General features: G+C 41.5%; 53 protein-coding genes and 4 tRNA genes (2 of these 57 only partly in view). 23 read left to right on the top strand and 34 right to left on the bottom strand.

Features of this window, described 5'->3' with window-relative positions; all coding sequences use genetic code 11:
* From AC5YCD_RS02420 to AC5YCD_RS02400, 5 genes are all read right to left on the bottom strand, one after another.
* Positions 1–413: the beginning of a bifunctional aconitate hydratase 2/2-methylisocitrate dehydratase gene (locus AC5YCD_RS02420; RefSeq protein WP_496128520.1), read on the bottom strand. 2,227 nt of this gene lie to the left of the window's left edge; the window shows 413 of its 2,640 coding nt (coding positions 1–413); it begins with the start codon at positions 411–413; the stop codon falls past the left edge of the window.
* A 296-nt stretch (positions 414–709) separates the two neighbouring features.
* Entirely contained in the window at positions 710–979 is a 270-nt protein-coding gene (locus tag AC5YCD_RS02415; RefSeq protein ID WP_496128519.1) for a hypothetical protein, read from the bottom strand.
* A gap of 152 nt (positions 980–1,131) precedes the next feature.
* Positions 1,132–1,491: a hypothetical protein gene (locus AC5YCD_RS02410; protein WP_496128518.1), complete on the bottom strand. Its 360-nt coding sequence runs from the start codon at positions 1,489–1,491 to the stop codon at positions 1,132–1,134.
* A gap of 88 nt (positions 1,492–1,579) precedes the next feature.
* Positions 1,580–6,082 (bottom strand): translocation/assembly module TamB domain-containing protein, encoded by a 4,503-nt coding sequence (locus AC5YCD_RS02405; RefSeq protein ID WP_496128517.1) that lies wholly within the window; start codon positions 6,080–6,082, stop codon positions 1,580–1,582.
* A gap of 24 nt (positions 6,083–6,106) precedes the next feature.
* Complete coding sequence (locus AC5YCD_RS02400; protein WP_496128516.1) at positions 6,107–8,767, bottom strand: autotransporter assembly complex protein TamA; 2,661 nt, start codon at positions 8,765–8,767, stop codon at positions 6,107–6,109.
* Between the two features lie 176 nt (positions 8,768–8,943).
* On the opposite strand from AC5YCD_RS02400, the gene AC5YCD_RS02395 reads away from it, so the two are divergent.
* A complete protein-coding gene (locus AC5YCD_RS02395; protein ID WP_496128515.1) occupies positions 8,944–10,263 on the top strand; it encodes an MFS transporter in 1,320 nt (439 codons plus the stop codon).
* Positions 10,264–10,266: 3 nt separating this feature from the next.
* The gene (coq7, locus tag AC5YCD_RS02390; RefSeq protein WP_496128514.1) at positions 10,267–10,902 is read left to right on the top strand and encodes a 2-polyprenyl-3-methyl-6-methoxy-1,4-benzoquinone monooxygenase; all 636 of its coding nucleotides are present in this window, start codon (positions 10,267–10,269) and stop codon (positions 10,900–10,902) included.
* Positions 10,903–10,936: 34 nt separating this feature from the next.
* Here coq7 and AC5YCD_RS02385 read toward each other — a convergent pair whose 3' ends face one another.
* The 3 genes from AC5YCD_RS02385 to AC5YCD_RS02375 all read right to left on the bottom strand — a co-directional run bounded on the left by AC5YCD_RS02385 (position 10,937) and on the right by AC5YCD_RS02375 (position 13,152).
* Complete coding sequence (locus AC5YCD_RS02385) at positions 10,937–11,383, bottom strand: 2-amino-4-hydroxy-6-hydroxymethyldihydropteridine diphosphokinase (protein WP_496128513.1); 447 nt, start codon at positions 11,381–11,383, stop codon at positions 10,937–10,939.
* Positions 11,340–11,720, bottom strand: coding sequence for a dihydroneopterin aldolase (gene folB / locus AC5YCD_RS02380; RefSeq protein WP_496128512.1), 381 nt, complete (start codon positions 11,718–11,720; stop codon positions 11,340–11,342). The genes AC5YCD_RS02385 and folB overlap by 44 nt, the downstream gene beginning before the upstream one ends.
* A 133-nt stretch (positions 11,721–11,853) precedes the next feature.
* Positions 11,854–13,152: an ABC1 kinase family protein gene (locus tag AC5YCD_RS02375; RefSeq protein WP_496128511.1), complete on the bottom strand. Its 1,299-nt coding sequence runs from the start codon at positions 13,150–13,152 to the stop codon at positions 11,854–11,856.
* A 282-nt stretch (positions 13,153–13,434) separates the two neighbouring features.
* Here AC5YCD_RS02375 and AC5YCD_RS02370 point away from each other — a divergent pair, with 282 nt between their 5' ends.
* Positions 13,435–14,148, top strand: coding sequence for a glutamine amidotransferase (locus tag AC5YCD_RS02370; protein ID WP_496128510.1), 714 nt, complete (start codon positions 13,435–13,437; stop codon positions 14,146–14,148).
* Between the two features lie 3 nt (positions 14,149–14,151).
* On the opposite strand, the gene AC5YCD_RS02365 is transcribed toward AC5YCD_RS02370, so the two are convergent.
* Both AC5YCD_RS02365 and AC5YCD_RS02360 read right to left on the bottom strand, forming a co-directional pair.
* Positions 14,152–16,083 carry a gamma-glutamyltransferase family protein gene (locus AC5YCD_RS02365; RefSeq protein WP_496128509.1) on the bottom strand — a complete coding sequence of 644 codons (1,932 nt, stop codon included), beginning with the start codon at positions 16,081–16,083 and terminating at the stop codon, positions 14,152–14,154.
* A 114-nt stretch (positions 16,084–16,197) separates the two neighbouring features.
* Positions 16,198–16,782 carry a YceI family protein gene (locus tag AC5YCD_RS02360; protein ID WP_496128508.1) on the bottom strand — a complete coding sequence of 195 codons (585 nt, stop codon included), beginning with the start codon at positions 16,780–16,782 and terminating at the stop codon, positions 16,198–16,200.
* A 297-nt stretch (positions 16,783–17,079) separates the two neighbouring features.
* On the opposite strand from AC5YCD_RS02360, the gene AC5YCD_RS02355 reads away from it, so the two are divergent.
* Positions 17,080–17,604: a nuclear transport factor 2 family protein gene (locus AC5YCD_RS02355; RefSeq protein WP_496128507.1), complete on the top strand. Its 525-nt coding sequence runs from the start codon at positions 17,080–17,082 to the stop codon at positions 17,602–17,604.
* A gap of 37 nt (positions 17,605–17,641) precedes the next feature.
* Here the strand turns inward: AC5YCD_RS02355 and AC5YCD_RS02350 are convergent, their stop codons facing one another.
* Positions 17,642–17,857, bottom strand: a complete 216-nt coding sequence (locus AC5YCD_RS02350; RefSeq protein WP_496128506.1) for a hypothetical protein — start codon at positions 17,855–17,857, stop codon at positions 17,642–17,644.
* A 325-nt stretch (positions 17,858–18,182) separates the two neighbouring features.
* A complete protein-coding gene (tkt, locus tag AC5YCD_RS02345; RefSeq protein ID WP_496128505.1) occupies positions 18,183–20,171 on the bottom strand; it encodes a transketolase in 1,989 nt (662 codons plus the stop codon).
* 659 nt (positions 20,172–20,830) lie between these two features.
* Between tkt and metK the strand changes: the two genes are divergently transcribed.
* Positions 20,831–21,997 (top strand): methionine adenosyltransferase, encoded by a 1,167-nt coding sequence (gene metK, locus AC5YCD_RS02340; RefSeq protein WP_496128504.1) that lies wholly within the window; start codon positions 20,831–20,833, stop codon positions 21,995–21,997.
* Between the two features lie 36 nt (positions 21,998–22,033).
* On the opposite strand, the gene AC5YCD_RS02335 is transcribed toward metK, so the two are convergent.
* Complete coding sequence (locus tag AC5YCD_RS02335) at positions 22,034–22,291, bottom strand: hypothetical protein (RefSeq protein WP_496128503.1); 258 nt, start codon at positions 22,289–22,291, stop codon at positions 22,034–22,036.
* A gap of 108 nt (positions 22,292–22,399) precedes the next feature.
* On the opposite strand from AC5YCD_RS02335, the gene AC5YCD_RS02330 reads away from it, so the two are divergent.
* Positions 22,400–22,582, top strand: coding sequence for a hypothetical protein (locus AC5YCD_RS02330; RefSeq protein ID WP_496128502.1), 183 nt, complete (start codon positions 22,400–22,402; stop codon positions 22,580–22,582).
* On the opposite strand, the gene AC5YCD_RS02325 is transcribed toward AC5YCD_RS02330, so the two are convergent.
* Both AC5YCD_RS02325 and AC5YCD_RS02320 read right to left on the bottom strand, forming a co-directional pair.
* Positions 22,574–23,206, bottom strand: coding sequence for a LysE family transporter (locus AC5YCD_RS02325; protein ID WP_496128501.1), 633 nt, complete (start codon positions 23,204–23,206; stop codon positions 22,574–22,576). The two genes, AC5YCD_RS02330 and AC5YCD_RS02325, sit on opposite strands and share 9 nt — an antisense overlap.
* A 97-nt stretch (positions 23,207–23,303) precedes the next feature.
* Positions 23,304–23,873 carry an FxsA family protein gene (locus AC5YCD_RS02320; RefSeq protein WP_496128500.1) on the bottom strand — a complete coding sequence of 190 codons (570 nt, stop codon included), beginning with the start codon at positions 23,871–23,873 and terminating at the stop codon, positions 23,304–23,306.
* Positions 23,874–24,091: 218 nt separating this feature from the next.
* On the opposite strand from AC5YCD_RS02320, the gene ruvC reads away from it, so the two are divergent.
* Positions 24,092–24,637: a crossover junction endodeoxyribonuclease RuvC gene (ruvC, locus tag AC5YCD_RS02315; protein WP_122898603.1), complete on the top strand. Its 546-nt coding sequence runs from the start codon at positions 24,092–24,094 to the stop codon at positions 24,635–24,637.
* Here ruvC and AC5YCD_RS02310 read toward each other — a convergent pair.
* Both AC5YCD_RS02310 and AC5YCD_RS02305 read right to left on the bottom strand, forming a co-directional pair.
* On the bottom strand, positions 24,634–24,906 hold the full coding sequence (locus tag AC5YCD_RS02310) for an acylphosphatase (protein ID WP_496128499.1): 273 nt from the start codon (positions 24,904–24,906) through the stop codon (positions 24,634–24,636). The genes ruvC and AC5YCD_RS02310 overlap by 4 nt on opposite strands.
* Positions 24,907–24,909: 3 nt before the next feature.
* Positions 24,910–26,367: an NAD(P)H-hydrate dehydratase gene (locus tag AC5YCD_RS02305; protein WP_496128498.1), complete on the bottom strand. Its 1,458-nt coding sequence runs from the start codon at positions 26,365–26,367 to the stop codon at positions 24,910–24,912.
* Positions 26,368–26,389: 22 nt separating this feature from the next.
* On the opposite strand from AC5YCD_RS02305, the gene queG reads away from it, so the two are divergent.
* Positions 26,390–27,481, top strand: a complete 1,092-nt coding sequence (queG, locus tag AC5YCD_RS02300; RefSeq protein ID WP_496128497.1) for a tRNA epoxyqueuosine(34) reductase QueG — start codon at positions 26,390–26,392, stop codon at positions 27,479–27,481.
* 284 nt (positions 27,482–27,765) lie between these two features.
* On the top strand, positions 27,766–28,755 hold the full coding sequence (gene bioB / locus AC5YCD_RS02295; RefSeq protein WP_496128496.1) for a biotin synthase BioB: 990 nt from the start codon (positions 27,766–27,768) through the stop codon (positions 28,753–28,755).
* Here bioB and AC5YCD_RS02290 read toward each other — a convergent pair.
* The 3 genes from AC5YCD_RS02290 to AC5YCD_RS02280 form a co-directional block, all read right to left on the bottom strand.
* Entirely contained in the window at positions 28,752–28,970 is a 219-nt protein-coding gene (locus AC5YCD_RS02290) for a hypothetical protein (RefSeq protein ID WP_496128495.1), read from the bottom strand. The genes bioB and AC5YCD_RS02290 overlap by 4 nt on opposite strands.
* Positions 28,971–29,020: 50 nt before the next feature.
* The gene (locus AC5YCD_RS02285; protein ID WP_496128494.1) at positions 29,021–31,222 is read right to left on the bottom strand and encodes an OsmC domain/YcaO domain-containing protein; all 2,202 of its coding nucleotides are present in this window, start codon (positions 31,220–31,222) and stop codon (positions 29,021–29,023) included.
* 266 nt (positions 31,223–31,488) lie between these two features.
* Positions 31,489–31,565: transfer RNA gene (locus AC5YCD_RS02280), tRNA-Ile, on the bottom strand.
* Positions 31,566–32,275: 710 nt separating this feature from the next.
* Between AC5YCD_RS02280 and AC5YCD_RS02275 the strand changes: the two genes are divergently transcribed.
* Complete coding sequence (locus AC5YCD_RS02275; RefSeq protein ID WP_496128493.1) at positions 32,276–32,845, top strand: 1-acyl-sn-glycerol-3-phosphate acyltransferase; 570 nt, start codon at positions 32,276–32,278, stop codon at positions 32,843–32,845.
* A 105-nt stretch (positions 32,846–32,950) separates the two neighbouring features.
* Entirely contained in the window at positions 32,951–33,700 is a 750-nt protein-coding gene (locus AC5YCD_RS02270; protein ID WP_496128492.1) for a YebC/PmpR family DNA-binding transcriptional regulator, read from the top strand.
* Positions 33,701–33,748: 48 nt separating this feature from the next.
* On the opposite strand, the gene AC5YCD_RS02265 is transcribed toward AC5YCD_RS02270, so the two are convergent.
* Complete coding sequence (locus AC5YCD_RS02265) at positions 33,749–34,219, bottom strand: Lrp/AsnC family transcriptional regulator (RefSeq protein ID WP_496128491.1); 471 nt, start codon at positions 34,217–34,219, stop codon at positions 33,749–33,751.
* A gap of 428 nt (positions 34,220–34,647) precedes the next feature.
* The gene (locus AC5YCD_RS02260) at positions 34,648–35,412 is read right to left on the bottom strand and encodes a glutathione S-transferase family protein (protein WP_496128490.1); all 765 of its coding nucleotides are present in this window, start codon (positions 35,410–35,412) and stop codon (positions 34,648–34,650) included.
* Between the two features lie 206 nt (positions 35,413–35,618).
* On the opposite strand from AC5YCD_RS02260, the gene ychF reads away from it, so the two are divergent.
* Together ychF and AC5YCD_RS02250 are read left to right on the top strand one after the other, a co-directional pair.
* Positions 35,619–36,710: a redox-regulated ATPase YchF gene (ychF, locus tag AC5YCD_RS02255; protein WP_496128489.1), complete on the top strand. Its 1,092-nt coding sequence runs from the start codon at positions 35,619–35,621 to the stop codon at positions 36,708–36,710.
* Positions 36,711–36,895: 185 nt separating this feature from the next.
* Complete coding sequence (locus tag AC5YCD_RS02250; protein ID WP_496128488.1) at positions 36,896–37,507, top strand: superoxide dismutase; 612 nt, start codon at positions 36,896–36,898, stop codon at positions 37,505–37,507.
* A 496-nt stretch (positions 37,508–38,003) separates the two neighbouring features.
* On the opposite strand, the gene AC5YCD_RS02245 is transcribed toward AC5YCD_RS02250, so the two are convergent.
* Positions 38,004–38,489, bottom strand: coding sequence for a hypothetical protein (locus AC5YCD_RS02245; protein ID WP_496128487.1), 486 nt, complete (start codon positions 38,487–38,489; stop codon positions 38,004–38,006).
* A gap of 115 nt (positions 38,490–38,604) precedes the next feature.
* Here AC5YCD_RS02245 and AC5YCD_RS02240 point away from each other — a divergent pair, with 115 nt between their 5' ends.
* The 5 genes from AC5YCD_RS02240 to dapC all read left to right on the top strand — a co-directional run bounded on the left by AC5YCD_RS02240 (position 38,605) and on the right by dapC (position 44,923).
* Entirely contained in the window at positions 38,605–39,339 is a 735-nt protein-coding gene (locus AC5YCD_RS02240) for an AzlC family ABC transporter permease (protein WP_496128537.1), read from the top strand.
* Positions 39,336–39,677, top strand: a complete 342-nt coding sequence (ygaH, locus tag AC5YCD_RS02235) for an L-valine transporter subunit YgaH (protein ID WP_496128486.1) — start codon at positions 39,336–39,338, stop codon at positions 39,675–39,677. The genes AC5YCD_RS02240 and ygaH overlap by 4 nt, the downstream gene beginning before the upstream one ends.
* 144 nt (positions 39,678–39,821) lie before the next feature.
* Positions 39,822–41,036, top strand: coding sequence for a formate-dependent phosphoribosylglycinamide formyltransferase (purT, locus tag AC5YCD_RS02230; protein WP_496128536.1), 1,215 nt, complete (start codon positions 39,822–39,824; stop codon positions 41,034–41,036).
* A 26-nt stretch (positions 41,037–41,062) separates the two neighbouring features.
* Positions 41,063–43,729, top strand: coding sequence for a [protein-PII] uridylyltransferase (gene glnD / locus AC5YCD_RS02225; protein WP_496128485.1), 2,667 nt, complete (start codon positions 41,063–41,065; stop codon positions 43,727–43,729).
* Positions 43,730–43,753: 24 nt separating this feature from the next.
* Complete coding sequence (dapC, locus tag AC5YCD_RS02220) at positions 43,754–44,923, top strand: succinyldiaminopimelate transaminase (RefSeq protein ID WP_496128484.1); 1,170 nt, start codon at positions 43,754–43,756, stop codon at positions 44,921–44,923.
* A 17-nt stretch (positions 44,924–44,940) separates the two neighbouring features.
* On the opposite strand, the gene AC5YCD_RS02215 is transcribed toward dapC, so the two are convergent.
* From AC5YCD_RS02215 to msrB, 3 genes are all read right to left on the bottom strand, one after another.
* Positions 44,941–45,405, bottom strand: coding sequence for a TonB C-terminal domain-containing protein (locus AC5YCD_RS02215; protein WP_496128483.1), 465 nt, complete (start codon positions 45,403–45,405; stop codon positions 44,941–44,943).
* Positions 45,406–45,467: 62 nt separating this feature from the next.
* Positions 45,468–45,947 (bottom strand): glutathione peroxidase, encoded by a 480-nt coding sequence (locus AC5YCD_RS02210; protein WP_496128482.1) that lies wholly within the window; start codon positions 45,945–45,947, stop codon positions 45,468–45,470.
* Positions 45,944–46,363: a peptide-methionine (R)-S-oxide reductase MsrB gene (gene msrB / locus AC5YCD_RS02205; protein ID WP_496128481.1), complete on the bottom strand. Its 420-nt coding sequence runs from the start codon at positions 46,361–46,363 to the stop codon at positions 45,944–45,946. Before msrB ends, AC5YCD_RS02210 begins: the two co-directional genes overlap by 4 nt.
* 242 nt (positions 46,364–46,605) lie before the next feature.
* Here msrB and AC5YCD_RS02200 point away from each other — a divergent pair, with 242 nt between their 5' ends.
* Positions 46,606–48,042, top strand: a complete 1,437-nt coding sequence (locus AC5YCD_RS02200) for a pyridoxal phosphate-dependent aminotransferase (RefSeq protein ID WP_496128480.1) — start codon at positions 46,606–46,608, stop codon at positions 48,040–48,042.
* Between the two features lie 59 nt (positions 48,043–48,101).
* Here AC5YCD_RS02200 and AC5YCD_RS02195 read toward each other — a convergent pair whose 3' ends face one another.
* Positions 48,102–50,069 carry an acyltransferase family protein gene (locus AC5YCD_RS02195; RefSeq protein WP_496128479.1) on the bottom strand — a complete coding sequence of 656 codons (1,968 nt, stop codon included), beginning with the start codon at positions 50,067–50,069 and terminating at the stop codon, positions 48,102–48,104.
* A gap of 154 nt (positions 50,070–50,223) precedes the next feature.
* On the opposite strand from AC5YCD_RS02195, the gene gloB reads away from it, so the two are divergent.
* A complete protein-coding gene (gene gloB, locus AC5YCD_RS02190) occupies positions 50,224–50,955 on the top strand; it encodes a hydroxyacylglutathione hydrolase (RefSeq protein ID WP_496128478.1) in 732 nt (243 codons plus the stop codon).
* 30 nt (positions 50,956–50,985) lie between these two features.
* Here the strand turns inward: gloB and AC5YCD_RS02185 are convergent, their stop codons facing one another.
* Positions 50,986–51,252 carry a hypothetical protein gene (locus AC5YCD_RS02185; protein WP_496128535.1) on the bottom strand — a complete coding sequence of 89 codons (267 nt, stop codon included), beginning with the start codon at positions 51,250–51,252 and terminating at the stop codon, positions 50,986–50,988.
* 698 nt (positions 51,253–51,950) lie between these two features.
* Between AC5YCD_RS02185 and AC5YCD_RS02180 the strand changes: the two genes are divergently transcribed.
* Positions 51,951–52,154 carry a hypothetical protein gene (locus tag AC5YCD_RS02180; protein WP_496128477.1) on the top strand — a complete coding sequence of 68 codons (204 nt, stop codon included), beginning with the start codon at positions 51,951–51,953 and terminating at the stop codon, positions 52,152–52,154.
* Between the two features lie 141 nt (positions 52,155–52,295).
* On the opposite strand, the gene AC5YCD_RS02175 is transcribed toward AC5YCD_RS02180, so the two are convergent.
* From AC5YCD_RS02175 to AC5YCD_RS02155, 5 genes are all read right to left on the bottom strand, one after another.
* A tRNA-Leu gene (locus tag AC5YCD_RS02175) sits at positions 52,296–52,380 on the bottom strand.
* A 33-nt stretch (positions 52,381–52,413) separates the two neighbouring features.
* Positions 52,414–52,487: transfer RNA gene (locus AC5YCD_RS02170), tRNA-Trp, on the bottom strand.
* A gap of 34 nt (positions 52,488–52,521) precedes the next feature.
* Positions 52,522–52,606 (bottom strand) — tRNA-Leu (locus AC5YCD_RS02165).
* 97 nt (positions 52,607–52,703) lie between these two features.
* On the bottom strand, positions 52,704–53,513 hold the full coding sequence (locus AC5YCD_RS02160) for a protein kinase domain-containing protein (protein ID WP_496128476.1): 810 nt from the start codon (positions 53,511–53,513) through the stop codon (positions 52,704–52,706).
* A complete protein-coding gene (locus AC5YCD_RS02155; protein WP_496128475.1) occupies positions 53,485–54,999 on the bottom strand; it encodes a DUF3336 domain-containing protein in 1,515 nt (504 codons plus the stop codon). Before AC5YCD_RS02155 ends, AC5YCD_RS02160 begins: the two co-directional genes overlap by 29 nt.
* Before the next feature lie 129 nt (positions 55,000–55,128).
* Between AC5YCD_RS02155 and AC5YCD_RS02150 the strand changes: the two genes are divergently transcribed.
* Both AC5YCD_RS02150 and AC5YCD_RS02145 read left to right on the top strand, forming a co-directional pair.
* Positions 55,129–56,001 carry an ATP-binding protein gene (locus AC5YCD_RS02150; RefSeq protein ID WP_496128474.1) on the top strand — a complete coding sequence of 291 codons (873 nt, stop codon included), beginning with the start codon at positions 55,129–55,131 and terminating at the stop codon, positions 55,999–56,001.
* A 79-nt stretch (positions 56,002–56,080) separates the two neighbouring features.
* Positions 56,081–56,848: a hypothetical protein gene (locus AC5YCD_RS02145; protein WP_496128473.1), complete on the top strand. Its 768-nt coding sequence runs from the start codon at positions 56,081–56,083 to the stop codon at positions 56,846–56,848.
* Between the two features lie 25 nt (positions 56,849–56,873).
* On the opposite strand, the gene tsaD is transcribed toward AC5YCD_RS02145, so the two are convergent.
* Positions 56,874–57,671: the 3' portion of a tRNA (adenosine(37)-N6)-threonylcarbamoyltransferase complex transferase subunit TsaD gene (gene tsaD / locus AC5YCD_RS02140; RefSeq protein ID WP_496128472.1), read on the bottom strand. It continues 219 nt past the right edge of the window; only the last 798 of its 1,017 coding nucleotides appear in the window; its start codon lies off the right edge, out of view — the gene reads right to left on this strand; the stop codon is at positions 56,874–56,876.

Below are 57,671 nucleotides of genomic sequence, written 5' to 3'. Positions count from 1 at the left end.
GCTTTTGCTTTATCAGCAACATCGTGGAACGCATCAAATACAAGAAGAGTTTTCTTCAACGCTTCAGCTGCTAAAGCACCTAACGCTGCATCTTCTAGTAATTCAACTAAAGGCGCTACGTTATAACCACCAAGCATAGTGCCTAGTAAGTAAACCGCGCGTTCTTTAGACACTAATGGAGAAGTTGTTTCACCTTTTGCCAAAGCAGCTAAGAAAGCAGCTTTTACATAAGCAGCTTGGTCAACACCCGCTGGTACACGGTTTTCAAGCAAGTCAACTAAGAATGCTTCTTCACCTGCTGGTGGATTCTTTAATAATTCAACTAATGCAGCTGTTTGAGCGTCATCAAGTGGCTTCGGTGGGACTCCGAGTGCGGCACGTTCTGCAACGTGTTGGCGGTAAGCTTCTAGCACGGTGTTATTCCTCTTTTTTAAAAAATTATTTACGATTTCCTGCTTCTATAAAGCTTCGTAAACAATATGGACAGCAAAATTTTACTAAAATTCGAGTTAAAAGTTAATGCAAGTAAAGTATTTGTTTGTGATGCTCATTATTTTATATCTAAATGATGGCAAGATCGTTTAGTTGATGAGCAATTTATGCTGTTTAAAGCAACACAGTGTACTTTCCTTGAGCACTTTGCTTGAAAGATAGCCATAAAAAAGACAACGCTATGTTGTCTTTTTTGTTCAAAAAAATCCATTCCACCTTAGTGTACAGTACTTGCTTTTATATAGTGCTGAAAATTCGCCCGATCACCGACAAATTTCAAGGTAATTTCATCTTCATGCAGTAAATCTGACTGACAATTGGCAAAACAAATACTCACCAAGTAGCGGTTTTGGTGCTCATTGACGCAATCGCGCAAAATCACTCGATCACCACAGCTTAATACATAGCCGCCACCACCAATGACCATGACACTTTGATCGTCTTCAAGTAAAAAGTCATCATTATGTAAATAACCCACCACTTCCATGATGCCTCTCCTTATTGTTTTCATTATTCTATTTTTATATATGCTTTTCTGTTTTTATGCGAACACAGAATTGTTGCAAAGTTTATGTTAAGCAGCATGTGCTGGCCATAAATTGGCTTTGGATTAATATCAAGCCATAAAAAAACCGTTCCTTAGAACGGTTTATATTCAGGGATTTCATCAAATGGTGTGTTTTGACAACGCTCTGTCACTTGCGCACGAATTTTTTCACGCTGTACATCCGGCTGATCATTGATCTGCTCTGAAGGTAACTGATAAACCTCTTCAATAATTTCTAAGATAAATTTCTTGGTGGTTGGATCTTCTAACTTTTCAGCATGATCAATGGCTGCTTGCTTTTCAATTGCATTTTGACGATCCAACAAAATGGTACGTGCTGCATTACCCACGCTTTTGCAATAGCCTTGCCATTGTTGCTCAGGTGCAAGTGGGGCTTTTTCCGCACAGCCAGCCAATACAACCAGCGCAGTGAAAGCGAATAACTTTTTCATTACATCTCTCCTATTGCTGGCTATGATAATCGAACTACAAATGCTGTAAAGCCTACATGAAAAAAAGCCCTCAAATGAGGGCTGTTTTTTAAAATTTCCAGTGATAGAACACATCCACTGCGCGCTCTAAGGCTTGGCTGGCTTCTAAATACACCCGTTGATTCATTTGATAACGTAAAGTCAATTTATTGACTGGCGTGAATACGCCTACACCATAACGAATAAACAAATCAGGAGTAATATAGCCTGTCACTGATACTTGCGTATCATCGCCGGTACCTTGTGCATCAAGTGCCAAACCGCTTAAACCAAAGGTACGTCCAATTTGATTGGTTAAGGCACGTGTACCGCCTAGCCCCATACTAATGCCTGCTGCGGCAATGGTATTGTTTACATCAGATCTAAAACCTTCAGTTTGGCTAATACCACTGCTACCATCATTAATACGCCCCGTGATTAAGGCATTTAACGCTTCTTGCTCAGATAAGCCTGCATCATTATACACTTGAATATTCGGGCTAGAACCTGTACCGGTCACACGCACACCCACCGTACTGCCTTGTACCAATTTATTGGCATCAATATCCAAACTCGGATTGGCCAGTGGCCCATTAAAACGCGCGATGGCGCGGTTTAAATCTAAACTTTGCCCATAGGCTTCAATTTTTACCCGTTTCGAAACACCAATCGCACCATTGGCACGCATCGCGGTTTCTAAGCCGCGCTGTGATAAATACACACGACCAATTAACGGTATACGACTATCAAAGCCTTGGAAAATCACTTGATTTCCGAGTTGCACCATCACATCGGCACGAATATCCCAAGGTTTTGCCGCACGTAAAATGGCCAGTTGATTTTGTCCCTCACGCACAATGCGTACATCGGAGGAGACATTCACCACGGGTGCTGACGCTTCAGGCATAGAGATCAGTGCCCGTGGCACCTGTACCTCACCATTTAAGCTGACACGGCGACGGCTTGGCAGTACTTCTAAATTAATTTCAGGATCAATCACCGCGGTAATTAACGGTGCCTGACGAATCAACAGATCATCACCTTTGAGTTTAAGATGAATGCGCGGCTCGTCGCGCCAATCGACACCACCGGTCAGATGCCCCACACCTCGGCCACTGTTAAAGGCACCATTGATACTGGCTTGGTTTTGACGAATCGATGAATACAACTGAATATTATTTAAGTTGATTGGCAATGAGATCATACTAATTGCGCCATCTTTTAAACGTAGCTCACCGTTAAATTCAGGATCGGTTAAAGCACCTTGTACTTTACCTGCAAAAGATAAGGTCCCGCCAATAGAACGTACATCTTGTATAAACGGTTTTACGATTTTTAAATCGACTTTATCAAAAGCCACTTCACCACGCATGCTTTTACGTGCGCTATAGGGATCAATCACCACATTAGCATAACCGGTACCAATGTCTTGCGTTTTGACATCTAAACGTAGCTGTAAGCCTTCCGCCACACTTTTTGCCACCACAGCCACTTGTTCGTAGCCAATTTTAGAGGCTTGATATTGAGGATCTTCGGCATCTAAACCAATGGTACCGTTACGCGTGACTAAACGGGCATCTAGTTTGGGTTTTTGCCCTTGTGCCCAAGCCGCTTTAGCATAACCATTGACTTTACCTGTAATGCTTAACCCTTCTGGCATAAAGGCCGCAAAGTCATTTAAATCCACGTTTTGTGTGCTTAAAGAGACATTACCTTTGCTTGGGCTGACGATGAGCGGTTGATCAACACACAATTGACTTTGTTGACTCATCCAACAATGTGCCCCAACCAATAGCTCTTGTCGGGCATTGTTATAGATCACTGCTGCGGATTGACGTTGTATTAACCGAGTGCGGTAGGAGTTAAAATCCCCTTGTTGAATTTGGCCCAACCAATCATTATTTTGCTTAAAACCACCAGCCAATTGCACATAAAAAGTACTCAAACGATTTTTGGCTTGAACTTTTAATACATGTGCATTGTATTTACCGCTTAAGTTAATTTGGCCAGTTTGGATTTCACGACCACCAGCACGTAAACCCTGTAGGCTAGCAGTTAAAGACGTTGGGGTGGTCGTTGAGGTTGGTAATTCACCTTGCAACCGCATTTTTTGAATGCTGATGGCATCATTAAAGGCAAAACCATCAACAGCCAAATTGGCAGTGGCTTTAAGACGAGGTTGGGCCTGCACATTTAATTTGCCATAAATACGACCACGCAAACCTGGATATAATTCATATAAAGCCGGTGCATCAATACTTAAACTTAAGTTTTGTGCATTGCCTGTGGCCTGAACTTGGTTATTGGCGTAGGCCAGATAAAAATTATTGGCTTCAAATTGACTCGGTAGCAAGCCACTTTGGTCATTCTTGAGTAAAATAGATAAATTGCCCTGCCCACGTAAGGGCTTGGAATTCAGCTGACCGGCCAGATTTAAGTTTTGTACTTGAATCTTTTTGACTTGCTCTGTCCATGTACCTTGGGTGTTTAAACGACCTGACACATCGCCTTTTAAACTTGCGACAAAATACTGCGGTTTAAAATGATTTAAACTGGCATTGATATTCCAGCTTAAAGTGTTGGCTAAATTCACCTGACCATTGGCTAAAATATTGCCCGCAATACCATCATGCTTAAATTCTTTGATATTTAAAAATTCAGGGGTGCCTGAAACTTTAAATTTTAGCCCGCCTTTGGACACAGCCAAGTGACTCGCATCCAAATCACCTTCATAATTGACTGCATAGCCTTTAAAGCCACCACCGGCTTTTTCATCATGGAAGATTAATGCCGCTGTGCTTTGCCCAGTTAAACGTACCGTTTCATTTTGTGCAGTTAAATGCCCCAATAAATTGATTTGATTGAGTTGAATAATATGCTGATTGGGTAAGGCGTAGCCTTGTGCGCGCACCTGACCATTTAAACGATCTACAGGTGCAGCGCTGGCCAAGGTCTGGGGATTAAAATCTTCTGCGTTGAGGTCTGCACGCCACTTGAGCTGACGTGTTTCATCGGGCAAATCCACCACGGCCTTGCCACTTAAACGACTGCTGCCTGCTTGATAATTAAAATTTGGCACCGTTAAAATGTTGTTTTTAAAATTGAGCTGCGCTTGATAATCACCCGTTGGCAAAAAGCCATTATCATTATGTTTAACTTGGGTGCCCAGCTCAATATTTTGTTGACCCTCTAATAAAGTCACCTTGGCCTGACCTTGTTCACTGGCCAGCCAACCGATATATGGCACTGCGCGATCAATCTCACGCCATGCTATATTAAGCTGCATTGGATTAGGTTTTTTCGGCTGCTCAGGTTTTTGATCGAGCTGTACATGCCATTTTTCATAACGATCAAAATCCACATCGGCAGTTAAATGTAGACCCTTGTCTAAGCTACCTTTGGAGGCGATTTGACCATCCAAACTCGGGGGTAAGAAATCCCGAATAAACTGTGGAATCACAGGATCTTCGGGATTCAGTTTATCCATACGACCGCTTAAATCCCAAGTGACTTGATCTTTCCAACTGACCACACCACCTAAATTAAGTGCGCCTTGCATGACTTGACCATTTAAATTATGAATATCAATTTGATTGACAAAATCGGTATGCATAAGGGCGCTGTATTGCCCTTTTGGAATGTCAGTACCGCTTAAATCGGTATTCAGATTAATATCAAAGCCGTGTGCATTGCCGTTAAATTTGGCTAAACCGTCTTCAGCAAAAAGTTTTTGCTCAGTTAAAAATGGAAAATGGTAGTTTTTAAATTTGAGCGCACCATACATGGGCACATCTTGACGTACCGGATGCACCACAATCCAGCCAGTGAGCAAATCTGGATTGCGTGTCGCCACACCAGCTTGAATACTGTCGAGCGAGCCTTTGGCAACCACCTTAATGTCATGAATATTTAAGCTATCATTTAAAGCGGGTAAATTAACATCGGCAATGGCATCAATCGGGTAAGTGCCCTGAAAATCCATACTCCCTGTGGCATTCTTCACCAAGAGATAGCCCATACTGACACTGGTGTCTTTAAATTCGAGTTTGGTATCACTCCACACCGCATCATTTAACACCGCATCATAAAAATTAACTTTGCTACCGCCTGCAGTTTGAATCAATAAATGATCTAAATCGGCATGGTCAAGCCGCAGTACAAAAGGCAAACGAATGTCGCTAAACTTAAACGGCTCATCACTCGGCGGTTTTTTACTGATGATTTGCAGATTACGCACATCGGCACGGCTTAAATGAATTTCTTTATTTAAAATGGCACGCCAACCCAAATTCACATCGGCACGATCAATTTTAACATCAACACTGGCCAGATTGACCCAAACTTGACGCAAAATCAGACCGCGCCACAAATTACCACCTTCGTATTGGTAGCTGATAATCTGTTGTCGCTCTAACACCCGATCCAATAAGAACTTACTACCGGCATTGGTGGAAAACATCACCACAAGTGCTGCTGCCAACAGTAAAAAAATCAATAAAATCGAAACGATGATATTACGTACAGTATTACGCTGCTTTGGCGTCACCTGCGCCGCTGGTTCTAAGTCTGGCATAATGTTTTTTAGGTACCTAAGCCGTTATAATGCAGAGCCAATAAAGAAATGGATTCGAATTGGGTGCCCATCATCTGAAATCCCCGAAGCGACATCAATACGAATTGGACCAATTGGCGAGGCCCAACGTACCCCTACGCCCACGCCGTATTCTGTGTCGTTGCTAAAGTCTTTGTCGTAGGCATTACCAAAATCACTAAATACAGCCGCACGCCAACCGTCTTTAAACTGATAATTATATTCGATTGAACCAATCCCCAAGGCCTGACCACCCACCTTATATCCACCCTCTACAGGCGATAAACTCTTATAGTCAAAACCACGAATACTTTGGTCACCACCGGTAAAATAACGCAGGTTATAGGGGATGTCCTTAAATTCATCGACAAAAATATAACCGGCTTGGGCACGCCCAACAAATTGATGGTTGTCGTTATTACCCCATGAATACAAGCCATGCCATGTGGCATTTAAAATGGCAATATCGGTGTCGGTGAGTAAGCTTTCACTGCCCACTTCTGCTTTATAGGTTTGTTTGAAGCCTTTGCTCGGATTGACACGGCGATCAGATATAGTTTTAGACGCTTCATACCCAAACAGCAACGACTCTTGTTCAGGACGTGATAAAAATTGTGCCCATGTATCTTTGCTAGTATCTTCGCCTACAATGCCTTTTTCGGTTAAACGATCTAAACGATAACGTGTCCCAAAGGTATGTTGCCAACTGCCGCGTGGATTTTTAATAATACGATCGGCACCGAGTACCGCCGATTCAATGATTAAACTACCTTGGGTTGCAACATCATTGCGCTCTTCACGCTCATAGCCGCCCACCAAGCTAATATAGTCATTTAATGGATGGTGATACGGAATACTATAACGACCATCAATAGATTGACGGATTTCTGACAATTCTAAGTTGGCATCAAAGGCATGCCCACGTTTATTGACAATGGCACGGCGATATTGACCACGAAAACGCGCCCCGGTATCGGTACCATAACCGACACCAGCTTCAATGGTGTTGAGTTGATCGGCATTTAACGTCACCAATACTGGGATTTTTTGCTCTGCACGTGCTTGTTCACGTAAACGCTCTTTTTCAACTTGTTGAGTTTGTTGCTGGCTGCGTAAGCGAGCTAAATTCGCTTGATCTACACCCGCGCTAGTTCCGGCAAATTGATTTTCATCAACCACACTTTGCGTCACCTCTTCAGTAGAAGCCAGCTGTTTTGGAAGGTCAGGATTGAGCGGCGCTACAGCAAGATTTTCTGCATCAACCAAAGCTTGTAAGTCAGGCGCTAGTTCCAACTGTTGTTCTAGCGGATCAGGAATAATCGCGTCGACTAAGGTGTAGTTAAAATAACGTGAGTTGGTTAAGTTGGTTGCCAAGTTATTGATACGCCAGAAGGCATAATCATCGCCATCTTGCCACAGTACCATACTCTCTAATACATCAAGATCTAGAGGAAACTCTTTACTTGGATCACTCATCTGAAATACAGGTTTGGCCAGTTGATAACGCTCACCAGTTTCATAACGTAAGTGAATATCAGCGGTATCTTGTGGCTGTGCGACTTTCACATCATGTAACCGCCAATAGGCATCGAAATAACCATTATTGCTGGCAGCAGTCGTGATGCGTTCTTTGGTATTTTCATATTTGCCATGATGAAAGATGTCACCTTCTTCCAAATCGGGTAATACACCGATTACCCTAAATTGTGATTGCTGCGCACCTGCACCACTAAATTCGATATTTTGACTATTGACTAACACAGGCGCATTGGGCGTAACTTGCACTCTAACCTTACTGTTATCAATACGATCAAAACGAAAATCGGCTTGATAAAAACCCACCGCTTGCGCAGCTTGGTTGGCAAGCGTACGTAACTGCGGCAAAGCTGAGGCAAAATCAGCAAAGGATTCTTGGGTAAAACTCGACAGTTTAGCTTCGATATTGGTTTCTAGGTTTTCTAAAGCTTGGCTATAGGCTTGTGAGGTTAAGCCTTGTGGAGGCTGCTGTGCGATAATCTTTACATCAGCACTAATACGCGGCACTTTTGCTGTGGCAAATTCACGTGGCGGACGTACTTTATACAACAAACGCTTAAAGAAACCGGGTTGCTGCATATCTTCAGGTTCTAAACTCTCTAATGCACTCACGTCGCCAATATGCGCGCCCGTCGCATTGGCTTGCACGACAATATCACGATCAGCTTGAATGCTTTGCATTAAGCGATCTACATTGACTGGTGCTTGATTAATTTCTGCAATTTCTTGTTGGGTTGCCTCTGTGATAATAAATTCTTGGCTTTCTCCAGCGCGATACGCAAGTGCCTCTTGTTTGGCTTGTTCAGCCACTTGGTAAATCTCACCCACTAAATTCGGGTCAATCGGCTCAATCGGCAGCGCCTCTAAATCTTCAAAACTTAATGCATTTGGAAGATGAGTTTGGGTTGGATTGGATGGAATCGCGTGCTCAACATCAGGGACATGAACTTGGGGTAAGGCAATTAGATCTACGTTTTCGGACTTGAGTTGTGACGTAGCATTGCTTAAGGTAGCTACATCAGCGTACGTGCTATAAGGTAGCATCAGCATGCCACAAAAAAGTGAGCGCGATGATAATGCAGACAGACTAAGGCTAAGGACTGACTTCTTAAATTGAATTCTGGCACGCATATACAACTCAAAGTTTAATTATTTATCATGGAAAAATCAGCCTATACGCTGGCACACACAACGCATGTTATGGATTTTTCATTAAATCAAGAAAAAAATATCATACATGATTTTGCTTTTAGATAAACATCACGCTCACATTTCTTCACTGAATACACAGGATTTCACCCTGATCTATGTCAAACCGTCCTTCTTTACTTCGTGATCGGCGTTTCCTGCCGATGTTTCTAACCCAGTTCTTTGGGGCTTTAAATGATAATGTCTATAAACAGGCGTTATTGTTGGTCATTACCTATGGTTTGATTCAACAGCAAAGCGCAGCGATTAGCACCTTAAATAACTTGGCTGCCCTACTATTTATTTTGCCGTATTTTATTTTTTCTGCGACCGCAGGCCAAATGGCCGACAAATACGAACGGGCACAGTTGGTCCGTTATTTAAAGCTGCTTGAAATTGTGATTATGCTACTTGGTAGTGCCGGCTTTTTATTGGGCAATTTATGGCTACTGCTGTTGGCATTATTTTTAATGGGTACCCATTCAAGCTTCTTTGGGCCAATTAAATATGCCATTTTGCCAGAAGTATTAAAGTCAGATGAATTGATGTCAGGCAATGCGCTGTTTCAATCTGGTACCTCGATTGCCATTTTGGTGGGTATGATCTTAGGCGGTGCGGTGATTGCCAGCTCAGCTGGGAACTTAGTTTGGATTAGTATCACCGTCATCATCATTGCCTGCTTAGGCTATTTAAGTAGTCGTTTTATTTTAAAGCAAAAGATCTCTGCGCCTGATTTGCAAGTCAATTGGAACTTTTTTCGAACCAGTGTAGACACCCTACGCTATGCTAAAAGTTTACCGCTTATTTTTACCATTTTATTGGGTAACTCTTGGTATTGGTTTTATGGCGCGACCTATCTCACCCAAATCCCACAATTGACTCAAGAGAATCTACATGGTTCGGAAAATGTCGTCAGCCTACTGCTGACTTTTTTCTCGGTCGGGATTGGACTAGGTTCGTTGTTGTGCCGAAAAATTGGTGGCACTGAAGTGAATATTAAAATGGTGCCTTTGGGTGCGATTGGTTTAACCGTGTTTGCTTTTTATTTAGCCGCCAGCTTGACTGCTGTACCTGAAGTGACAGGCGCACGTTTAGGTGTCATGGATTTATTTACTCATGGCGCCAGCTATTACCATGTCATGCTCAGTGTGACGTTATTGGGGATCAGTGGTGGTTTTTATATTGTACCGCTCTATGCCATGATGCAGGCCTATTCACCGCGCTCACATCGGGCCCGTGTGGTGGCGGCAAATAACATCTTAAATGCCGTATTTATGGTGTCTTCGGCAGTTTTTTCGATTATTATCTTGAGTATCCTTAAAATTGATATGCAAATTTTGTTTTGCATCACCGCAATCTTAAGCGCGATTTTTAGTCTGTGCCTACTTAAACGTTTAAAGCGCTTATTGACCCACACAGCACCCACCTTGGAGGATTAATTTATGCGTCACTATAGCGGCGTTGACAAACTTATTCATTCGTTTGACCAAGCCTTGCGTAGCTTAGTTCCTGGGGCCACCTCTGCACAGCGTCGTAATCCTGCACAAGATACCCAAGCACCCCTAGCCGTCACTGAGGCACGCCATGTTGCAGGTTTAATGCGGGTGAATCATAGTGGTGAAGTCTGTGCCCAAGCCTTGTATCATGGTCAAGCACTCACTGCCAAACTACCAAGTGTACGTTTAGAGATGCAACAGGCCGCAGCAGAAGAACAAGATCATTTGGCATGGTGTGAAGAGCGCTTAAAAGAACTCGATAGTCATACCAGTTTACTCAATCCTGTCTGGTATAGTTTATCTTTTGGTATGGGAGCCTTGGCAGGTTTAGCTGGCGACCGTTATAGCTTAGGTTTTGTGGCAGAAACCGAGCGCCAAGTGAGTTTGCACCTAGAACAGCATATTCGTGAGTTGCCAAGTCAGGATCAACGTTCATTTAAAATTTTACAGCAAATGAATATTGATGAATTACAACATCGTGATACAGCCCTTGAAGCCGGTGGCGTGGCTTTACCTTTGCCGGTGCGCATCAGCATGACTGCGATTTCTAAACTCATGACCAAAACCAGTTATTATATTTAAGCAAAAGCCCGCCTACAGCGGGCTTTTTTAATGCTTAGAGCTGGCTTAAATCAAAAGCCACCTGCGGATAAGGATGCGCTGCATGCCAAAATGCAGGATGTGACCATAGCTGTTGCAGCGGAATTTTTACATCTAAAGCCAGCGGCAATTTTTTAGGATTAAATTGCATCTGCTCTAAATGATTACCCCATGCAATTAAATCAATATCTAAACTAATTTTATGCGAAGGACGTACCCGACCTGAAGCCAGCTCCATGGCTTTGAGTTGTTGGTTCAAATCTGTCACAGCCACAGTACTGGTTAGTAGACAAGCCGCATTCCAATAATCAGTACCAACCCCGTCACGACATGGAATTAGAAAAATACTTGAACAATGAAGTGAACCAAGCTGCTGCAGCTGGTGATACACACGACGAAAATGCTGTTCAGGTTGATGATTACTCGCCAGTGCGAGGGCGAATATCGTGTCGGTGGCGTTCAAGACGAATCCCTACTGAATGGGCTTGCGCGATAATGGCAGGCTTACGAATCGTGATTTTAATCGATTCAATGCTTGGATAGGTAGTAAAAAGCGCATCAATGACCAATTTTGCAGCATGTTCAATGAGTTTTGGTGCAGCATTTACAATCACTTGCGTAGCAATGTCACAGATTTCGGCATAATTTAAGGTATCCACCAAGTCATCTGACTCACCGGCTTGGGCTAAACAGGTGGCAATCTCTAAATCCAGCATTAAAGGTTGCTGAATTTGACGTTCCCAGTTAAAACAGCCCACAACAGTTTCGACTTTTAAGCCTTCAATTACAATTGCATCCATGATGTTGCCTATTTGATGTCAGCTAGTAAAGCACCTAGTTTAGCTTGAAATCCAGTCAGACCCTAATATAAAACTTAGGCTATTGACAGGTGAGCTTAAAAAAAGACCTCATGTGAGGCCTTGTTTTTGCAGCTTATTGTTTGAGTAATACATTGGGATCGAGCGTTTGTACCATTTGCAAACGTTGATCGGCATAAATATCGGTATAAGGTGCCAAGACACGCATAAAACGATCAAAATACAACATTTGCTTGAATAAGAGAGCAAAATCACGCGGGAAACGGATGCCATGACGCTCACCGACTGCCACCATATCCAACATAATATCGTTTAAGTCAGCAGGGTTGCTATTCAGGACTTGCTGTGGGTCCGTCAACATCACCCCACCAAATAAGCGCTCTAAGTCTTGGGCTAAAACTTGGGTATCAATTTGATGTGCAGTCATGCCCATTTTGAGCATATTTTCTGCCATCAGTTGATAGTCGGTGTTTTGTAAAGCATCCATAAAGGCCATTGATGCAGTCCATACTTCAGGATTGAGCTGACCGACAATCCCAAAGTCAATAAAGCCAACGCGACCATCTTCAAGCAGCATTAAATTGCCAGCATGCAGGTCGGCATGGAAACTCTTACACAGCATTAAACTACCAAACCAAGTATTCATGGCAGTAATCAACACTTGCGATGGATCATCACTCACGCTTTTGACCACCTCAAAATCCGTCAGCGGTACACCGTATAGACGCTGCATGGTTAGCACACGGCGGGTAGAATACTGATGATAGACTTTGGGTGCTGTGGCCTTTTGATTTTGGGTAACATTTAAGTAGTTAACAAAGTCATCTAGGTTTTGCGCTTCTTCAATAAAATCAACTTCGCGTACCATACGTACTTTGATTTCTTCGACAATATCGGCCAGTGAAGCGAATTTCACTTTAGGCACCGCTTTTTCCAGCAGTTTAGTCGCCAAATGTAAGACGTTTAAGTCGGTATGTAAAATGGTATCTACACCCGGTTTTTGTACTTTAATCACCACATCTTCGCCGCTGACTAAACGTGCTGCATGCACTTGGGCAATGGACGCTGAAGCCAATGGTATTTCGTCAATTGTGGCAAAAATTTCGTCTAGACGCCGCCCAGCAAACTCCTCTTCAAGCACCCCTAAAATATAATCAAAGGGTAAGGTTGGCGTTTGGTCTAAGCAGCCCTGAAATTCTTCGACATATTCGCGTGGAAATAAGGACGGCGTACTGGCAATAAACTGTCCCAATTTAATATAGGTGGAACCTAAATCTTCAAAGGTTTCCCGCATTAATTTGGCATTACTTGGTCGGTCTTTGGCATATTTAATCCCGGCTTTGGCTGCAATCACAGCCGTTTCGCCCATACGTGCCACAGATCGCAAACCATCTAACACAATCTTTTTTTTCATAATGTCAGCGTCAAAGGTAATAGAGTTGGAGTTTAACAAAATTAAATCAATATACGTATTATTGTGCCTGACAAAGCCAAAAGTCCAAGCTGAAATTTACATTTTAAATACCCGAACTTAAGTTTTGTTCGACTTAAAGCTAAATCAGCTGGCTGTCTAAAAGACAATGAGAGGCATAGGCTCACATTTAACCCAATATAATGAGTAATTTTTTTCTAAAGCTTCACGCCATACAAACTTTTATTTTATAGTGATAAATTCGCTTTGTGCCAAGGACCCTTTATGTTTGCTGCCGATTTTCCAGATACTGTATATGTGATTCAACATCTTGCCTTTGAAGATTTAGGCGCATGGGAAGATGTCCTTTATAGCTTGGGTTTACGGGTACGTTATGTTGAAGCGGGTGTCGAAGATTTAAGCCGTGCGCTACAACATACAGGCTTAACCATCATTTTAGGCGGACCCATTGGGGTTTATGATAGCGATGATTATCCTTTTTTACAGCAAGAAATTGAGCTTTTAGCACAACGTTTGGCTGCAGGTTTACCCACTCTAGGCATTTGTTTAGGCGCACAGCTGATTGCACATGCCTTAGGTGCCAAAGTCTATGCAGGGCCACAAAAAGAAATTGGTTGGTCCAAACTCACTCTTGCAGCCGTTGCCAATAATCCACTTGCTGCACTCAGCAACAGCGAAGTATTACATTGGCATGGTGACACCTTTGATTTACCCGCAGGTGCCACACTCTTAGCCAGTTCTGACGTATATCCACATCAAGCCTTTGCTTATGGTCAAAACATTTTAGCTCTACAATTTCATGCTGAAGTCGCCAGTGATAGTTTAGAAAAATGGTTAATTGGGCACACCTGTGAGTTACGCCAAGCCAAAATCAATATTGGGTCTTTACGGGCTGATAACCACAAATTTTCGCTGCAACTTGAAAACGCATCTCAGCAGGTGCTATTACAGTTTTTACAACAATTAAGCACGGATTAAATCTTACAGCACACCATTGCCTAGCACTAAACCTTCACGGCGTGGATCAACCCCACCGCTATAGCGACCATTGGCCTCACGACGAATGGTCGCAATGCCGCTGGTTTGTGCACCTTGATTGATGCGATGCCCTTTGGCTTGTAGTGCAGCGACCAACGCCGTTAAATCCAATTGCGTATTAGAACCATCAATATTGGTAGTGGCCGAATTGTTGGCACCAAAGTTAACTAAGTTAGCAGCTTGCTGTGGATTGAGCTGCCAATCTAAATCCGCCACCAAGCTTTTGACTACATATTGAATAATTGCGGCACCCCCCGGTGAACCTGTCGCTAAGTAAAACTGATTATCTTTAAACACCAGCATCGGGGTCATGGTACTGCGTGGTCGTTTATTGCCTTCTACCCGATTGGCAATCCATTGGCCAGCATTATCAATTGGATGCGCGGCAAAATCAGTGAGTTGGTTACTGAGTAAAAAGCCATCTACCATATGATAAGAGCCCATACTACCTTCAACCGTAGACGTGACTGAAGCGACGTTCCCGTAAGCATCCACAATGGTAAATTGCGTGGTGCCATGTTCAGCTGTTGCCATCACGCCTTGCTGCAGGCCAAAATCCCCTGCTGGAGCGCTGCCCATTGAATAATCTAAGTCAATATGCAAACTACGGCTGCGTAAATAATTGGTATCTAATAAGCTGGCTAGGCCTTGTGCAGGCAATGGTATAAAGTCAGTGTCTGCCACGTAGCGGTCGCGGTCAGCATATGCCAAACGCTCAGCTTCACTGATAAGGTGTACCGCTTGTGGATGTGGAATTCCCCCATCGCCATTGCTGGCACTAGGTAGATATTGACTTAAATTATAATGACTTAAAATCCCTAAGGTTTGCGCCACCGCAATACCACCTGATGAAGGTGGCGGCATACCACAGACGGTATAACCACGATAATCACTACACACCGCTTCACGCTTCATGGCTTTATAATCGGCTAAATCATTCAGGCTCATTAAACTTGGAGTGATTGGAGTTTGTGCAGCATCATCACCTACGCTTTGCTGGGCTTTAGCCACCAAACGTGCCGCGATGGGTCCTTGATGCAGTGCATTAGCCCCTTGCGCGGCAATAGCTTCAAGAGTCTGAGCATATTCGGGATTGGTCATGCGCTCTCCCACAGCGCGTGGGCTGCCATCTGGATGGAAAAAAGTCCGCATGGCATTGCCATCTAAAGCCAAATTATGGGCATTGCTTTGAATTGCAGCCGCCAAACGTCCCGGAATTTTAAAGCCGTCTTCTGCTAAATCAATGGCCTCAATATATAAGTTTTTCCACGGCAATTTGCCATGTTCTTGATGCGCCAATTCAAACATCCGCATGGTGCCAGGTACACCAATCGAACGACCACTGCGTCTTGCACTCGGTACAGGAGCAGGCGAATTGGCATCGGTTTGATCTTGGCGGCTTAAATAATAAGGTGTGGCTAAGGCTGGTGCTGTTTCACGGCCATCATAAGCACTGACCATTTGAGTGTTGGCATCAAAATACAGCATAAAGGTACTACCTGCGATGGTACTCGATTGCGGCTCAACCAAGCCTAAGACTGCTTGTACCGCAATGGCTGCGTCTACGGCGGAGCCACCAGCACGTAAAATCTCACATCCTGCCTTGGTCGCCAGAGGTGTATTGGCCACCACCATATATGTATCTGCTGTTTTGGCTGTTAAACCCGCCCGATAGCCTGAAGCCGCTTCAGGCGCTGCTGGGTCACCCACCACATCTGAACCCACAATGACATTTTGTCCATCTGCATTTTTACTCTGACAACTTAAGGGGTTGGGATCAACTTTTAAGGTACTGCGCGGCTGATCATCGTCATTACACGCGCTTAACAATAGCACTGCACTACAGCACAGCGCTAAGTGGCTTTTTTTTGGCATAGATGCTCCATTATTCTTATGATCGGTTTGCTTTTATTGGTATTACATTTTGATCATAAAACAAAAGGCATAAAAAAAGCACCCGAAGGTGCTGATTTTTAAACTCTAAACTGTTTATTTCTGAGCGGGAACAGTGGCTTCTGTGGTGATATTTACAGTAATTTTATCGCCGACATTCGGCACATATGCGCCTACACCAAAATCTGAACGCTTAAATGAAGTAGTGGCATTAAAACCAATCGCAGGTACTTTTAACATACCATGTTCACCTTGCTTGTTCAGTACAGCGTCCAATACCACCGGCTTGGTGACATTTTTAATGGTTAAATCACCGGTGATTTTGTACTTATTTTTACTTAGTGCTTGAACTTTTGTACTTTTAAACGTGATGTGTGGATATTTAGCAGCATCAAAAAAATCAGCGCCTTGTAAATGCTCATCCAATGCTTTGACGTTGGTATTGATGCTTGATAACGGAATACGTACATTCACCGAGGAATTGGCTGGCTTATTATTATCCACCACAATCTGACCTTGAATATTACTAAAGTTACCTGATGGTGTTGAAAAACCAAAATGATCCCATTGGAATACAGTTGCAGTATGCGTTGGGTCAATAGTGTAAGTGACTGGTTTAGCAAGCGCCACACTGCCTAAAGATGCAACGACTAAGCCCAATGCCAATGTTTTAAATTGCATAATTTATCCCTCATTTGAATGATTTATAATGTAAAGCAATGCGTAATTTTTACATCACTAAAGATAGAACAGTTTGTTGCACACATAGAACGGTAATTTTGTAATTACTTTATTTTTCATTGTCTTTAGCCGTGTGCAAAACAGCTTCTATGTGCTTTTGAAAACACCAAGCCACGATACACAAACATTAAGCTAAGCTTTGTCTTATATTTGGGATTTTAAAGCCCAAAATCAGCTCTTTTCTTCTTGTGCAAACGCGTTAATCTATTGGTGATTGTTTATCCAACAGGAATCAACATGAGCACACCACAACAAGCCATAGAAAAAGCACTGCAAACCAAAGCAGCTAAAGATGTCGTGCTGGCCTTTTTATACAACACTAGCCCAGATTTAGTCACAAATGCTGCAGCACAGCTGGTGGCCCAAGATGCCATTTACAGCTCATTGAATTTTAATAACCCAGAGTTGAAACAAATCGAACCATGGACTGGCACATCAACAGGCCGTGCAGTATATGTATCGACTTTTTCCAATGTCGGTACCTACTGGCATATTGATGATTTTCAAATTACAGATATTTTATCTGAAGGTGAAACGGTCGCCGTATTTGGTCAATTTACCTATACTTCAGTACACGCCAACATCACCTTTAGCTCGCCTTTTTCAATTAAAGCGACAGTTCAAGATGGCCTCATCACCTATTTCCAGTTTATGGAAGATACTTATGCCTCTGCGGCCTCTTTTCGAGTATCAGGTGAATGGGAGATCCAACAACACGCAGATTCCAGCAAAAATTTTAAAGTGTCTGCCCATACAATTTAATGACCAATAAAAAAAAGCCCTCAATTGAGGGCTTTTTTTATAACTTTTCTACCAAGATTCGGTCGATCTGCTTTAAACCCGTGTGTTTTTCACGGTTTTTACGACGAATTTTAATCACCTGATCACTTTCCAACTCTTGCAACAACAGTTCAACTGCTACCATCGCCTCAAGCGCTAAATCTTGACCAATCCACTTCTGCTCACCGGCATCCATGAGAACAATTTCATCATTAATTTGTTCATACAAGCTCATATTTTCCTCACTTCGGTGTCTATACACCCTGTTCAATGAATACTTCATGAAACTGGCAATACTATAAACGGATCTAGAAAAACTGCCACTGCAATTTTACATCTATATGATTACAGACAAAATAAGGAATTGCTTCGCTCATTTAACTATCAAAAAAATCACTTAAAGCCTGCTAAGGCAAGCATGAAGGCTTCTTTTTTAGAGCAAAATCGTGCTTACGCGATCAATTTTATACCCTTTATTTCAGCATAAAAAGCGCTCAGCTTTAGTTTTCAGCTGACATAAAAAAACGCCTCATCTGAGGCGTTTTTTAACACTGAGCTGATTAAGCCGTGATTTCTTTGACCGCTGCAACAACCGCTTCAGTAGTAATACCAAAGTGTTGGAACAAATCTTTAGCTGGTGCAGATTCGCCGTAAGTCGTCATACCAATCACACGACCATCTAGACCGACAAATTTCCACCAGTAATCTACGTGAGCCGCTTCTACAGCAACACGCGCACGAATATGAGATGGAAGCACCGCTTCACGGTAAGCCGCATCTTGCTTCACGAATTCTTCAGCACATGGCATAGACACCACACGTACACCTTCAAGCTGTGCATATGCTTCCATTGCCAATGCCACTTCTGAACCTGTTGCAATAATGATGGCTTTGAGTTCACCTTTTTCTTCAGCCAATACATAACCACCTTTCGCCACATCTGCAATTTGTGCTTCTGTACGGGTTTGGAAGGCTAAGTTTTGACGAGAGAAGATCAACGCTGTTGGGCCCTCAGCACGCGTTAAAGCAGATTTCCAAGAAATCGCTGCTTCAACCGTGTCACATGGACGCCAAGTGTTGAGGTTTGGTGTACCACGTAAAGATGCGATTTGTTCGATTGGTTGATGTGTCGGACCATCTTCACCAAGACCGATTGAGTCATGCGTGTAAACATGGATTACACGTTGTTTCATCAATGCAGACATACGTACTGCATTACGTGCATATTCCATGAACATAAGGAACGTTGCAACGTAAGGAATAAAACCACCATGAAGTGCTACACCGTTGGCAATTGCAGTCATACCAAATTCACGTACGCCATAATGTACGTAGTTACCTGCAGCATTGTCTTGAACGCCTTGCGCACCTTTCCAAAGTGTAAGGTTAGAACCTGCTAAGTCAGCAGAACCACCTAAGATTTCAGACAGCATTGGTGCAAATGCTTGAATCGCATTTTGGCTTGCTTTACGTGTAGCAATGGTTTCCGCTTTTGCATTCACTTCAGCGATATATGCATCTGCTTTTGCCACGAAATCGCTTGGTAATTCGCCAGACAAACGACGTTTAAGATCAGCTGCTTCAGTTGGGTATTTCGCTTCGTATTGCGCAAATACGTCATTCCAAGCTGCTTCAGCAGACGCGCCTTTTTCTTTAGCATCCCATGCTGCATACACATCAGCAGGAATTTCGAATGGACCTTCAGTCCAACCTAACGCTTCACGTGTTAACACGATTTCGTCATTACCAAGCGGTGCACCGTGGCAATCTTCTTTACCTTGTTTGTTTGGTGAACCTAGACCAATAATCGTTTTACAGATAATGATGGTTGGTTTTTTAGTTTCAGCTTTAGCTTCTAAAGTTGCCGCACGTAAAGCGTCGCTATCATGACCGTCAACTTTAAGCACTTGCCAACCGTAAGCTTGGAAGCGTTGCTCTGTATCGTCAGAGAACCAGCCTTCCACTTCACCATCAATTGAAATGCCGTTGTCATCGTAGTAAGCAATTAATTTACCCAGACCTAAAGTACCTGCCAATGAACATGCTTCATGCGAAACACCTTCCATTAAGCAACCATCGCCTAGGAAGCAGTAAGTAAAGTGATCAACAACGCTAATATCTTCTTTGTTGAACTGCGCTGCTAAGGTTTTTTCAGCTAAAGCAAAACCAACAGCGTTGGCAATACCTTGACCAAGTGGACCTGTGGTTGTTTCAATCCCCGGTGCATAGCCCAATTCTGGGTGACCTGGGGTCTTAGAATGCAATTGACGGAATGCTTTTAAATCTTCAATAGAAAGATCGTAGCCCGTTAAATGAAGTAATGCGTATTGCAGCATAGAACCATGACCATTTGACAATACAAAACGGTCGCGGTTCGCCCAATTTGGGTTGCTTGGGTTGTGGCTTAAAAATTCACGCCAAACCACGTCAGCGATATCTGCCATCCCCATTGGCGCACCTGGATGGCCTGAGTTTGCTTTTTGCACAGCATCCATTGCTAATACACGAATTGCGTTGGCAATACGACGTTCATTCAGTGGGGTCGTCATAGGTCAGAGTCCAAATTATCTGTTAAAAAGAACATGAATCAAAATTCAAAACTGCGGTATATTGTCTTAAAAAAATGCCAAGGGGTAAAGCCTTAGCCTCGAGTTTTCAAGATTTATTACACTGATTAAAAGTCATTATGGTTGCAAATTGCCGTTTTCCAAGGCGTAACTGACAATTTTTAACCTAAAGCTTAAACCTCAACTGAACAAAGCCGACTTTTATTGATTATTTTTCACTCCAAAAACCCCACTATGCTGAATTTTATTCATGTTGAATACCAGAAGGTGAAATACAAAGCATCTGCTGCTACCCCTCATCACTAAAATGAAAAAAATGCTAAGCCTAAAAATCAAAACATAGGATTTGACATTCAAATCATCTGTTTAATTTTGCTAAACTTTTCTTCCAAACATCGCAACAAATTACATCTTATGATTATTTTTTGAGTAAAATGCTATAGTTGAGCCAAATTCTTGGTTCGGGGCAATTTAGCGAAAAACTTTAACTTTTAGTCCCACTTATCAGTTTTTTAAATGAAGATATCAGATAAAAGCGGGTGAAATTGAAATAAATTCAGGCATTTTCACATTCTAGAACTAGTCCAAAAGTCTAAGTCGATGTAACATATCGCGTCTTTTAATTTAACTGTGATAGGACTATGCGCGAGTACGCTGTATTTACCTCGGAATCTGTAAGCGAAGGCCATCCAGATAAAATGGCTGACCAAATCAGTGATGCCATTTTGGATGCCATCTTAAAAGAAGATCCATACGCACGTGTTGCTTGTGAAACACTGGTAAAAACGGGTGCCGTTGTACTTGCCGGTGAAATCACAACCACTGCCAACGTCGACTTTGAAGCCATCGTACGTAACACGGTAAACGGTATTGGTTACCATCATTCTGATCTTGGTTTTGATGGTTCAACTTGTGCTGTGATTAACATGATTGGTAAACAATCACCAGAAATCGCACAAGGTGTAGATCGTCAAAAACCTGAAGATCAAGGTGCCGGTGACCAAGGCTTAATGTTTGGTTATGCCAGCCGTGAAACAGATGTGTTAATGCCTGCGCCTATTTCTTATGCGCATCGCTTAATGGAAAAACAAGCTGAATTACGCAAACAAGGTAAATTATCTTGGTTACGTCCAGATGCGAAAAGTCAGGTCACTTTTGCTTACGAAAATGGCAAGCCTGTACGTTTAGATGCAGTGGTATTATCAACTCAACATGATCCTTCTATTAGCCAAGCGCAACTTAAAGAAGCGGTCATTGAAGAAATCGTGAAGAAAGTGATTCCTGCAGAGATGTTCCATGCGGGTACTAAATTCCATATTAACCCAACAGGTATGTTCGTGATTGGCGGCCCTGTCGGTGACTGTGGTTTAACTGGTCGTAAAATCATTGTAGATACTTACGGTGGCATGGCACGTCACGGTGGTGGTGCATTCTCTGGTAAAGATCCATCAAAAGTTGACCGTTCTGCGGCATATGCGGGTCGTTATGTGGCAAAAAATATTGTTGCTGCAGGCTTAGCTGACAAATGCGAAATTCAAGTGTCTTATGCCATTGGTGTGGCTGAACCAACTTCAATTTCAATCAATACCTTCAATACCGCTAAAGTATCTGAAGATTTGATTATTGCTTTGGTACGTGAACACTTTGACTTACGTCCATACGGTATCACCCGTATGCTAGATTTAATTCAACCGATGTATCAACAAACAGCATCTTATGGTCACTTTGGCCGCGAAGGTTCTGATAGTGCATTCACATGGGAAAAAACTGACAAAGCTGAAGCGTTACGCGCTGCTGCGGGTCTGTAATTTCTCCATTAAAAAGCCCGCAATTGCGGGCTTTTTTTATGAATGTGGAGTTTTATTATGCTCAAAGGTCAAAACTTCAAACAAACTTTTCTGTTCTGGCAGCACAGGCTGGTCATGCTGTAAATAAACATGTACCAACTTCAGTGCAATCGCAAGCGCTAAACAGGTTAAAATACAAAACATCCAAAATCCAAATGGGCTTTTGATTTGATGTGAGCCACAGTTTGGACAAGTATGTGCCTCGGCTGTCACCGCCTGATCGCAACATGCACAATGATATTGATAACGCAGCATAGGTATCCTCCTATTTAACTGACCTTTCCTCGCATTGTGCCATGCTTAATAGACGATTTTTGTGACACTTTGTAGCATTTTTTGCTTTTATTTTTGTAAGGAGCTTTTATGGTTCAACTGATTAAAAAAGGCGGTTTACGCGAACGTGCCAATCGCAGTCAGCGTTATCAAGGTTCTGAAAACACCGTCACAACCTTAAATCCTAATCGTTACAACGAACAACGTAGCCAAACAGCAGCAGAACCTACGCCAGTTGCTGTAAAATCAAGCCATCAAGACGCACTAAAATAGTTGTAGTGCGTCCCACCATAACCATAGCGCAAACACCAAAAACAATGCCCCAGAAATCATGTCAATATAACTGCCCGAACGCTGATACAAAGCCTTAATTTTGGGCAGTGATAGAATCAGCATAAATAAGACAAAGGTTAAAAAGGTTTGCAGCGGAATTAAAATGGCCAATTGGGTTTTAATACTGTGATTGGCTGATGATGAGAGCGCCAAAGAAAATACGCTACTAAAATAAATTAAAGTTTTAGGATTGGATAAATTGGTCAGTAAACCAAGTAAGAAATAGTTTTTGGGCTGTGGCTCAGCTCTACCCTCTTCTAAACTGGCGTGTTGATTAAGACTTTTTAAGCCCCCTTTTAACATGGCATAGCCCATTTTCGCTAAGAAAAAGCCTCCCAATAACATTAAAGCTTGCTGAATCCATGGCCATTGCTGCATAAGCACCGTAAAGCCAGCCAAAGTCAGTACCACCCATACGACAATACCCAGTGAAATACCCGCAATAATTTTTAAGGTATTACCACGTGTCGTTGAGGCTGAGCTTTTTGCAATGAGTAACACATCAGGACCAGGACTCAGCTGAGCAACAAAGTGCAACATACTAATCGTAAGTAATAAGGACATAGCAGATCTATACAAAGAATCAATGCCAAAATTATACGCATATAGACCTAAAAAAACCGAGCCTCTAGGCTCGGTTTTGGTCTTTTAAAGCTTAAGCTTATTTTTTATTGACATCTTTTAGGTCAAGACGTTTCGCTTCAGGGGTCACTTCTCGTGCTTCACCATCAATAATGGTTGAATCACGTGAACCTGCCTGACCTTGCATGTCTTGCATTTGACGCATTAAATCCGCAAATGGATTTTGACCCGCCGCACCGCCCAGATCTGCGCCCATACCACCCATCATTTTTTCCATCATTGTTTGCTGACGCTTCATCACAGCTTTCATGGCTGCTGCTTTAAAAGCGTTTTGTACCGCAGGAATTAAAATTAATACCGCCAATACATCGGTAATTAAACCCGGAATAAGTAAAAAAAAGCCTGCAGCAATTTTAGGTAAGTTTGCGCCTAAAGCTGGATCCGCCATGCCCATGGCCATACCCATTTGCATTTGTTGCATTTGTGGCATCACACCTGCTGCGTATTTACGCACCATGTTAATCCCAATAAAGAATGCGGCAACAAACCAGAAGAAAACGTACCACATACTACCGACGAGGTCACCCACGCCAATCCATACGAAGACTTCGAGAATAAGGCCAGCTAAAACAATAAGCGCTAATTTCATGAAAATTAATCTAATCTCAATACAATATGTTGGTTGCAAGACACATAAATTGCCCTGCTTTTAATCTCTATGGGGGAGATTTTAGCGTTTACAAGCACAATTGACGATTTATTTTTTGCAAACTCAGTTGAACGTTTTTTGGCTAGTTAAGCATAGACGTGTATTTTAAAAGTAAATTTTGCCTATAATGCCCCCAAAGCACTAACAGATTAAAGGCAATGAGCTTAATTATTGGGATTGACCCGGGTTCACGTTTAACCGGCTATGGCATTATTAAAAAAGAAGGACAACAATTAAGCTTTGTGGATGCAGGCACGATTCGTACTGAAACGGCAGAAATGCCAGAGCGTTTAAAACGCATTTTTGCAGGCGTCGATCGTATTGTTCGCTTTCATGGCCCTACAGAAGCGGCTGTCGAACAAGTGTTTATGGCACAAAACCCTGATTCTGCTTTAAAGCTCGGTCAAGCACGTGGTGCTGCCATTGCTGCGCTGACCAACTTAGATTTATCTGTAGCCGAATATACTGCACGCCAAATCAAACAATCGGTGGTGGGTTATGGTGCCGCCGATAAAGAACAAGTGCAAATGATGGTGATGCGAATTTTAAAACTTGAGATTAAACCACAACAAGATGCTGCCGATGCACTCGCTGCGGCAATTTGTCACGCACATGCCTCAGGCAGTATGAGCAAAATGGCCGTGCTCAATGCCTTAGGTGGAATGGCGCGTGGACGTAGTCGTTCGAGTAGCCGGCGTCGTTAACGCAAAATATTAAAACCGTGATAGTCTGTTTGATCATGGCTTTGATAATGTAAATAAGTGACTTGAGCGCGAGTCGGTCCCACTAAACTCTGATCTAACATCTCTTGTACAGCCGCCTGTTCACCAATAATCACCGCCTCAACTTCACCTGTTGCTAAGTTTTTGACATAGCCCTGTAAACCTTTGGCTTGGGCCTGCGCGGCAAACCAGCGTCGATACCCCACGCCCTGCACTTGACCACTTACAGTTAAATAAAATCCTTGTTGCATTGCTTATTCTCCATTAATTATACGATAAATGGCCTGACTCATCTGTTGGGCTTGTAGACCACGCTCACCTTTTACTGCCAAGAGATCACCCGCTTTGGCATGTAAAGTGACAATTTGATGCAATTCAATTTGTAGCCCAAACTGCGCCTTTAAACTGGCAATCATCCCCGCCAACACATCACCCATACCACCTGTGCCCATACCTGGATTGCCTGCACTACAGATCCATAATTGTTGTTCTAAAATTAAGCTACCAGCACCTTTAAGCACCCACTCACCGCCATATTTTTGTTGTAAGGCATAAATTGCCGCAATGCGGTCTGCTTCTACATCGACAACACGACAGTTTAATAATTTGGCTGCTTCCCCTGGATGCGGGGTTAAATAAGTATTATGGCTGACTGTTTGGCCGTGTTGTGCTAAAAACCATAACCCATCAGCATCTAAAATTAAAGTTAAATCATCTTGATTGATGAGGTCAAACCAGTGCTGAAATTTTTCTGTTGCCCATGCATCACGCCCAAGCCCCATGCCAAAACAAACCGCATCGATTTGGCCAACAAGATTTTGAATATCGGCTGTGTTCAGCGTATTGATATCACGTAGCATGATATTGGGGCTACGCGCTAAAATTGCCGTGTGGTGTTTAGCATCACAAACAACAGTCACTTTACCCGCGCCTGCACTAAAGGCTGCTTCCGCTGCCAGCATGACCGCACCGCCCATATCCGCATGCCCACCCACCACCAACACATGCCCATAACAGCCTTTATGCCCAAAGGCTTGCCTTTGAGGCAAAGTAATCTGTAATGGCGACAACTGTGCTAAAGCCTTTAATTTCGAGTCAGGTGGCAACAAGGCGACCGTATGCACGACACCTGCAAACGCTTTACCTTGACCAGTAAACACACCTGCCTTTAAACCCAATATGCTAAAGGTATAATCGGCCACAATCGCACACGGTAAAGGTTGCCCTGTATTGGCGTTTAAACCACTTGGAAGATCAATGGCAACTTTTAAGCCATCTTGGGTATTGATATGTTGGACAATCCTTTGCCACTCTAAATTTAAGTCACGATTGAGCCCAATCCCAAATAAAGCATCAACATAAACATCATAAGATTTTATAAAATCAAAACCTTGCAGGATTTTAATATTGGCTTGTTTTGCTTCTGTATAAGCACGCTGCAAATCAGTTGCATCACCTAAAGGACTCGCATAAATTTGCACCTGAAAACCTAAATTTTGCAGATACTTTGCAATTAAATAACCATCACCCGCATTATTGCCTTGACCACAACACACGGCGACATTCTGTAAGCTTTTATCAATGAATAAAGTTTGTAATTGTTGGGCAATTGACCATGCCACTTGTTGCATTAAGCCATAAGATGAATTTCCTTGCGCAAACCAACGTTGCTCCCATGCTTGAAGATCGTGGCTATGATAAACTTGCTGCATTGTTTTTCCTTATTTTATCCTTATGGCTGTTGCATCTTCTCCTGTTATTCCCACTCAAAACGACGATCCTGTGGCGCTTAAAGCATGGATTAAAGCAGAAGCACTGGCGCTTGGTTTTGCTGATTGTGTCATTGCCAAGCCCGATGCTCAAGCCGAATTACCACGCTTAGAAGAATATTTAAAACGCGGTTATCACGCCGATATGCATTTTTTAGGCGAAAATTTACAAAAACGTGCCAACCCTGCCTTACTGGTACCTGGTACTAAAAGTATTATTTGCGTACGTATGGACTATTTGGTCGAAACACCCAAGCCACGCCATGTACCTGATGCGCCCAATCAAGGTATTATTGCCCGTTATGCCCGTGGCCGCGACTATCATAAAATTATGCGCGGTCGTTTAAAAACTCTGTCGCAACGCATTAAAGCGCGTGTCGGAGAATTTGAGTCACGCCCTTTTGCCGATTCTGCACCGATTTTTGAAAAATCTTTGGCTGAAAATGCAGGTATGGGCTGGACAGGCAAACACACTCTACTGATTCATAAAAAATCCGGCTCTTTTTTTGTCTTAGGTGAGCTTTTTACCTCTCTAGATTTACCGTTTGACCAGCCAACCAGCAAACATTGCGGTTCTTGCAGCGCCTGTATTGATATCTGTCCCACTCAAGCGATTGTTGAACCTTATATGTTGGATGCCGGCAAATGTATCGCTTATCTCACCATCGAATATCAAGGCATTATTCCGGAAAATCTACGCCGCCCGATTGGCAATCGAATTTTTGGCTGCGATGACTGTCAACTCATTTGCCCTTGGAATAGCTTTGCTAAAATCACGCCTATTGAGGACTTTCATCCTCGTCACGGCTTCGATCAGTTAACTTTATTAGACTTTTGGCAATGGGATGAAGCAACCTTTTTAAACCATACCGAAGGCAGCCCCTTACGTCGTACTGGTTATCAAAGCTTTATGCGTAATGTAGCGATTGGCTTAGGCAATGCCCCTTTTAGCTCAGAGATCATGGCTCAATTAAGCAGCAAACGTGAACAGCATGATGAGATTGTGCAAGTACATATTGATTGGGCCTTAGCGCAGCAACAGCTTAAACAAGTTTAAATTTAGTAGCGAACGTGCTCTATACTGATGCATTTTGCCAAGCAGCAACATCAACCCACGTTCGCGACAAAATTTTTAATATAGTAACTTTTTAAAGTTTTTTAATGTTTCTCAAAAATCAACTTTGTAATGAAAACTTCGTAAAACATGTTAACTTTGCAAGTAAATTACACATATTTATCATTAAAAATTGCAAGCGAAATACGCGAAAAATTTGGCATTTTTTGCCTTTGCAGGCTTTTTTTATCCGCTATGCTAAAAAAAATCATGCCAAAGGAATAAAAATGAGCTTACGTTACGACTGGACACGACAAGAGATTGAAGCACTTTATCAACAACCATTCTTAGATTTACTTTTACAGGCACAAAGCTTACATCGCCAATATTTTAAAGCCAATTCAATTCAGGTCAGTACCTTGCTCTCCATCAAAACAGGTAAGTGTCCTGAAGATTGTAAATATTGTGCCCAATCCGCCCACTATGACACGCAGCTTATTGCAGAAAAGAAAATGGCGGTAAGCACGGCGCTTGAACATGCCAAAGCCGCCAAGGCATCAGGTGCTACACGTTTTTGTATGGGAGCAGCGTGGCGTAATCCGCACGAACGCGATATGCCTTATGTTTTAGAATTGGTCCAAGGGGTTAAAGCCTTAGGTTTAGAAACCTGTATGACTTTAGGGATGCTAAATAGCTCACAAGCAACGCGTTTAGCCCATGCAGGTTTGGATTATTACAATCATAATTTAGATACCTCACGTGAATATTATCCCAAAATGATTAGCACACGCAGTTTTGATCAACGTTTAGATACGCTACAGCATGTACGCGATGCAGGTATGAAAGTATGTAGTGGTGGGATTGTGGGCTTAGGTGAAGATGTGCAAGATCGCATTGGTTTACTGCATGAACTTGCCACCTTACCGCTGCATCCAGAATCAGTGCCGATTAATTTATTGGTACCGATTCAAGGTACACCTTTGGGCGATACCGAAAAACTCGATATTTTAGAATGGATTCGAACCATTGCCGTGGCACGTTTGATTATGCCAAAGAGTTATATTCGCTTATCGGCAGGACGGGAAAGTTTAACTGAGTCAGAACAGGCCTTGGCCTTTATGGCAGGTGCCAATTCGATTTTCTCAGGCGATAAATTACTCACCACCCCCAATCAAGGCACCTCACAAGACCAAACCCTGTTTAAAAAATTAGGTTTACAACAAGAAGTAGCGAAACCTTCTGTGCAAGCATTAAGTATTGATGCCATGGCGATTTAAGCAAAATTATGCGCAGTAATTAAAATGCCATAATTGGCATTTAAATAATCGCCTTGACGGATCATGTCCATACCATTGGCATGTTCGACGCATAATTCTTGCGTAATACAGTCATAGCTAAAACGCTCAAAACAGTCTTGATGATGACTCAGCCAAGTTAAGGTATCAGCTAAGTTATCATCTACTATATAGGTTAAGGCTTTAAAATCTTTCATGACTATTTACCCCATCAGTCTATACCCAAGTATAGGCTGATGATTATGTTTTATTGCTGAGCGACAAATTTAGCACGCGCAGCATGCAATTTTTTGTAGCTATCGATTAAACGTAAATGACGATCTAAACCTTCAAGTTGCATATTGGTTTCAGTTAAACCGTAGAAACGTACGCTGCCATCAAGTGCACCTAAGGCCGCATTCATACGTTCATCACCAAACATACGACGGAAGTTATACGCGTAGTCGTCAAGCTGCATGTCATCATCTAGCTCAACTTCTAACACTACATTTAAGCATTGGTAATATAAACCGCGCTCAACGGTGTTGGTGTTGTATTGTAAGAAGGCTTCAACCAAATCTTTCGCTTCTTCAAACTGCTGTAGTGCAAGATAAATCTGTAGCTTAAGCTCTAAAATCGTTAACTGACCCCACACAGTATTATCATCAAATTCAACCCCAGTTAAGGTTTTGATTTCGGTGTAATCATCCACTTCAACTTCTTCTAGGCGTTCAACCAAGGCTTCAAGCTGTGCTTCATCAAGGCGATGCAAGTTTAAGATGTCTTCACGGAATAATAAGGCTTTGTTGGTATTATCCCAAACCAAATCTTCTACCAAATAGATTTCAGAATAACCCGGCACCAAGATCCGGCAAGCCGTTGCACCTAGATGGGTGTAGACTGCCATATACACTTCTTTGTCCATGTCATGCAAAATGTTAAATAACGCTTGCGCTTCTTCAGCATTGCTTGCTTGACCATTGTCGGTGAAATCCCACTCTTCAAAGTCATAATCAGCTTTGGCACTAAAGAAACGCCAAGACACGACACCGCTTGAATCAATAAAGTGTTCCACAAAGTTATTTGGCTCAGTGACTGCATTTGAACTAAAGGTTGGCTGAGGTAAATCATTCAGACCTTCAAAACTACGCCCTTGTAATAGCTCAGTTAAGCTACGCTCTAAAGCCACTTCAAAATTTGGATGTGCACCAAATGAAGCAAAGACACCACCCGTACGTGGGTTCATTAAGGTCACACACATCACAGGGAATTGACCGCCAAGCGATGCATCTTTGACTAAAACGGGGAAGCCTTGCTCTTCTAAGCCTTGAATCCCTGCCACGATTTTTGGATATTTGTTTAAAACCTCTTGTGGTACATCGGGCAGCGCAATTTCGCCTTCTAAAATTTCACGTTTCACTGCACGTTCAAAAATTTCAGATAAACATTGGACTTGTGCTTCAGCTAAGGTGTTCCCTGCACTCATACCATTGGATAAGTATAAGTTTTCAATCAAGTTAGATGGGAAATACACGGTTTTGCCATCTGATTGACGGACAAATGGCAACGAGCAAATACCACGTGCAGTGTTACCTGAGTTGGTGTCGTATAAATGCGTACCTAATAATTCATCATCAGGATCATAAATAGCGCGGGTGTAGTCATCTAAAATTTCAACCGGTAACTCGCCCTCGCTACCCGGTTGGAACCACTTTTCATCTGGATAATGCACAAATTCGGCATTGGCAATCTCTTGACCCCAGAATTGGTCATTATAGAAGAAGTTACAGTTTAGACGTTCAATAAACTCGCCTAGAGCTGATGCCAATGCACTTTCTTTGGTCGAGCCTTTACCATTGGTAAAGCACATTGGCGATTGTGCATCACGAATATGTAACGACCATACGTTAGGCACAATATTACGCCAAGATGCGATTTCAATTTTCATGCCTAAACCAGCCAAAATCGCTGACATATTGGCAATGGTTTCTTCAAGCGGTAAATCTTTACCCGCAATAATTGTTTTATTTTCAGAAGCAAGGCTTGGCATGAGCAATGCTTGGGCATCAGCATCAATGCTTTCGACTTCTTCAATGACAAATTCAGGGCCAGTTTGAATCACTTTTTTGACCGTACAACGGTCAATGGAACGTAAAATGCCTTGGCGGTCTTTTTCAGAAATATCAGCCGGTAATTCCACCTGAATTTTAAAAATTTGTTTATAGCGGTTTTCAGGATCAACAATATTATTTTGCGATAGACGAATATTATCGGTTGGAATATCACGCGCTGCGCAGTAAACCTTTACAAAGTAAGCTGCACATAAAGCAGAAGAAGCTAAGAAATAGTCAAATGGACCGGGTGCAGAACCATCACCTTTGTAACGGATCGGTTGGTCAGCAATAACGCTAAAATCATCAAATTTAGCTTCTTGTCGAAGGTTATCGAGATAATTAACCTTAATTTCCATGCGAGTACCTAAAGTCCTATATGTCGGCATGGACACATAAGATTGTAAATAAAAGATAAGCCGAATCAAACAGAGAAATAGACTTAAAAAGAACAGACTAAGCACACTTACTTAGTCAAACATGCCACTATTATAAAGGCATTTAGCGCAATTGATAATCTTTAACTGACCCGATGTCACCCTGCTGTATTCAGCTTGACATGCTTCTTTATTAAACTTTAGGCAATAAAAAACCCCTAAATCAATTTAGAGGTTTTTTAAGAATTTGGTGGGCCCACACAGACTTGAACTGTGGACCAACGGATTATGAGTCCGCTGCTCTAACCAACTGAGCTATAGGCCCTAATATTGCTATAAATGTTATATATCAACATCTTCCTAGCGCCAAGAATACTAACCAACAAAAATAGAAAAAACAAGTGTTTTCCATTTAATCGCATATTAAGCCAACAAGTTTTTATAGTTAAGTTTTTTTAATCTCATAAAAAATCCTAAGTCACCACGGAGTGAACTTAGGATTTAACAATTTATTAATACCTAAAAAGTATTAATATAAAAAATAATCTTTTTCCGCTATAAGTTCATCATCTTAAGCGATATGTTTAATTGAAATGCTATTTTTTGGCATTGGATAGATCATTTTACGGCTCAAAAGCTTCTCTTTACGCGATTCAAGGTAAAATTCGAGCATTGACCAACATACCACTAGCATAAAAACCACAAATGCCACGCTGAGCATAGACCATATTGTCATTAAGATTACTCCGTCATGAGGCTAAGTTGCACAAGATTAAGTATCGCGTACACTTCCATCTAAGACAAAAGTCTAATGGGTATTTCGACAGATGAAAAGATAGTTTTTAAGTCAATTAAGACTTAATTTGTCTTTTATTATTTATTATTCATATAAATAAATTTTCTTTTAGACATAAAAAGACTCAGTCTATAATTATTTATGTTTCTATTTGCAATTTTTAACAGCAAAACTTGACTCAACTTCTAAACAAGCAGAGAGTATGCGGCTGTTTTAAAAGCAAGCACTGTAATTGATCTATGTTAAAGAAATTTATTGGCAAAGCAGCATTTAAACTTTCAGGATGGCAGTATGAAGTCCAGCCCGATGTATTAGAAGATAAACAAGTCATTGTTGGTTTTGAACATACCTCAATTATGGATGGCGTGCTCTCGATTGCTCTGTTTCAAATCTACGACATTAAAATTCACACCCTCATCAAAAAAGAGCTATTTAAAGGGCCAATGAAGCCCATTTTAGAGGCCATGGGTGGTATTGCTGTAGACCGCAAAGCCAAAGGTAATGTGGTGCCGCAAATGGTGCAATATTTTAATGAGAATGAAAAATTTAATCTGGTGATTGCACCAGAGGCAACACGCGCGGCGCGTGGTGAAGCACGTCGTCCCATTCGCACTGGTTTTTGGCATATTGCGAAAGCAGCTAATGTCCCTATTGTGTGCATGTATGCCAACTCACTGACCAAACAAGGTGGTATTTTTGCCAAGATTTATCCTACTAATCTAGATGATGATCTTGAATTAATGCAAAAACTTTATAAACAACACACTGGCTTAGATATTGTGATTCCTAAGCGAAAAACTCGCGTATAAATGCGCAAAAACTACAAGTAAAGCCCTTTATCCCCAAAAAAGGCTTATGGTAGAATTCACCTCAATTTGATAGGCATAAGGCCAATCTACAAGGAGCATATTCGCATGGCGGGTCATTCCAAATGGGCGAACACAAAGCATCGTAAAGCAAAACAAGATGCGAGCCGCGCTAAAGTTTTCACAAAATTTATTCGTGAGATTGTCACAGCAGCGCGTCTAGGCGGTGGGGATGCTGCCTCTAACCCACGTTTACGTGCAGTGGTTGAAAAAGCATTAGTCGCAAACATGACACGTGACACCATCAACCGCGCCATTCAACGTGGTGTTGGTGGTGAAGAAAATGCTGATTTAAAAGAAGTCACTTACGAAGGTTATGGCGTAGGCGGTGTTGCAGTTATTGTTGAAACTATGACAGATAACTTAAACCGTACTGTACCAGACGTTCGTCATTGTTTCTCAAAAACGGATGGTAACTTAGGAACCAACGGTTCAGTGGCGTTCTTGTTCACAAAACGTGGTGAGATTACTTTTGAAGATGTTTCTTTAGAAGATCAAATCATGGAAGTGGCATTAGAAGCAGGTGCGGAAGACATCGAAGTGTCTGAAGATGATATTTTAGTCATTACCACACCAGAAAGCTTTGGTCAGGTTCAAGATGCGCTTGCAGCAGCAGGTTTAAAATCTGATAATGCAGAAGTGGTGATGAACCCATCAACCAAAGCTGAAATCACTGACGTTGAACAAGCGAAAAAAATCTTAAAAATGATTGATATGCTTGAAGACTTAGATGACGTACAAAACGTCTATACCAACGTTGAATTCTCAGATGATGTATTGGCACAGCTTGATGCTTAAACATTAAGCATGAATTAAAAACGCGCTGTTTGGCGCGTTTTTTTATGCTTAAGCTTTACTGAGTAAACCATGACAATTAAACACATTATATTCTTTAATCACAAAGCTTGAATGTAGCGCCACCACATGCTCAATTTTACCAATACGTTGCAATAAAACTTCACTGTAACTTTGCATATCTTTGGCCACTACTTCTACAATAAAATCAGCTGATTGCCCTGTCACTAAAAAAGCATTGATCACTTCTGGAATATCTTCAAGTTCCTCTAAAAATTTAGCAAAAGTATCTGAGTCATGCTTGCTTAAAGATACTTGCAATAACACATGCAAACTAAACCCTAATTTTTGATAGTTTAAATCGCGTTTGAGTTGGGTAATAATATTGGTATCAATCAATTGTTTAATGCGACGATGCACAGAACTGACCGATAAGTTAATGCGCTCTGAAAGTTCATTCAGGTTTACATCTTGGTGGGTTAGAATTTCGAGAATTTGTTTATCAAAGCGGTCAAGTTGCATCAGCTCATCCTAGTTTGTTGTGTTCTTGTACTGGATGATGCTGTGTAGAATCTTTGAGGGTGTCTGAGGAAAACTTAATGTGTTTACTTCAACAACTACACGTTTGTAACCTATAGCATGTGCCTATCAACTTCTGATCAATAGCGTCCTAAGTCGAATCGAGACCTTTTGGGTAAAGACAGCTTCACTTTATAAGTGTTTGTGCCTGTTACTCTTTTCGATCCCCATCACACCCTTGCTATATAGATTAGCAACATCCGTTTTAAATTATTTTCCTAAATTTAAAAAAATAAAAGATTTTTTGAAATTTTTTTGCATAAATCAAATTAAATTCGCAAAAAAATTCATACATCACCTTTAAAATACACTTTTCTATGCAACAAAGAGATATTTTTCGATATTTATTTCAACAAAAAAACTAAAAAAGCTTATATACCACGCCAATCGACTCGCGCACGGCGTTCAGTCGCATAGATACGCGCGACATATTGGCCAAGCGGTAATTGGCTTAAATAGTCACGGTATTCTAAGAACTCAGCCGAAAATGCCTCAGGGTGTTCAGTTTCCCAAGGCGTGCCCGCCATAGCTAAAATGGGTGCCAGCATACTACATACAGCAATATCAGCTAAACCTAAACGTGAACCCACCAAATATCGACCATGATTAGCAATCAATCTCTCGTTTAAAAGAGGAATGATTTGGTCAAGTTCTGCTTTAGATTGTGCCACCTTATTACTTTTCAATTGGTAGCCTTTAGACACTAACTTTTTGAGTAAAGGTTTGGTATATTTTTCAAACTGACGCAGATAGCCTTTTTCACCCATTAAAATCTCTACTGATTCATCGCTGCCTTGCAAGGCATGTGCCAACACCCAGCGCCGCACATGACGTCCCATCTCATTTGCCTGCGCATCAATGTCTAAGGCATGTTGACGTAAACTGCTCTCTAAAGACAATAAGCGATGCTCAGGATAATGTTCATCCAAATGCAAGGCAATTTGAGTACTGCCTGCAATCCAATGTTCAGCATCTTTTAAAATAGGTAACTTATTTTGCCCAGTTTTCAGTTGGGTAAAAGCACGGTGTACCCCCGGAATTAAATTGTGTGCCACATAATCCAGTTCTTTATGATCGAGCAACCAACGTGCTTTTTCACAAAAATGTGATAAAGGGAACTGGTAAAGTGTACGCATACAAACTCCACAAGAATTGCTGTTATTGGCAAGTAAATCAATCGGTCTTACTTTAAGCCATAATAAAAGCCAAAGACAATGCGATTTATGACCAAAGTGCAAACACACGATGGAAAAGCGTTTCAGCAAGTTGCATTTCATGACTTTAGCTTGGCTTTGATGTAAAATCAGCGCCAATTTTTAAATAACACTTTGTGAGTGATTTCATGGGTTTTAATTGTGGTATTGTTGGCTTACCCAACGTTGGTAAATCTACCCTGTTTAATGCATTAACTAAAGCTGCGATTGCTGCAGAGAACTTCCCATTTTGTACGATTGAACCCAACACTGGTATTGTGCCAGTACCCGACCCACGTCTTGATAAATTAACTGCTATTGTGAACCCACAACGTGTCATTCCCACCACCATGGAATTTGTTGACATTGCAGGTTTAGTGGCAGGTGCATCTAAAGGTGAAGGCCTAGGTAACCAATTCTTAGCTAACATTCGTGAAACAGATGCGATTGCACATGTGGTACGTTGTTTTGAAGATGAAAACGTGATTCACGTAAATGGTAAAATTGACCCATTAGACGATATTGCAACCATTAATACTGAACTTGCTTTAGCTGACCTTGAAACTGTAACGAAAGCAGTAACACGTTTAGCAAAATCAGCGAAAGGTGGCGACAAAGAAGCAGTTGCAACCAAAGCAGTCTTAGAAAAAATCTTACCTTTACTTGATGAAGGTAAACCAGCCCGCGCTGCCGATTTAGATGATGACGAACGTAAATTAGTACGTGGTTTTGGCTTACTCACTTTAAAACCAACCATGTACATTGCTAACGTGGCTGAAGATGGTTTTGAAAACAACCCTCATCTTGATGCAGTTAAAGCCTTAGCTGCTTCTGAAAATGCCATTGTGGTTCCACTTTGCAACCAAATTGAAGCTGAAATTTCATTGCTTGAAGACGAAGACCGTGCTGAGTTCTTAGAAGCAATGGATATGGAAGAACCTGGTCTAAACGTAGTGATTCGTGCCGGTTATGCACTTCTTGGCTTACAAACTTACTTTACTGCTGGTGTACAAGAAGTTCGCGCTTGGACGGTAAAAGTTGGTGCAACTGCGCCTCAAGCAGCAGGTGTGATTCACACTGACTTTGAAAAAGGTTTTATTCGTGCTGAATGTGTGGCTTACGATGATTTCGTACAATACAACGGTGAAGCCGGGGCCAAAGAAGCAGGTAAATGGCGTTTAGAAGGCAAGACTTATATCGTACAAGACGGTGATGTATTGCACTTCCGTTTTAACGTTTAAGTACTAATAAAAAAAGCCCCATAAATGGGGCTTTTTTTATTGTGTTGTTGTCCTTTTTCTAACTCAACTCGCTTTAATGAATCCCAACCAATTACCAAATAATAACGATAATTATTATCATTATATTTACTTTGTTTTTTTAATATCCTAAGCTTTGGCTTAACTTATCTTAAAACGGACTGACCATGGCTTATCAATTACCGGCCCTTGCTTATGCCTATGATGCTTTAGAACCCTATCTTGATACACAAACCATGCATATTCATCATACTAAACATCATCAAACTTATATTAATAACATTAATGCAGCCATTGAAGGCACACCATGGGAAAATTTGAGCGTAGAAGATTTACTCAAACGTGTGGATGAGCTACCTACTGAACTTAAGTACACAGTGATCAACAATGCAGGCGGTCATGCCAATCACAGCCTGTTTTGGCGCATTATGAGTCCACAAGGTGGTGGTGTAGCAACCGACGCGATTGCACAAGCGATTGAGCAACAGTTGGGTGGTTTTGAGGCTTTTAAAGATGCTTTTACGCGAGCGGCATTAACACGTTTTGGCAGTGGTTGGGCATGGCTATCCGTCACAGCAGATCGTAAAATTGTAGTCGAGAGTTCTGTCAATCAAGACTCTCCGCTCATGCATGGCCATACGCCGATTTTAGCTTTAGACGTCTGGGAGCACGCATACTATTTACACTATCAAAATCGCCGTCCTGAATATATTGCGGCATTTTATCAAGTGATTGATTGGGATGAAGTCAATAGTCGTTATTTAGCAGCAATCGCTTAATGCATACTCTGTCCTATCTGCTGCGTTTGGCCTTGGGCAGCACCATCTTAATGGCTGGCGCAGCGGTAGTGGTACAACAATTTTTCTAAGCACAGAAACACCCTCACTGTTGAGGCTTGGAAGCTGAGCATCTGTGCACCAATTTTATACCACATGCACACGATCGGTGCTTTATGAACGTAGTTGACACACATTCACATCATCAAAGCCATTGTGACACGGCGCAACTTCATTAGAATTTGACGCTAAACTGGCTCAATTTGCAGTTGCCAAACACGTACCTATACTTATCGCTAAAAACAATTTATTTAACATCAAATTGACCTCATATTCTGAAATTATAGATTTAAATTAGCTATATTTTAAATTTATTATAGATTATTTATCACATTAAGATAATACATACAAAACTACACTTATTGTTTTAAAATCTAATAAAAAATTTAAAGCACAAAAAAAGCGCAGTTTCAACTGCGCTTGAGCTGAAAAGAGAGCATTAAGAGACGTTTACGGCATTGCCCTTTTGCTTAGGATCGGTATTACCCAATTCAGGATGTTGCAGTGCATTGGCACACTGTTTTTTATCACGCTCATAATCCAATTGCTTTTGTGCAGCCGATGGCGCGTTATCTAAGGTCGTACGTGCCCAAATCTCTAAACTGGTCAGTGCTTTACGACATAAGGCATATTTACCTTCGGTCACTGAATCGGTCATTTTAACGTTAATGCGCCAATCAGTGCTGAGCTTACGTGCTGGTAAACGGACTTCACTTTCAAGACGTGAGCGCTCTTTGGCATAGACCAATCCATCAACTTGATTGATGAGTTGCCATGCTTGTTCAGCATAAGCAGTGGCATCGTTGCTGAGTTTAGGTGCAGCTTTAATCTCAGGCTTGGCTTGATCATCTTGAGCACAACCTTGTAGCAAGATGCTCCCACATAGCATAGACATTGCCATGAGATGTACAAATTTAAATGGCATTTGACTCACCTTAAAACATTTCGTCACTATGCTAGTGAATTCGCGTAGAATACTCAATCGTCTTTCTTTTAAGTTCCACTCCCCCACAAGGTGTGTCGTGTCTGAACCGCAATTATTGCCTGCGCAACCCGCAGGCTTTTGGCAAGGCGCCAAAGATAGCCAAGCCATTATTTGGACTTATTTACCCGTGTCTTTTGCTTTTGGCGTGTCTGCCACGCAATTTGGCTTTAGCGCATGGGAAGCCTTATTTTTATCCTGCTCTATGTATGCGGGTGCCAGTCAATTTTTAGTGGTTGCTTTACTCGGGAGTGGCACGTCGATTTGGATGACAGCCCTCACCGTGATTGCGCTTGATATTCGGCATCTCCTCTATGGCCCTGCCTTATATAACTTGATTGAAAATAAACTTAATTTAAAAAAGACTGCGGTTTGGGCTTGGGGACTCACCGATGAGGTGTTTGCTTCAGGGATGATCAAGCTGTCACAGCGTCGTCAAGAATGGTCAGAATCATGGATGCTGGGCTTGAGCTTATGTAGTTGGCTGTCTTGGGCAACAGGTTCGTTTTTAGGCGGCATGTTTGCCGATCAAGTCAGTCAAATGCCGCAATTTTTACAAGCAGCGCTCGATTTTCTATTACCTGCTTTATTCTTAAGTTTCTTATTGGCAGCTTTTGAACGCAAACATAGCTTTATTGTGGCGGTGACTCTGATTGTTTCTGCGATTGCCTGTTATTTCATTGATTTATCTGCTGCAATTTTTATTGGTATTAGTTCAGGTATTGTTGCAGGTCTATTTAAACATTATGTGTTAAAAAAACCAGATCCGGAGCACCAAGGAGATGCATTATGAATATTGAAATTATTCTGGTGGGCATTTTAGTGGGTATTGCCAATTTTGCCTCGCGCTTTGGGCCATTTTTTGTCATTCAAAAGTTTAAACAAGATGAGCAAAAACGTGGTGCGCTGTGGCTTAAAATCGCTTTAGGCAGTATTGGTATTGCAGCCATTAGTTCAATGCTGGTGGTGGCCACCTTGCCGCCCTTACTCGAAACACCCAATAAAAGCTTGGCTATGCTCATTGGTTTTATGGTGCTGACTGGAATTTATTTTAAATTTAGGCAAATTGTCGCTGCAACTTTAATCGCTGCGTTAACCTATGGTTTAATTTATACCTATTTCCCAGTGTAAATCAAAAGGAGCTTATGGCTCCTTTTTTTAGCATTTTTCATGGCATCTTTATCAAAAAATCTGTTGTTTAATATCATTATTTTAATTAACTATGCCCTTAAAAAAAGCATCAGTTCTGCTATGCTAAAAACTCAATCGTAAAGGATCATACACATGAGCATCACTATTGGTACGCCACTACAAACCTCAGCATATAAAGTTTTACTGTTAGGGTCTGGTGAACTGGGTAAAGAAGTCGTGATTTCCTTGCAACGTTTAGGCGTCGAAGTCCACGCTGCTGATCGTTATGCTGATGCACCTGCTATGCAAGTGGCTCATTTTAGCCATAGTTTAAATATGGCAGATCCTGAAGCGTTAAAAAATTTAATTGCTGAAGTTCAACCTCATTTAATTGTGCCTGAAATTGAAGCCATTGCCACAGAAGTATTGGTTGACATTGAAAATGCTGGCACAGCCACAGTCATTCCATCGGCTAAAGCGGTGAATCTGACCATGAACCGTGAAGGTATTCGTCGCTTAGCCGCAGAAGAACTCGGCTTACCCACCTCAGCTTATCGTTTTGCCAGCAGTTTAGACAGCTTCCGTGCAGCATGCGACGATATTGGTTATCCAAATTTTGTTAAACCCGTCATGTCATCTTCTGGGAAAGGCCAATCACGCGTCACTTCTTTTGAAGAGGTGGATGCGGCATGGGACTATGCGCAAACTGGAGGGCGTGTCAATCAAGGTACCGTGATTGTGGAGGCACAGATTGATTTTGATTTTGAAATCACTTTGCTTACCGTTCGTAGTAAAAACCCTGAAACGGGCGCCATTGAAACTGCTTACTGCGATCCGATTGGTCATCGCCAAGAATCTGGTGATTATGTTGAAAGTTGGCAACCGCAGCCTATGACTCAAGCCGCCTTAAATGAGGCCAAACAGATTGCACATAAAGTCACAACAGCTTTAGGTGGATGCGGTATTTTTGGCGTGGAACTATTTGTCAAAGGCGACAAAGTGTGGTTTAGTGAAGTATCACCACGTCCGCATGACACCGGTCTTGTCACCTTAGCATCACAGTTCCAAAGTGAATTTGAATTGCATGCCCGCGCTATTTTAGGTTTGCCTGTTAATACAGCGCGGCATAGTGTGGCAGCAAGTGCGGTGATTTATGCAGGTGTGGATGCGAAAAATCTGGCATTTTCTGGCTTAAATCTTGCTTTAGCACATCCCGACACAGACTTACGTCTGTTTGGTAAACCAGAAGGCTTTCAACGCCGTCGTATGGGTGTCGCCACTGCACGTGCAAAGAGCACAGAACAAGCACGTCAATTGGCTAAACACGCGGCGGATCAAGTCAGCGTTAAACAAAATTAAGCTTTCAATAATAACGGACCCTGTTCATGATCAATACGCTTCCTCTGCTCAAATACACCCACGATCACCATGATATTCAAGCCATTAACCAATGGCGCAGTGATGTAGAACAGCAGTTACAAGAGTGTCTAGAACAGGGTTACTCGATTCGCGATATTATTCGTACCCGCTCCGATTTAATTGATGAAGCATTAAAGTTTCTATGGCAACACGCTGAATTACAACACAGTGATTTAGGGTTATTTGCTGTAGGCGGCTATGGGCGCCGTGAGATGCTGCCCTATTCTGATGTCGATATCATGATTTTATCAGAAGATCAGATTAGCCCAGAGAATGAACAAAAAATCTCCACCTTTATTTCTTCGCTGTGGGATGTAGGTAATTTCAAACCCGGCATCAGCGTTCGTACTATTCATGATTGCGTCAATCAAGCCACCAGCGATTTGACCGTGGCCACCAGTTTAATTGAAGCACGTTTAATTGATGGCAATGAAAACTTGGCCAAATGGCCACGGCGCATTGTGTCACAAAGTTGGACCGATAAAACCTTCTTTGATGCCAAAATGCAAGAACAGCATAAGCGTTACGCTCAGCACAATAATACTGAAAGCAATTTAGAGCCCGACATTAAAAATGCACCCGGCGGTATTCGGGATATTAACCAAATTGGTTGGATCGCTAAACGTCATTTCCGGGTTAATCGTATTTATGATTTAGTGCATTTGGGCTTTATTTCCGAGTTTGAACTCGAAGTTTTAGAACAAGCGGAAATTTTCTTATGGGAAATTCGCCATTATTTACATCGTTTAACTAAACGCGATGAAAATCGTTTATTATTTGATTATCAACGTGAGATTGCCGCCAAATTTGGTTTTGTACGTGAAGAAGGTAAATCACCCAATTACCCTATCGAACAATTTATGAAGCAGTATTATCGTACTGCACAGCAGGTGTCGACTTTAAATGAAATGTTGCTGGCATATTTTAACGAGTCAGTAATCACCCCCCGTTTACCGCAATATGAGCGTCAAATTGTTGATATTAATGCCAACTTTAAGCTGGTCGATAACAAACTTGCAGTACAGCATCATAAAATTTTCTCAGAAAATCCTAGTGCTATTTTAGAAATTTTTTACTTACTGGCCAACCGTCCCGAAATTGAAGGTATTCGTGCACGCACCTTACGTCTATTAACCTTAGCCGCCAAAAGTATTGATCAAGACTTCCGTGATAACCCTGTACACCAAGCCTTGTTTATGTCCATCATTCGCTCGCCTTATCGTTTGTACGAAACTTTGGTCGCGATGAAACGTTATGGCGTATTAGGAAACTACATTCCCGCTTTTGGACAAATTACCGGGTTAATGCAATATGACCTATTTCATATTTATACCGTCGATGCACACACTTTATTACTCATTCGTAATTTAAACCGATTTAAAGAACCTGAATTTGCCAAAGATTTTCCTGTGGTCAGTTCAGTTTTCCAACGTTTGGCGCGTCGCGATATTGTCTACTTAGCTGCAATTTTCCATGACATTGCCAAAGGTCGAGGAGGTGATCACAGTGAACTTGGTGCCATAGATGCCATTGATTTTTGCCGTACCCATGGTTTTACCGAGCGCGAATGTAATCTAGTCGCTTGGCTAATTCAAAACCATTTACTCATGTCGATGACTGCGCAGAAAAAAGATATTTCTGATCCCGATGTGGTGCAAGAGTTTGCTGAAAAACTCGGAGATATGGAACATTTAGACTATTTATATACGCTGACTGTCGCCGATATCAATGCCACTAACCCAACGCTTTGGAATACTTGGCGTGCATCACTGATGCGTCAACTTTATACCCATGCACGTGATGTGATTCGTTCAGGGCTTGGTCGGCCAGTTGATTATCAAATGCTGATTGAAGATACCAAATTTAGCGCCAGCGAATTATTGGTTAATGACTTTGCCCTAGAGGACGTGGAAAAAGTCTGGCAAGAACTCGGCGATGAATATTTTATTAAAGAATCTGCCGATGAAATTGCTTGGCATACTCGTGCCATTTTACGCCATGGTAATAATCCAGCACCGTTGGTGTTATTACGCGCACATCGTAAATCTGCCCAAGATGCAGTACAAATCTTTATCTATACTCAAGATCAACCCAATCTATTTGCCACCACGGTTGCAGTGCTTGATCGTATGAATTTGGATGTTCAAGATGCACGGATTATTACTGCTAGTACTTCATTTAGTTTAGACACTTATGTGGTGCTTGATCGCTTTGGGAATTTACTCAGTGACCCTGAACGTGAAGCGACTGTGGTAAAGGCCTTAGTCAGCGCCTTAAGTCAATCCGATCAATATCCGGGTTTAATGCAGCGTCGCATTCCACGTCAGTTACGCCACTTTGATATTCAAAATACGGTTGATATTAGCTTTAACGCTGCTTTACAACAAAACATGGTAGAAATCTCTACCCTTGACCATCCTGGCTTATTGGCCAAGGTGGGTGGTTTATTCATGATGCAAGGTCTGGACATTCATTCCGCACGCATTGCGACCTTGGGCGAACGTGCCGAAGATATTTTCTTTGTCACTAAAAAAGATGGTCATGCCATGAGTGCCGAAGAAGCTCAAGTATTTGCCGAGCGCTTAAAAGCCGCGCTCGATCAAGCCTCGCATCAAGTCTGTAGCCAATCTTAATCTAAACTTATCGGTATCGCTTCTATGAACTCTAGTTTGTCACTACTGCACCCTTATCCATTTGAAAAGTTAAATCAGCTATTTACTGATGTGCAACCCGCAAATTTACCTCTCATTCCACTTTCAATTGGTGAGCCGAAGCACCCTGCACCTGAGTTTGTCAAACACGCGATTATTGAAAATTTTCAGCATTTATCTACTTATCCAAACAGTAAAGGCTTACCAGAATTACGCGAAAGTATTGCCAATTGGCTGACACGTCGTTTTGCTTTAAACAGCATCAGTGCTGATCACCATATTTTGCCGGTATCAGGTACACGTGAGGCAATCTTTTCTTTTGTACAAGCTTTGGTGAATCGCGCTGATGCACCTTATGTAGTCATGCCAAACCCGTTTTACCAAATTTATGAAGGAGCAACCTTACTTGCTGGGGCCAAACCATATTTTATAAATTCTACTGAAGACAATGGCTATTTAGGTGATTTTGATGCGGTCCCTGCCGAAGTTTGGCAAAACACAGCTTTGTTATTTGTATGTACACCGGGCAATCCAACAGGGGCTGTCCTCTCTAAAGAACAATTTAAAAAGTTAATCGCGCTCTCTGATCAATATGGTTTTGTAATTGCCTCAGATGAGTGCTACTCAGAATTATGGTTTGATCAGGCGCCTGTAGGTTTGTTAGAAGTCTGTGCAGAAATCGGTCGTGATGACTATAAAAACTGTGTGGTGTTTCACTCATTATCTAAACGCTCTAATTTACCAGGGATGCGTTCAGGTTTTGTAGCCGGGGATGCGGAGCTATTAAAACCGTATTTAAAGTTTCGTACCTATCACGGCGCTGCTATGCCAGTTCAACACCAATTGGCTTCTATTGCTGCTTGGAATGACGAAACACATGTTGAAGAAAACCGTATCCAATACCGCGCAAAGTTTGAACTTTTCCAGCAAGAATTAGGGCATCTATTAGACCTTAAAAAACCAGATGCAGGCTTTTACTATTGGTTAAAAGTCGATAATGACGAAACTTTTGCCAAAATGCTGATGGAAAAAGCCCATATTAAGGTCTTACCAGGGCGCTATTTATCTCGTGATACCCCAACCGGTAATCCTGGTGAAAACCACGTACGCTTAGCTTTAGTGGCTGATTTACAACAGTGCCAAGAAGCGATTGAGCGTTTAAAAGCCATACTTTAACACGCCAATGCATGTGTTTAGGAGTTGCTAATACTAAACTCATGCTCAAAGCTGTAAATCACATTACGATCCATCGTCGGAATGGATTCTAATTGCGCAGATGCCAAAGCTTGAACCACTTTGGCATCGAGCGCTTTAGACCCTGAACTTCTCAACACCTCAGCTTTAACAATACGACCGTCATCGGCAAGTACCACCAATTTTAATTTAATTGGATTTTTATAGCCTTTATAGTCACTGTCGCTAAATTCAATTTTGGGACGGTTCACCCAACCCACTTGATAATTTTTATTGTTTTGCTGCGCCTTTAATTTCTTTTCTAACGTCGGATCTGCTTTAGGTACATAGGGTTGTTGTTGCGTGGTGAGTAATAATTTTAATTCTTGTTCTAAGGCTGTATCTAAACTTTCAGGATCAGCCAAGCTCATCGTTGTGACACAACTGAGCAATGCGGCACTGAGCAATTGCTGTGTTCTATTCATAACGTATGGCTCCTCAATCTAGCAAAAATGAAGGCGATTTTATCAATCGCCTTCAACTTTTCTTATTGTAGCGCTTTTTCAATCTCTTCTTGTAGACTTTCAGGTTTGGTGGTTGGGGCAAAACGCTGAATAATTCGCCCATCACGTCCAATTAAGAATTTAGTAAAGTTCCATTTAATGCCATTACCCAATACCCCTTTACTGTTATTGGTTAAGTAGCGAAATACTGGATGCGCTTCGGGTCCCTTGACATTGACCTTGGCAAACATCGGGAAAGTTACACCGTAATTTTTTTTACAAAATGCGCCAATTTCACTATTCGTGCCAGGATCTTGTCCACCAAATTGGTTGCATGGAAAACCCAAAATCTCTAAACCTTGTTGTTGATATTGTTGGTAGAGTTTTTCTAGTCCTGAAAATTGTGGGGTAAAACCACATTTACTGGCAGTATTGACAATCAAAATGACTTTACCCGCATAAGCCGATAAAGACTGCTCCTGCCCATCTAACAACTCAGCTTGAAACTGATATATGTTGCTCATGGATATGTATCCTCATCATTTTTTTCATTTGTTTTTAATTCTAATGACGCAGAATTGACGCAATAGCGTAATCCAGTCGGCTCAGGACCATCATCAAAAACATGACCGAGATGTGCATCGCAATGATGACAAACAATCTCTGATCTGACCATGCCATGTGAGGTATCTACATGTTCTTCGATCGCACTTGGATGAATGCTGCGATAAAAGCTTGGCCACCCACAGCCACTGTCATATTTTGTTTCTGAACTAAATAGCGCTGTCCCACAACAGCGGCATACATAGGTCCCATCTTGTTTGGTATTCCAATATTTACCTGTAAATGCAGGCTCGGTTCCTTTTTGACGTGTGATGCGGAACTCTTCTGGTGATAACTCTCTTTGCCATTCGCGTTCCGTTTTACTGAGTTTTCCCATAGGTGCTTCCCTTTCTATCTTGCTATTTAAAATAGGATAATCCCATATTTACGTGATTCATTTTAAAAATTCTAGTGTTTATTTTCGATTTTACAAAAGATATATAATGGATAGTCAATATGACTTCGAAAGCAAAAAGTAAGCAAAATTAACAAAAATAAGTAAGCAAATTATCCATTAAATGCTTTTTTGTGAGCAAATTTAGTGATAGGCTTAATCCTATTCTTGCTCAGGATGAAAAAATGTCGCAAAAAAAAAGCGTGATTTTTAAAAATCTGCTCCCTGTGATTAAACAATATCAACAGGTCGGCTACACGCATGAAAAAATTGTTACCTTACTTCGAGATGAGCACGACCTAGATCTCGTAACAACTGAGACATTTAAAAGCTATTTATATCGTTATGCAAAAGTGACCCCCACGCTTTCAGAGACTATCACTATGTCCAATTCCAACACATTTGAAACCCGTCGCGAAATTAAAAAATCTTCTAAGCTCGAGCACGTATGCTACGACATTCGCGGCCCTGTGTTACGAGCGGCCAATGAGATGGAAGAAGCTGGTCATAAAATTATTAAACTCAATATTGGCAACCCTGCACCGTTTGGTTTTGAAGCTCCACAAGAGATTATTAATGATGTAGCTTTAAATCTGCCTAATGCCATTGGTTACACCGACTCCAAAGGGATTTTCCCAGCACGTAAAGCGATTTGTCAGTATTATCAACAAAAAGGTATTTTAGATATGCACGTTAATGACGTGTATGTGGGCAATGGTGTTTCTGAACTGATTGTGATGGCCATGCAAGGTCTATTGGATGATGGCGATGAAATGTTAGTGCCTATGCCAGATTATCCACTGTGGACTGCTGCGGTAAATTTATCTGGTGGAACGGCAATTCATTATAAATGTGATGAAGAAAACCATTGGTATCCTGATCTCGTAGATATGGAAAGTAAGATCACGCCAAATACGCGCGGTATTGTCATCATCAACCCCAACAACCCAACTGGTTCAGTTTATCCACGTCATGTCTTAGAGCAAATTGTCGCGTTAGCAAAAAAATATGATTTAATTTTATTTGCCGACGAAATTTACGACAAAATCGTCTATGACGGTATCGAACACGTTTCCGTCGCAGCGCTTGCAGGCGACCAGTTATGTATTTCATTTAACGGCTTGTCTAAATCCTATCGAATTGCTGGTTACCGTTCAGGTTGGATGGCAATTACAGGCGACCGCTCACGCGCAACCGACTATATCGAAGGTTTAGATATGTTGGCATCTATGCGTTTATGTGCCAACCATCAAGCGCAATATGCCATTCAAACCGCGCTTGGCGGTTATCAATCCATTAATGATTTGATCCGTCCGGGTGGCCGTTTATACGAACAACGTAATATCGCATGGGAAATGCTCAATGATATTCCGGGCGTATCATGTGTAAAACCAGAAGGCGCGATGTATTGCTTCCCCAAACTTGATCCAAATGTCTATCCAGTGCAAGATGATGAAAAATTGATGCTAGATTTCTTACGTGCCGAAAAAGTGTTATTGGTGCAAGGTACAGGCTTTAACTGGCCCACCCCAGATCATTTCCGTGTAGTGTTTTTACCTGCCGAAAATGAACTGCGTGAAGCTTTAACCCGTTTAGGACGCTTCCTTGCCAAAATGCGTTAATTGCGCCTTCAAAATTAAAAAGCCGTGCGATCTAGCACGGCTTTTTTTGATTTAAAGCATTATTGTAATGGATTACCAAATTCAGCCAAATAAGCTTGTCCTATAGCTTCTGAGCCTTTTAAGCTCAAATGGTCATCATCTTTATTGCGGTAAATCGGCCAGCCATTGATACTCGATTTACAACGATCAGCACGGCATAACACTTGCTTAGGATCAATAAGTTTAAGCTTTGGAAAATCGTGCTTCAGCTGCTGCACGATCCGATTAAACTCAGCTGCGACTTTTGCCTCACTTTGTTTAGAAAATTCACATGATAAGTTACGTCCTAAAATCTCAGCACGCATTTGACAATCGGCAGGTACTTGTTTGAGTTCTGGCACATCCAACAATAGCACCACTTGATCACTGGCTTGCTGTGCATTGGAAATGGCACGCTTTAAGCCTTGATATAAGATTTCACTGCGCTGCTCGTGCACTCCATCTTGAAGTTGTAAGGTATTGCCTAAATAAGCATGATAATAGCCAGTTAAAATCACCATTGGATAATGTTGCTGTGCGAGGTGCTGGGTAATGGCATCATTACGGGTTTTAAATGCTGCATTAATCTGCCACTGTGTGCCTTTACGCCCTAAACGCTCTACTTCGGGTAAATATAAGGTTGAGCTTTGCGCAACATCATAGCCACGTAAATCAGCAGCCTGAGCCCACACATCTAACATACCGCTGGCACTATTGGCATGTGAATCACCAATTAAAATAAAGTCTACGCTTGGTTTATCTACCCCTAAATGACATACCTCAGCTGAGGAAAATTGTGCTGCGCTTGGATAACCAATACATTTGCCACGTAAGCGATGGGCAAAACTATTTAAAGTGGCTAATTGTTGTTGCACCGTGGCAGAAAAACGCTGTGGAAAACCCGCCTGCTGTTGCACCACTTGCGCCGCAACGCTAAAACTCAGTGCTGGCACTAAAAACCCAACACTAATCACTTTCCATGCCGCCACATCAGCAAAACGCTTGCAAGCTTGCTCAATATAGCGATAAGTCAACCAAGCCAAGCCAATCACCACAGCCACTAACGCCAATTGGCTGGTTAAATGTTGCGGCAATAAGTAAAAACCCGAAAATACAATCAACGGCCAATGCCACAAATACAAGGGATAAGAAATTTTACCCAACCAAAGACTGACTGGATGACTCAACAGTGGATTGGCTGTGGCGTGTTGCTGCCCACAATAAATAATGACAGCCGTTGCTAAGCACGGAATCAAGGCCATCATACCTGGGAAAATAGTATTTTTATCAAAATAAAAGCTACATAAGCCCAACACCAGTAAAGCGGCATAAACCAACACTTGCCCCAAGCGCCGCGGCCATTGCAAGCGAGGTAAAAATACCAACAATGCACCCAACATTAATTCAAAAGCACGAACAGGCATGCTGTAATAGGCTTTCTCTGCATTTAACTGTAATTGCTGATGAGCATAATACAGTGAGGTGAGAATCCCCACAGTAATCAGTGCTAACAGATATTTTTGTCTGTTCGCTTTAAACAACAACAGTAAAATCAGTGGCCAAAAAATATAAAACTGCTCTTCTACCGCAAGTGACCACAGATGCAATAAAGGAATGCTATCAACACTTTGGCTAAAATAATCGCCTACCTCCTTACTCATATAGAAATTTGCCATAAAAAAAGTCCCGTGTAAGGCACTTTGGGCATATTTCATCAGCTCATCAGGTAGCATTACTTGCCAAGCTAAAACACTCACCACACTGAGTACAGTAAAATAAGCAGGGGCTAAACGAAGCACCCGCTTTTTATAAAATTTGGCGATAGAAAAACGCTGGGCTGCGAGGTCCTTGACTAAAATCGAGCTAATCAAATAACCTGAAATCACAAAGAAAATATCAACCCCAATATAACCACCAGCAAACCACGACCAGCCCAAATGATTAAATAACACCAACAACACAGCAATGGCGCGTAGGCCATCAATATCCGCGCGATATGCAACACTCATAATGACAATAGGGAGAAAAAAAACGTTGCTAGTCTACGCCTTTTTACCCAAAAGACGTAGTCTGTTGCTAATCTGTGCGTAAATGATGCGATTGATTCGCGTATCTAAGGCAAATCTCTCTAAACCTTAAAGTAACAACCTGTGTGAGAACAATATGGATTATAAAGTTCATCTTTTAGATGTAAAAAACCCGCTACAAAACTACATTTGGCTACTTGAGCATATTCCATCAAAACAAGCCATTGTCGTCGATCCAACCGAAGCCCAATTGATCACAGATTTTTGTCAGCAACATGCCCTTGAGCTCAAACAAATTTGGCTCACCCACTGGCATAAAGATCATATTGGTGGGGTGCCTGAATTGATCACTCAAGGTGGCATTGAAATTTATGGGCCGCGTGATGAACTGAGTAAGATTCCATGTGTTAGCCACCCACTCCAACATGAACAGCAATTTCAATTTCATGATTTAACAATTGATGTGATTGCCGTACCAGGGCACACTTTGGGTCATATTGTCTATTATATTCAAGACCTACAAAGGTTATTCTGTGGCGATACTCTATTTGCGATGGGCTGTGGACGCGTGTTTGAGGGTACTTTTGAGCAAATGTATCACTCATTAAATCGCCTAGCAGCCCTGCCAAGCGAGACTTTGGTGTACTGTACCCATGAATACACCCTTTCTAATGCGAAATTCGCACTACAGGTTGAACCTGACACTCTTGCCATCCAAAACCGTCTAGCAGAGGTAGAGCAATTACGTGCACAAGGTTTAGCCACCCTACCCAGCTCAATTAAACAAGAACTTGCTACCAACCCTTTTTTACGTGCCAACAGTTTGGCGGAATTTCAACGTCTACGCGAACTGAAAGACCAGTTTTAAAAAAATAAGCCCTAAACTTAGGGCTTATTTTTATAAGATTTGATGTGTTTTAGCATATTCATCTAATTGGGCTTGGCTCACCACCTGACACTGCTGCATGGCATCTACACGCACCAATAACAAACCACCTAATGCAGGTTGATAACGACGTGCACTGCCAAAAGGCGTATAGACGACTTTGGATTGTTCGGTAAAATATAACCAATCTTCATGCCCAATAAGCACCGCAACAGGCTCAAGCGCCTGTTGTTGCATGGCTTGGATTTGCTGTTGTACCTGCTGTTCAATGCTTTGCATCACGTTGTATTATCCAAATGAATGTTGGCTGTATTATAACTTTCTACTTTCAAAAATAGTGAATCTTTTCAAGCTGAAGATAAGTTATAACTCTTTAGCTTGATTCATTTTTTATTGTTATCATAGCAATCCTAATCAACTTTTAGATTAAGCACATTGTTTTGGTCTTAAAGCGCCCTTGCTCAGCTTAGGATATTTTAGGTAAGCTAAATTACAGTTGACTTAGCCATCAGCACGACTTGATCGCACGATAGACAACATTGAAGTTTGCTCAATATGATGCATATTTAATTAATTTAATAAAATGTTTCATATTTTTTAAAGCTTAAATAATGAGTCAAAATTTACGTTCTTGATGCACTAATTTTTTAAAGATTAAGATTATACTAAACTACTTTTTTTAACTTTAAATAAAGTTATTCATGTTAAAGCACAGAAATTAAAATTTTATATCATTACAATCAATGTCTTATATAAATTAACACAATCAATGCTCAGCATTAATTTTGATTATTTTATCTACAATTTAATATCCCTCCTTAATCCAATTTTCCAGCAAAATAATAGGCCTATTTAAAACAAAGAAATTATGTTTCAAATATTATTTAACAGAAAAATACAAATTTCCCCTTTAAAAATTTCATCTGCATCCCTATTAATATTATTAAGTCACAGACAAGATATACAGGAGTTCTCTCGTGAAAAAAGTAGTTAAGGCAAAAAATTTAACAGCATTTCGTATTTGGTTAGAAAAATTGGGGTATTCAGTCAAAACTTTAGCGGATAACCGAGGTTTTACCTTTAGCTTTAAAAAAGAGTATGGTTTAGTCACTTGTGATCTTGCTGGTAATGCCTTAGCACTACAGCTTGGGGAAGAATTCGAGGACCATTTAAAAGCTTAACCTGCTACCCTCACGTTTATTAAGAGAACCTCATTGAGTTGCCATTGCACTTCAATGAAAGCCCCATACATGGGGCTTTTTTATTATGTGTTAAATTTTAGGCAATAAAAAAGCAAGGTCTTAAACCTTGCTTCAATATGATGGTGGGGACGGAGAGACTCGAACTCTCACACCTCGCGGCGCTGGAACCTAAATCCAGTGCGTCTACCAATTTCGCCACGTCCCCATCAGGGTGCTAACATCGTGTTAGACTTTAAGTTGGCAGAGGATCAAGGACTCGAACCTTGACGAACGGTTTTGGAGACCGTCATGCTACCATTACACCAATCCTCTACTTCGGCCATTTTACTCAATTACTCAAGTAAATTGGTGGGGACGGAGAGACTCGAACTCTCACACCTCGCGGCGCTGGAACCTAAATCCAGTGCGTCTACCAATTTCGCCACGTCCCCGATGGCTGTGTATATTATAGAGATCATTTTTCAATGACAAGTACTTTTTTAAAATAAAGTGCTTAACTGCTTAAATATAGAGCAAAGCTCGTGTTTTTTAGCATTTTATCTGCTCAATTGCCTGCTTTACTGTCTTAATATCTGCAAAACGTGCAGCTTTAAGCTTGGCCGTTAAGCCCAATATTGGTTCTAAGAAACACTGATAGGCCTGTGGCAGCTCAATCCGTAAGTGCTGACAATGTAAATAAGCCCAATCCGTATAACTAGATGCACTCAAACGCTGACCACTGAGCCATTCATACAGAATAATCCCTAAAGCATACAAATCAGTTTGTAAGCTTTTTGCCTCAGCATGAAATAATTCAGGTGCCATATAGCGCGGTGTCGCACTTAGCTTTTGATCTGGCGTCGCAATCGCCTGTACATGTTCAAAATCTAACAGCTTCAGGTGGCCCTGCCACTGCACAAAATGCTCATGCTTAAGGTCAGCATGAATAAAGCCGTGTTGAGCCAGCTCCTCCATACAACTCAGCATGCTTAATATTTTCATTTTAATCTCATTCGCAGTTAAATCTTCAACTGGTACAAGCCATGGCGTAGCATGGGGCAACATAAAACTGGTATAAGTTTGCTTAAACTCTAATTGCTGTGTGAGATCAACATATTGAATAGGCAATAGACAATTTAAGTGAGAATTACCCCTATAAAATTCAACTTCACGAAGATAATGTTGCTCTACACTCGGATGCACTTCTTTATATTGCACCTTGAGCCAGTACAACTTATGCTGCACTTGAATTTGATACAGCCTACGCCCAAAAGTTAAGCTTCGTGATTTTGTCCTTAACTGCCAGTTGGCCTGTGGTAAATCCTGCACATTAAACTGCAATGTATTCTGCTTGGGCATGCTGCTGTGGGTCTTTTTGAAAATTTAACAGCTCTAAACAGTGCTGAATGGTTTTACCGATACGTGCATGCGTTTCAATGGCCGAAATTTTTGGCCATGTGGCCCGCTCTCCCTCACGCTGTAATAGTTTAAACAAATGCGGCCGTGGGTTTTGCATTAAATAATAATAATGACGCAAACTATAATGTCCAAAAATATTTAAATCCCCATAATAGCGCTGATCAATCACACCATAACTATGATCTAAAACACGGCGCACAGCAGGCACACTGCCCATACGCTCACGGGTAAAATCGAGTACACCACGGGTCAGCACCTTGCCTTGACGGCGAATAATACGTTCTGGCCAACTAATAATATCTTTACGATAGCGCTCTGCATCAGTCTGCATAAACGGTACCACATGCGGATTGGTTTGACTGGCAATGGTATAATTAATGTTATATAGCCTTGCCATTTTTTCTTGTGGGAAATCACTGCGCACGCTGCCATCCACCCAACGTGTACTGGCCATATAGGGGGTATGCTGGCCATCGTAGCGTTTACTGGTGAGTTTAACAGGTGGGAATAAAATCGGTACAGCACAAGAAGCCAATACCGCACTCCAGACCAATAAATCAGGTGAAGTAAGATTATTCATAATTCGTGCATCTTGTGAGGCATCATAAGGTGCAACTGCAACATTAATATGTAAACCTGAATTCTTATAAGCCTCTTCAAAGCTAACATCCCCCATATTACTGACTAAAAATTTTTTTAAATGTTTTACATCAGCAATGCCGCCTTTACCACGCAAAATCTGCCCCAATTTGCGAAACTTAAATGCTTCACTCATTAAATGCTCCCCACTTAATACATCAAGTATTTCAGTAGGTTTACTTAATCCAATCATAGACGTGACTATTGCACCTGCACTTGAACCCGACAACACTTTAGGCATAAGATCTTGTTCAAGTAGCGCCTTACATACACCAGTATGAAATAAACCTAAGGTGGAGCCACCAGAGAACATCAAGGCGGGTTGACCATAAGCTTGCTGAGCATGCTGAAAAAACTCAATTTTTTCTGTACGACTTAGCTCAGTACACGCATCCGAGGCAATAAAAGCTAAACTTTGACTCACCTCTTCAATATAATCCTCAATAATACGTTTGGTACCTACATAAGTCGCACTAAACAACAGCGGATGGGCAATATTAGCCACATCATAAGTTAAACCTTCACGTAATATATAGATTAAGTCACGGCAGCGCTGCAGACTGCGGTAGCGTTTAAGCATGGTTAAACGGTAAGCAATGACCTCTGCGTCAAAATAAGGTGAGCAGTTATCATATTTCCATTCTTGGGCACCAGAAGCCTCATCAATTTTTAAGGCGATTGCTTTCCACTCTTCATAACTGTCTGCATGTTCAAGTTGCTGTTTCAGTTGTTTAATCCGATACACCTGATGCGATTGGCCACGCTGTATAAATTCTTGAAACAACATAAACACTCCCTACCACGTCGCAACACTGCACACGCTTTTTTATAATGGCTATTGCCCAATTGTATTAGTAAATCTGAGTCAGTTGATATAGAGTTTTGCTTATATTTTAGCGACCTTTACTTTACAACTATGTCTAGCATTCAACTCTCTGATTCTGTCCTACAAAGTTTAAATCAAGTTTTACAGCAATTGCAGCAATTCTTGCCTGCTGTAAAGCAAGCCCCTGATTTTTCTTATACTGCATTTAAATGGCAAAATGGTGAACTCAAAGGCATTACTCACCCACGTCAAATGCAGCTTGAAGATTTAAAAGGGATTGACCGTCAAAAGCAAAAAGTGGTGCAAAACACCTTACAATTTTTACAAGGGTTGCCTGCTAATGATGTCTTACTCACTGGCTCACGCGGCACGGGTAAATCCTCAATTGTGCGGGCACTCCTAACTGAATATAGCAGCCAAGGTTTACGTCTCATTGAAATTGAGCGTGATGACTTACGTGACCTGCCTTTAATTCAGGCTTTAATTCAAGATCGTCCTGAAAAGTTTATTGTGTATTGTGATGATTTAGCCTTTAACGCAGAAGATGAAAATTACCGTAGTTTAAAAAGTGTTTTAGATGGTTCTTTACAATCAGGTTCAAGTAATTTTGTAATTTATGCCACCAGTAACCGTCGTCATTTGTTACCTGAATTTATGCATGAGAATACACCAGTATTGAAAGCAGATGTTCCTCAGCACCATGAGTTGCATCCGCAAGAAGCAATTGAAGAGAAAATTTCATTGTCAGATCGTTTTGGTTTGTGGTTGTCTTTTTATCCAATGGATCAAAATTTATACTTAGAGATTGTGGAGCATTATTTACAGCGAGCCGATATGACTATGACTGCAGAGGCACGCGCTGAAGCTTTACGTTGGTGTCAAAGTCGTGGGCAGCGTTCAGGTCGTTCAGCGTATCAGTTTTCTAAACATTGGATTGGTTCGCAGCAACTCGCACAGCAATGAGATAAAATCGCCTATATATTTCACTAAACCAATATACAAAAGAAGAGGCTCCTGTCTCTTCTTTAAAGATAACAAGACTATGCATACCAGAATAACAATACTCACATACACTCCTGAAATTAAACACTTCATTGAACAGAATGAATTTCTATATCAACACTCTGTAAAGAGAATATTAAGAAACTTTGATCACATAGAACGTGAAACAGATGAGTTTCTAGGGGAATATACTACTTCTTGTTTAGCACACCTTGCTCACGAAGAAGATCATTCAATTTTTATTGATATGTCACAGCAAATATATGAGGACTCATTTAATGAAGCCTATCAGTTTTATGACTTGATCAGCGATATGAAAAAAGATGTGTATCTCAATACATTAGCTTTATTTTTTCACCATTGGGATAAGACTTTCCGTAAATGGCTAATCAAAGAGCTGAACATTTATAATTTTTGGGAAAAATCTAAGGATAGTATATGGGATTTGAGTCTTAACCAGATAATGAGTTTGTGTGAAGTATTTGGATGGGAAATCAAGGCAGCTGAATATTCAGAAAAATTAATGACATTACAATATATTGTAAACGTTTATAAACATGGCGATGGTCAATCGTTGGAAAAGTTAAAACAACAAAACCCTGAGTATCTTGATGCAAATTTTGTAGATGATGTCTTCGAAAGACATTACATTGATTATCGTGATCTAAACGTCAATATCCAACATATTAAAGCTTTTTCTGCGTCTATTTCAAATTTTTGGATAAATATGCCTCATCTATTAAAAGGCAATTTTAATGAAGTAAGTGATCATTTAAAATCTGAAAGACAAAATAAAGAAAGAGGCTAAATGCCTCTTTTTTAATCCGCAAAGCTTATGCTTGACTTGGATTGGTTAATTCCGTCATCGGCCAACGTGGTGTTGTGGTGACCGCTAAACCATCATTTTGACCTGCTTTTAAACGTTGATAACCCGCAAAGGCAATCATGGCACCGTTATCAGTACATAATGCAGGCTCTGCATAATACACAGATGCGCGAATCTTGGCTAAGTCGGCTTCTAAACGCTCACGTAAACGCTTATTGGCACTCACCCCACCTGCAATGACCAATCGTTTTAAACTCGTTTGCTTCAGTGCCTTGACTGACTTTTTGACTAATGTATCTACAATCGCTTCTTGGAAGCTTGCAGCAATATCTGCATCACGGTTTTCGTCACCCAACTTTTTCATTTGTACCGAAACAGCTGTTTTTAAACCACTAAATGAAAAAGTTAAATCTTGGTGCAACATTGGACGTGGGAATGCAAACGCATTTGGATCGCCATGTTCTGCCAATTTAGAAATGTTTGGTCCACCTGGATAAGGTAGACCCATCATTTTCGCGACTTTATCAAAGGCTTCACCTGCCGCATCGTCAATCGATTCACCTAAAAGCTCGTATTGACCAATACCATAAGCCGCCATCAACTGCGAATGCCCACCTGAAACCAACAGTGCTACAAACGGAAATTCTGGCGGTGTTTCTGATAACAATGGCGCCAGCATATGTCCTTCCATATGATGCACACCTATCGCAGGCTTATTTAAGGCAAATGCCAAGGTTCGACCAAACAACGCACCCGTCATGAGTGCACCCATCAGACCTGGACCACGGGTATATGCCACCGCATC

Source organism: Acinetobacter sp. CY05, assembly GCF_059515805.1.
Note: the sequence above shows the minus strand (reverse complement) of the source record. Positions and strands in the feature narration are given on the sequence as shown.

Bases quoted from the DNA above. Each gene is read 5' to 3' on its own strand.
- AC5YCD_RS02415 (WP_496128519.1), bottom strand. From the start codon at position 979: ATGGAAGTGGTGGGTTATTTACATAATGATGACTTTTTACTTGAAGAC.
- AC5YCD_RS02410 (WP_496128518.1), bottom strand. From the start codon at position 1,491: ATGAAAAAGTTATTCGCTTTCACTGCGCTGGTTGTATTGGCTGGCTGT.
- AC5YCD_RS02405 (WP_496128517.1), bottom strand. From the start codon at position 6,082: ATGCCAGACTTAGAACCAGCGGCGCAGGTGACGCCAAAGCAGCGTAAT.
- AC5YCD_RS02400 (WP_496128516.1), bottom strand. From the start codon at position 8,767: ATGCGTGCCAGAATTCAATTTAAGAAGTCAGTCCTTAGCCTTAGTCTG.
- AC5YCD_RS02395 (WP_496128515.1), top strand. From the start codon at position 8,944: ATGTCAAACCGTCCTTCTTTACTTCGTGATCGGCGTTTCCTGCCGATG.
- coq7 (WP_496128514.1), top strand. From the start codon at position 10,267: ATGCGTCACTATAGCGGCGTTGACAAACTTATTCATTCGTTTGACCAA.
- folB (WP_496128512.1), bottom strand. From the start codon at position 11,720: ATGGATGCAATTGTAATTGAAGGCTTAAAAGTCGAAACTGTTGTGGGC.
- AC5YCD_RS02375 (WP_496128511.1), bottom strand. From the start codon at position 13,152: ATGAAAAAAAAGATTGTGTTAGATGGTTTGCGATCTGTGGCACGTATG.
- AC5YCD_RS02370 (WP_496128510.1), top strand. From the start codon at position 13,435: ATGTTTGCTGCCGATTTTCCAGATACTGTATATGTGATTCAACATCTT.
- AC5YCD_RS02365 (WP_496128509.1), bottom strand. From the start codon at position 16,083: ATGCCAAAAAAAAGCCACTTAGCGCTGTGCTGTAGTGCAGTGCTATTG.
- AC5YCD_RS02360 (WP_496128508.1), bottom strand. From the start codon at position 16,782: ATGCAATTTAAAACATTGGCATTGGGCTTAGTCGTTGCATCTTTAGGC.
- AC5YCD_RS02355 (WP_496128507.1), top strand. From the start codon at position 17,080: ATGAGCACACCACAACAAGCCATAGAAAAAGCACTGCAAACCAAAGCA.
- AC5YCD_RS02350 (WP_496128506.1), bottom strand. From the start codon at position 17,857: ATGAGCTTGTATGAACAAATTAATGATGAAATTGTTCTCATGGATGCC.
- tkt (WP_496128505.1), bottom strand. From the start codon at position 20,171: ATGACGACCCCACTGAATGAACGTCGTATTGCCAACGCAATTCGTGTA.
- metK (WP_496128504.1), top strand. From the start codon at position 20,831: ATGCGCGAGTACGCTGTATTTACCTCGGAATCTGTAAGCGAAGGCCAT.
- AC5YCD_RS02335 (WP_496128503.1), bottom strand. From the start codon at position 22,291: ATGCTGCGTTATCAATATCATTGTGCATGTTGCGATCAGGCGGTGACA.
- AC5YCD_RS02330 (WP_496128502.1), top strand. From the start codon at position 22,400: ATGGTTCAACTGATTAAAAAAGGCGGTTTACGCGAACGTGCCAATCGC.
- AC5YCD_RS02325 (WP_496128501.1), bottom strand. From the start codon at position 23,206: ATGTCCTTATTACTTACGATTAGTATGTTGCACTTTGTTGCTCAGCTG.
- AC5YCD_RS02320 (WP_496128500.1), bottom strand. From the start codon at position 23,873: ATGAAATTAGCGCTTATTGTTTTAGCTGGCCTTATTCTCGAAGTCTTC.
- ruvC (WP_122898603.1), top strand. From the start codon at position 24,092: ATGAGCTTAATTATTGGGATTGACCCGGGTTCACGTTTAACCGGCTAT.
- AC5YCD_RS02310 (WP_496128499.1), bottom strand. From the start codon at position 24,906: ATGCAACAAGGATTTTATTTAACTGTAAGTGGTCAAGTGCAGGGCGTG.
- AC5YCD_RS02305 (WP_496128498.1), bottom strand. From the start codon at position 26,367: ATGCAGCAAGTTTATCATAGCCACGATCTTCAAGCATGGGAGCAACGT.
- queG (WP_496128497.1), top strand. From the start codon at position 26,390: ATGGCTGTTGCATCTTCTCCTGTTATTCCCACTCAAAACGACGATCCT.
- bioB (WP_496128496.1), top strand. From the start codon at position 27,766: ATGAGCTTACGTTACGACTGGACACGACAAGAGATTGAAGCACTTTAT.
- AC5YCD_RS02290 (WP_496128495.1), bottom strand. From the start codon at position 28,970: ATGAAAGATTTTAAAGCCTTAACCTATATAGTAGATGATAACTTAGCT.
- AC5YCD_RS02285 (WP_496128494.1), bottom strand. From the start codon at position 31,222: ATGGAAATTAAGGTTAATTATCTCGATAACCTTCGACAAGAAGCTAAA.
- AC5YCD_RS02275 (WP_496128493.1), top strand. From the start codon at position 32,276: ATGTTAAAGAAATTTATTGGCAAAGCAGCATTTAAACTTTCAGGATGG.
- AC5YCD_RS02270 (WP_496128492.1), top strand. From the start codon at position 32,951: ATGGCGGGTCATTCCAAATGGGCGAACACAAAGCATCGTAAAGCAAAA.
- AC5YCD_RS02265 (WP_496128491.1), bottom strand. From the start codon at position 34,219: ATGCAACTTGACCGCTTTGATAAACAAATTCTCGAAATTCTAACCCAC.
- AC5YCD_RS02260 (WP_496128490.1), bottom strand. From the start codon at position 35,412: ATGCGTACACTTTACCAGTTCCCTTTATCACATTTTTGTGAAAAAGCA.
- ychF (WP_496128489.1), top strand. From the start codon at position 35,619: ATGGGTTTTAATTGTGGTATTGTTGGCTTACCCAACGTTGGTAAATCT.
- AC5YCD_RS02250 (WP_496128488.1), top strand. From the start codon at position 36,896: ATGGCTTATCAATTACCGGCCCTTGCTTATGCCTATGATGCTTTAGAA.
- AC5YCD_RS02245 (WP_496128487.1), bottom strand. From the start codon at position 38,489: ATGCCATTTAAATTTGTACATCTCATGGCAATGTCTATGCTATGTGGG.
- ygaH (WP_496128486.1), top strand. From the start codon at position 39,336: ATGAATATTGAAATTATTCTGGTGGGCATTTTAGTGGGTATTGCCAAT.
- glnD (WP_496128485.1), top strand. From the start codon at position 41,063: ATGATCAATACGCTTCCTCTGCTCAAATACACCCACGATCACCATGAT.
- dapC (WP_496128484.1), top strand. From the start codon at position 43,754: ATGAACTCTAGTTTGTCACTACTGCACCCTTATCCATTTGAAAAGTTA.
- AC5YCD_RS02215 (WP_496128483.1), bottom strand. From the start codon at position 45,405: ATGAATAGAACACAGCAATTGCTCAGTGCCGCATTGCTCAGTTGTGTC.
- AC5YCD_RS02210 (WP_496128482.1), bottom strand. From the start codon at position 45,947: ATGAGCAACATATATCAGTTTCAAGCTGAGTTGTTAGATGGGCAGGAG.
- msrB (WP_496128481.1), bottom strand. From the start codon at position 46,363: ATGGGAAAACTCAGTAAAACGGAACGCGAATGGCAAAGAGAGTTATCA.
- AC5YCD_RS02200 (WP_496128480.1), top strand. From the start codon at position 46,606: ATGTCGCAAAAAAAAAGCGTGATTTTTAAAAATCTGCTCCCTGTGATT.
- AC5YCD_RS02195 (WP_496128479.1), bottom strand. From the start codon at position 50,069: ATGAGTGTTGCATATCGCGCGGATATTGATGGCCTACGCGCCATTGCT.
- gloB (WP_496128478.1), top strand. From the start codon at position 50,224: ATGGATTATAAAGTTCATCTTTTAGATGTAAAAAACCCGCTACAAAAC.
- AC5YCD_RS02185 (WP_496128535.1), bottom strand. From the start codon at position 51,252: ATGCAAAGCATTGAACAGCAGGTACAACAGCAAATCCAAGCCATGCAA.
- AC5YCD_RS02160 (WP_496128476.1), bottom strand. From the start codon at position 53,513: ATGCCCAAGCAGAATACATTGCAGTTTAATGTGCAGGATTTACCACAG.
- AC5YCD_RS02155 (WP_496128475.1), bottom strand. From the start codon at position 54,999: ATGTTGTTTCAAGAATTTATACAGCGTGGCCAATCGCATCAGGTGTAT.
- AC5YCD_RS02150 (WP_496128474.1), top strand. From the start codon at position 55,129: ATGTCTAGCATTCAACTCTCTGATTCTGTCCTACAAAGTTTAAATCAA.
- AC5YCD_RS02145 (WP_496128473.1), top strand. From the start codon at position 56,081: ATGCATACCAGAATAACAATACTCACATACACTCCTGAAATTAAACAC.